Annotated in this window: 50 protein-coding genes (2 of these 50 only partly in view); 26 read left to right on the top strand and 24 right to left on the bottom strand. The window is 61.8% G+C overall.

What is annotated here, in order from left to right:
* The 4 genes in view from ACIOMR_RS11810 to folE2 are tightly spaced (at most 11 nt apart) and all read right to left on the bottom strand, a layout consistent with a single transcriptional unit that may run on beyond the window.
* Positions 1–72, bottom strand: the start of a protein-coding gene (locus ACIOMR_RS11810; RefSeq protein ID WP_003213485.1) for a metal ABC transporter substrate-binding protein. It extends 813 nt beyond the left edge of the window; the window shows 72 of its 885 coding nt (coding positions 1–72); its start codon is at positions 70–72; the stop codon falls past the left edge of the window.
* A gap of 11 nt (positions 73–83) precedes the next feature.
* Positions 84–950 carry a metal ABC transporter permease gene (locus ACIOMR_RS11805; protein WP_003213483.1) on the bottom strand — a complete coding sequence of 289 codons (867 nt, stop codon included), beginning with the start codon at positions 948–950 and terminating at the stop codon, positions 84–86.
* On the bottom strand, positions 950–1,618 hold the full coding sequence (locus ACIOMR_RS11800; protein ID WP_008439505.1) for a metal ABC transporter ATP-binding protein: 669 nt from the start codon (positions 1,616–1,618) through the stop codon (positions 950–952). The genes ACIOMR_RS11805 and ACIOMR_RS11800 overlap by 1 nt, the downstream gene beginning before the upstream one ends.
* Positions 1,615–2,511, bottom strand: a complete 897-nt coding sequence (folE2, locus tag ACIOMR_RS11795) for a GTP cyclohydrolase FolE2 (RefSeq protein WP_134327557.1) — start codon at positions 2,509–2,511, stop codon at positions 1,615–1,617. The genes ACIOMR_RS11800 and folE2 overlap by 4 nt, the downstream gene beginning before the upstream one ends.
* A gap of 128 nt (positions 2,512–2,639) precedes the next feature.
* Here folE2 and ACIOMR_RS11790 point away from each other — a divergent pair, with 128 nt between their 5' ends.
* The gene (locus ACIOMR_RS11790; protein ID WP_003213478.1) at positions 2,640–3,863 is read left to right on the top strand and encodes an N-acetylmuramoyl-L-alanine amidase; all 1,224 of its coding nucleotides are present in this window, start codon (positions 2,640–2,642) and stop codon (positions 3,861–3,863) included.
* Here ACIOMR_RS11790 and ACIOMR_RS11785 read toward each other — a convergent pair.
* Positions 3,860–4,228 carry a hypothetical protein gene (locus tag ACIOMR_RS11785; RefSeq protein WP_003213476.1) on the bottom strand — a complete coding sequence of 123 codons (369 nt, stop codon included), beginning with the start codon at positions 4,226–4,228 and terminating at the stop codon, positions 3,860–3,862. The two genes, ACIOMR_RS11790 and ACIOMR_RS11785, sit on opposite strands and share 4 nt — an antisense overlap.
* Before the next feature lie 127 nt (positions 4,229–4,355).
* Here ACIOMR_RS11785 and dksA point away from each other — a divergent pair, with 127 nt between their 5' ends.
* From dksA to ACIOMR_RS11765, 4 genes are read left to right on the top strand one after another with little or no spacing between them, the layout of a single operon-like run.
* Positions 4,356–4,760, top strand: coding sequence for an RNA polymerase-binding protein DksA (gene dksA / locus ACIOMR_RS11780; protein ID WP_008439502.1), 405 nt, complete (start codon positions 4,356–4,358; stop codon positions 4,758–4,760).
* A gap of 27 nt (positions 4,761–4,787) precedes the next feature.
* Positions 4,788–5,993, top strand: a complete 1,206-nt coding sequence (gene zigA, locus ACIOMR_RS11775; RefSeq protein ID WP_102604033.1) for a zinc metallochaperone GTPase ZigA — start codon at positions 4,788–4,790, stop codon at positions 5,991–5,993.
* Entirely contained in the window at positions 5,993–6,637 is a 645-nt protein-coding gene (locus ACIOMR_RS11770) for a DUF1826 domain-containing protein (RefSeq protein WP_102370191.1), read from the top strand. Before zigA ends, ACIOMR_RS11770 begins: the two co-directional genes overlap by 1 nt.
* Before the next feature lie 45 nt (positions 6,638–6,682).
* Entirely contained in the window at positions 6,683–7,645 is a 963-nt protein-coding gene (locus ACIOMR_RS11765; protein ID WP_214499636.1) for a GTP-binding protein, read from the top strand.
* Here ACIOMR_RS11765 and ACIOMR_RS11760 read toward each other — a convergent pair.
* Positions 7,639–8,037: a DUF3301 domain-containing protein gene (locus ACIOMR_RS11760; RefSeq protein WP_003213466.1), complete on the bottom strand. Its 399-nt coding sequence runs from the start codon at positions 8,035–8,037 to the stop codon at positions 7,639–7,641. The two genes, ACIOMR_RS11765 and ACIOMR_RS11760, sit on opposite strands and share 7 nt — an antisense overlap.
* A 117-nt stretch (positions 8,038–8,154) precedes the next feature.
* On the opposite strand from ACIOMR_RS11760, the gene pdxY reads away from it, so the two are divergent.
* Both pdxY and ACIOMR_RS11750 read left to right on the top strand, forming a co-directional pair.
* Positions 8,155–9,027 carry a pyridoxal kinase PdxY gene (pdxY, locus tag ACIOMR_RS11755; RefSeq protein ID WP_003213465.1) on the top strand — a complete coding sequence of 291 codons (873 nt, stop codon included), beginning with the start codon at positions 8,155–8,157 and terminating at the stop codon, positions 9,025–9,027.
* 81 nt (positions 9,028–9,108) lie between these two features.
* Positions 9,109–10,155, top strand: a complete 1,047-nt coding sequence (locus ACIOMR_RS11750; protein WP_087694592.1) for a hypothetical protein — start codon at positions 9,109–9,111, stop codon at positions 10,153–10,155.
* A 27-nt stretch (positions 10,156–10,182) separates the two neighbouring features.
* Here ACIOMR_RS11750 and ACIOMR_RS11745 read toward each other — a convergent pair whose 3' ends face one another.
* Positions 10,183–10,668: an acyl-CoA thioesterase gene (locus tag ACIOMR_RS11745; protein ID WP_003213461.1), complete on the bottom strand. Its 486-nt coding sequence runs from the start codon at positions 10,666–10,668 to the stop codon at positions 10,183–10,185.
* A 295-nt stretch (positions 10,669–10,963) separates the two neighbouring features.
* On the opposite strand from ACIOMR_RS11745, the gene ACIOMR_RS11740 reads away from it, so the two are divergent.
* Positions 10,964–12,727 (top strand): cation:proton antiporter, encoded by a 1,764-nt coding sequence (locus tag ACIOMR_RS11740; protein ID WP_003213459.1) that lies wholly within the window; start codon positions 10,964–10,966, stop codon positions 12,725–12,727.
* A gap of 80 nt (positions 12,728–12,807) precedes the next feature.
* Here ACIOMR_RS11740 and ACIOMR_RS11735 read toward each other — a convergent pair whose 3' ends face one another.
* The 3 genes from ACIOMR_RS11735 to uvrD all read right to left on the bottom strand — a co-directional run bounded on the left by ACIOMR_RS11735 (position 12,808) and on the right by uvrD (position 16,602).
* Positions 12,808–13,215, bottom strand: a complete 408-nt coding sequence (locus ACIOMR_RS11735) for an SMI1/KNR4 family protein (protein WP_003213456.1) — start codon at positions 13,213–13,215, stop codon at positions 12,808–12,810.
* A 136-nt stretch (positions 13,216–13,351) separates the two neighbouring features.
* Positions 13,352–14,227 (bottom strand): Tim44 domain-containing protein, encoded by an 876-nt coding sequence (locus ACIOMR_RS11730; RefSeq protein ID WP_401194202.1) that lies wholly within the window; start codon positions 14,225–14,227, stop codon positions 13,352–13,354.
* A 191-nt stretch (positions 14,228–14,418) separates the two neighbouring features.
* Positions 14,419–16,602 (bottom strand): DNA helicase II, encoded by a 2,184-nt coding sequence (gene uvrD / locus ACIOMR_RS11725; RefSeq protein WP_003213452.1) that lies wholly within the window; start codon positions 16,600–16,602, stop codon positions 14,419–14,421.
* Positions 16,603–16,881: 279 nt separating this feature from the next.
* Between uvrD and ACIOMR_RS11720 the strand changes: the two genes are divergently transcribed.
* The 3 genes from ACIOMR_RS11720 to ACIOMR_RS11710 all read left to right on the top strand — a co-directional run bounded on the left by ACIOMR_RS11720 (position 16,882) and on the right by ACIOMR_RS11710 (position 21,204).
* The gene (locus ACIOMR_RS11720; protein ID WP_177022400.1) at positions 16,882–19,755 is read left to right on the top strand and encodes a GGDEF domain-containing phosphodiesterase; all 2,874 of its coding nucleotides are present in this window, start codon (positions 16,882–16,884) and stop codon (positions 19,753–19,755) included.
* A 162-nt stretch (positions 19,756–19,917) separates the two neighbouring features.
* The gene (hexR, locus tag ACIOMR_RS11715) at positions 19,918–20,784 is read left to right on the top strand and encodes a transcriptional regulator HexR (protein WP_003213447.1); all 867 of its coding nucleotides are present in this window, start codon (positions 19,918–19,920) and stop codon (positions 20,782–20,784) included.
* 222 nt (positions 20,785–21,006) lie between these two features.
* Positions 21,007–21,204: a PA3496 family putative envelope integrity protein gene (locus ACIOMR_RS11710; protein WP_003213445.1), complete on the top strand. Its 198-nt coding sequence runs from the start codon at positions 21,007–21,009 to the stop codon at positions 21,202–21,204.
* Here the strand turns inward: ACIOMR_RS11710 and ACIOMR_RS11705 are convergent.
* Positions 21,134–22,108, bottom strand: a complete 975-nt coding sequence (locus ACIOMR_RS11705) for a LysR family transcriptional regulator (RefSeq protein ID WP_401194197.1) — start codon at positions 22,106–22,108, stop codon at positions 21,134–21,136. The two genes, ACIOMR_RS11710 and ACIOMR_RS11705, sit on opposite strands and share 71 nt — an antisense overlap.
* 194 nt (positions 22,109–22,302) lie before the next feature.
* Between ACIOMR_RS11705 and ACIOMR_RS11700 the strand changes: the two genes are divergently transcribed.
* Together ACIOMR_RS11700 and oadA are read left to right on the top strand one after the other, a co-directional pair.
* Entirely contained in the window at positions 22,303–23,718 is a 1,416-nt protein-coding gene (locus ACIOMR_RS11700) for an acetyl-CoA carboxylase biotin carboxylase subunit (protein ID WP_003213442.1), read from the top strand.
* Positions 23,719–23,729: 11 nt separating this feature from the next.
* The gene (gene oadA / locus ACIOMR_RS11695) at positions 23,730–25,538 is read left to right on the top strand and encodes a sodium-extruding oxaloacetate decarboxylase subunit alpha (protein WP_003213440.1); all 1,809 of its coding nucleotides are present in this window, start codon (positions 23,730–23,732) and stop codon (positions 25,536–25,538) included.
* Positions 25,539–25,608: 70 nt separating this feature from the next.
* On the opposite strand, the gene ACIOMR_RS11690 is transcribed toward oadA, so the two are convergent.
* From ACIOMR_RS11690 to ACIOMR_RS11670, 5 genes are all read right to left on the bottom strand, one after another.
* Positions 25,609–26,937, bottom strand: coding sequence for an autotransporter domain-containing protein (locus ACIOMR_RS11690; protein WP_401194192.1), 1,329 nt, complete (start codon positions 26,935–26,937; stop codon positions 25,609–25,611).
* A gap of 111 nt (positions 26,938–27,048) precedes the next feature.
* Complete coding sequence (locus tag ACIOMR_RS11685) at positions 27,049–30,021, bottom strand: autotransporter domain-containing protein (RefSeq protein WP_401194189.1); 2,973 nt, start codon at positions 30,019–30,021, stop codon at positions 27,049–27,051.
* Positions 30,022–30,405: 384 nt separating this feature from the next.
* Entirely contained in the window at positions 30,406–31,077 is a 672-nt protein-coding gene (locus ACIOMR_RS11680) for a GNAT family N-acetyltransferase (protein ID WP_177020311.1), read from the bottom strand.
* A gap of 13 nt (positions 31,078–31,090) precedes the next feature.
* Positions 31,091–31,537 carry a GNAT family N-acetyltransferase gene (locus tag ACIOMR_RS11675; RefSeq protein ID WP_087694598.1) on the bottom strand — a complete coding sequence of 149 codons (447 nt, stop codon included), beginning with the start codon at positions 31,535–31,537 and terminating at the stop codon, positions 31,091–31,093.
* Entirely contained in the window at positions 31,534–32,169 is a 636-nt protein-coding gene (locus tag ACIOMR_RS11670; protein WP_177066896.1) for an FMN-binding negative transcriptional regulator, read from the bottom strand. The genes ACIOMR_RS11675 and ACIOMR_RS11670 overlap by 4 nt, the downstream gene beginning before the upstream one ends.
* Before the next feature lie 90 nt (positions 32,170–32,259).
* On the opposite strand from ACIOMR_RS11670, the gene ACIOMR_RS11665 reads away from it, so the two are divergent.
* A complete protein-coding gene (locus tag ACIOMR_RS11665; protein WP_401194184.1) occupies positions 32,260–33,822 on the top strand; it encodes a PLP-dependent aminotransferase family protein in 1,563 nt (520 codons plus the stop codon).
* A 21-nt stretch (positions 33,823–33,843) separates the two neighbouring features.
* On the opposite strand, the gene ACIOMR_RS11660 is transcribed toward ACIOMR_RS11665, so the two are convergent.
* From ACIOMR_RS11660 to aspA, 6 genes are all read right to left on the bottom strand, one after another.
* Entirely contained in the window at positions 33,844–34,935 is a 1,092-nt protein-coding gene (locus ACIOMR_RS11660; RefSeq protein ID WP_093203570.1) for a polyamine ABC transporter substrate-binding protein, read from the bottom strand.
* Positions 34,932–35,966 (bottom strand): histone deacetylase family protein, encoded by a 1,035-nt coding sequence (locus ACIOMR_RS11655; RefSeq protein ID WP_008439485.1) that lies wholly within the window; start codon positions 35,964–35,966, stop codon positions 34,932–34,934. The genes ACIOMR_RS11660 and ACIOMR_RS11655 overlap by 4 nt, the downstream gene beginning before the upstream one ends.
* 154 nt (positions 35,967–36,120) lie before the next feature.
* Positions 36,121–37,113, bottom strand: a complete 993-nt coding sequence (locus ACIOMR_RS11650) for an AraC family transcriptional regulator (protein WP_003213421.1) — start codon at positions 37,111–37,113, stop codon at positions 36,121–36,123.
* Between the two features lie 50 nt (positions 37,114–37,163).
* Positions 37,164–38,141 carry an asparaginase gene (locus ACIOMR_RS11645; RefSeq protein ID WP_087694602.1) on the bottom strand — a complete coding sequence of 326 codons (978 nt, stop codon included), beginning with the start codon at positions 38,139–38,141 and terminating at the stop codon, positions 37,164–37,166.
* 77 nt (positions 38,142–38,218) lie between these two features.
* Positions 38,219–39,670 carry a sodium:alanine symporter family protein gene (locus tag ACIOMR_RS11640; protein WP_003213417.1) on the bottom strand — a complete coding sequence of 484 codons (1,452 nt, stop codon included), beginning with the start codon at positions 39,668–39,670 and terminating at the stop codon, positions 38,219–38,221.
* A 392-nt stretch (positions 39,671–40,062) separates the two neighbouring features.
* Positions 40,063–41,487, bottom strand: coding sequence for an aspartate ammonia-lyase (gene aspA, locus ACIOMR_RS11635; RefSeq protein ID WP_003213415.1), 1,425 nt, complete (start codon positions 41,485–41,487; stop codon positions 40,063–40,065).
* Between the two features lie 181 nt (positions 41,488–41,668).
* On the opposite strand from aspA, the gene ACIOMR_RS11630 reads away from it, so the two are divergent.
* The 5 genes from ACIOMR_RS11630 to ACIOMR_RS11610 all read left to right on the top strand — a co-directional run bounded on the left by ACIOMR_RS11630 (position 41,669) and on the right by ACIOMR_RS11610 (position 45,460).
* Positions 41,669–42,577: a LysR substrate-binding domain-containing protein gene (locus ACIOMR_RS11630; RefSeq protein WP_003213413.1), complete on the top strand. Its 909-nt coding sequence runs from the start codon at positions 41,669–41,671 to the stop codon at positions 42,575–42,577.
* A 332-nt stretch (positions 42,578–42,909) separates the two neighbouring features.
* Entirely contained in the window at positions 42,910–43,401 is a 492-nt protein-coding gene (purE, locus tag ACIOMR_RS11625; protein WP_003213411.1) for a 5-(carboxyamino)imidazole ribonucleotide mutase, read from the top strand.
* A gap of 12 nt (positions 43,402–43,413) precedes the next feature.
* Positions 43,414–44,499: a 5-(carboxyamino)imidazole ribonucleotide synthase gene (locus tag ACIOMR_RS11620; RefSeq protein WP_178902827.1), complete on the top strand. Its 1,086-nt coding sequence runs from the start codon at positions 43,414–43,416 to the stop codon at positions 44,497–44,499.
* 103 nt (positions 44,500–44,602) lie between these two features.
* A complete protein-coding gene (locus ACIOMR_RS11615) occupies positions 44,603–44,848 on the top strand; it encodes a GlsB/YeaQ/YmgE family stress response membrane protein (RefSeq protein ID WP_003213408.1) in 246 nt (81 codons plus the stop codon).
* A 78-nt stretch (positions 44,849–44,926) separates the two neighbouring features.
* Complete coding sequence (locus ACIOMR_RS11610; protein WP_023659290.1) at positions 44,927–45,460, top strand: DUF3299 domain-containing protein; 534 nt, start codon at positions 44,927–44,929, stop codon at positions 45,458–45,460.
* A gap of 120 nt (positions 45,461–45,580) precedes the next feature.
* Here ACIOMR_RS11610 and ACIOMR_RS11605 read toward each other — a convergent pair whose 3' ends face one another.
* Positions 45,581–46,480 carry a D-hexose-6-phosphate mutarotase gene (locus tag ACIOMR_RS11605; protein ID WP_401194174.1) on the bottom strand — a complete coding sequence of 300 codons (900 nt, stop codon included), beginning with the start codon at positions 46,478–46,480 and terminating at the stop codon, positions 45,581–45,583.
* 58 nt (positions 46,481–46,538) lie between these two features.
* Positions 46,539–46,943 carry an acyl-CoA thioesterase gene (locus tag ACIOMR_RS11600; RefSeq protein ID WP_003176975.1) on the bottom strand — a complete coding sequence of 135 codons (405 nt, stop codon included), beginning with the start codon at positions 46,941–46,943 and terminating at the stop codon, positions 46,539–46,541.
* A gap of 457 nt (positions 46,944–47,400) precedes the next feature.
* On the opposite strand from ACIOMR_RS11600, the gene ACIOMR_RS11595 reads away from it, so the two are divergent.
* From ACIOMR_RS11595 to ACIOMR_RS11565, 7 genes are all read left to right on the top strand, one after another.
* Positions 47,401–48,690, top strand: a complete 1,290-nt coding sequence (locus ACIOMR_RS11595; protein ID WP_003213403.1) for an MFS transporter — start codon at positions 47,401–47,403, stop codon at positions 48,688–48,690.
* A 329-nt stretch (positions 48,691–49,019) separates the two neighbouring features.
* Complete coding sequence (locus ACIOMR_RS11590; RefSeq protein WP_003213401.1) at positions 49,020–50,009, top strand: phosphate ABC transporter substrate-binding protein PstS; 990 nt, start codon at positions 49,020–49,022, stop codon at positions 50,007–50,009.
* A gap of 430 nt (positions 50,010–50,439) precedes the next feature.
* Positions 50,440–52,473 (top strand): ABC transporter permease subunit, encoded by a 2,034-nt coding sequence (locus ACIOMR_RS11585; RefSeq protein WP_173406109.1) that lies wholly within the window; start codon positions 50,440–50,442, stop codon positions 52,471–52,473.
* A gap of 15 nt (positions 52,474–52,488) precedes the next feature.
* Entirely contained in the window at positions 52,489–54,159 is a 1,671-nt protein-coding gene (gene pstA / locus ACIOMR_RS11580) for a phosphate ABC transporter permease PstA (protein WP_008439475.1), read from the top strand.
* 139 nt (positions 54,160–54,298) lie between these two features.
* A complete protein-coding gene (gene pstB / locus ACIOMR_RS11575) occupies positions 54,299–55,132 on the top strand; it encodes a phosphate ABC transporter ATP-binding protein PstB (RefSeq protein ID WP_003213395.1) in 834 nt (277 codons plus the stop codon).
* Positions 55,133–55,204: 72 nt separating this feature from the next.
* Positions 55,205–55,966 carry a phosphate signaling complex protein PhoU gene (phoU, locus tag ACIOMR_RS11570; RefSeq protein ID WP_003213392.1) on the top strand — a complete coding sequence of 254 codons (762 nt, stop codon included), beginning with the start codon at positions 55,205–55,207 and terminating at the stop codon, positions 55,964–55,966.
* A gap of 124 nt (positions 55,967–56,090) precedes the next feature.
* Positions 56,091–56,822, top strand: partial view of a response regulator gene (locus ACIOMR_RS11565; RefSeq protein ID WP_003213389.1) — the 5' portion only. It continues 168 nt past the right edge of the window; 732 of the gene's 900 nt are visible here — the first part of the coding sequence; its start codon is at positions 56,091–56,093; its stop codon lies beyond the right edge, outside the window.

Here is a 56,822-nt window from a genome sequence, read left to right as displayed (position 1 = left end):
CTTGTCGGCAGCCTGGGCCGTCGCGAACGACAGCGGCAGCAACACACTGAACAGCACGAGTAGAGCGCGCATCGGGAAACACCTCATTGGGATGTAAGCAAAGGCGGGCGGCGCAGCAAGCCGTGCACCGGACCGAAGACCACGGACAGCAGGTACCAGCCGCCAGCCACCAGCACAATTGCCGGGCCGCTGGGCAGCGAGTAGTAGAACGACAGCAACAAGCCAAGCCAGACCGACAGGCATCCCAGCACCGCTGATATGGCGATCAACACCGGCAGGCGCCGGCTCCAGAAACGTGAAGCAATCGCCGGCAACATCATCAGGCCGACCACCATCAACGCGCCGATGGCCTGGAAACCGATCACCAGGTTCAGCACCACCAGCGTCAGGAACAGGCCGTGGGCCAGCGGGCCGAGGCGGCTGACGGTTTGCAGGAACAGCGGGTCGAGGGTGTCCAGCAGCAGCGGTTTGTAGATCACCACCATGGCGATCAGGCTGAAGCCCGAGACCCACAGCATGCCGGTGAGGGTCGGGCCGTCTACCGCCAGGGCCGAGCCGAACAGCAGGTGCAGCAGGTCCAGGCGTTTGCCGGCGAGGCCGAGGATCAGCACGCCGCTGGCCAGGGAGATCGGGTAGATGGCGGCGAGGCTGGCGTCTTCCTTCAGCCCGGTGCGACGGGTAATCCAGGCGGCGAGACCGGCCATGCTCAGGCCGGCGCCCAGGCCGCCGATGGTCAGCGCGGGCAAACTCAGGCCGGCAAACCAGAAGCCCAGGGCGGCGCCGGGCAGGATGCCGTGGGACACCGCGTCACCGATCAGGCTCATGCGGCGCAGGATCAGGAACACCCCGAGCGGCGCGGTGCTGCATGCCAATACCAGACCGCCGACGAGCGCGCGGCGCATGAAAACGAAATCGAGAAACGGCATCCACAGGTGGGCGGCGAAGTGCATCAGGCCACCTGCATTTGCGGCTGCGGGCGGATCAGTTCTTTGCTGGAGCCGAACACGCAGCCACTGCTTTTGATCTGCACCACTTGCTGGGTGTGTTGGCGTACGGAGCCGAGGTCATGGCACACCACGACCACCGTGCGGCCTGCGTCGTGCCAGGCGTGGATGTGTTTCCAGCACAGCGCCTGGCCGTCTTCGTCGAGGGCGGCGTGGGGTTCGTCCAGCAGCAATATCGGCGACTCGGCCAGGCTCATGCGGGCGAGCAGGGCGCGTTGCAGTTCGCCGCCCGACAAGGCCATCAACGGCCGATGCTCCAGGCCGCTGAGGCACCAGTCTTCGAGCACGGCGCTCAGGCGTTCGGTACGTTGTTGCGGGGTTTGCCTGCTGCCCCAAAAACCGGCGGCCACCAATTCTTCAAGGCTGATAGGAAACTGGCGGTCGAGGTTCTGTTGCTGGGGCAAAAACGACAGGCCACCTCGGCGTGGAACATCGATCGTCACTTTCCCCGCCAGTGGCTTCTGCAATCCGGCGATAACTTTCAGCAGGCTGCTTTTGCCGGTGCCGTTGGCGCCGATGATGCCGGTAAGGCTGCCTTTTTCCAGGGTGAAATCCACGGCGGGGGTCAGTGGTTGGCCGGGGGCGCCCCAGCGCAAAGCGGTGCAGGTGATCATTCGGAAGGTCTCGTCCAGCGGCTTTCGGCCACGGCATCGTGCGCGTGAAGGCTTTCGGCGTGGATCACTCTCAAGTGGAAGGCATTGACCGCATCCGAGCGTTTCAAGGCGAGGTTCAGGCGGCGGGCGGCGTCTTCGCAGAACATCAGGTTCTGACCGTTGGCCAGGGCGAAGGCTTGTTCGTCTGCACGCTTTACGGCGGTTTGCACGGCAGTGCCGAGGGCGGCTTCGGTTTCGTCGATCAACTGGGTCAGCGGCAGTGTTGGCTGATCGCCTTGAAGCCGGACCTGCAACAGCGCGCTGCTGCGCTGGCTGTGGGGCGTGGCGACGATGCCGTTTGCGCTGCCGAGCCAGGTCAGTACGTCTTCGTGCTGCAGCGGTGTGCCGGCAAAGTCCTCGATAAATTGCTGCTGAATCAATTGCCTGGCGAGGGCAGCGGAGCAAGGGCAGGTTGAAGAGTAAGTAACGTCAATTTTTAGTTCCACGTGGAACATCTGGTTTTCCAGGCGCGCCTCGATGCTCACCGGGTAGCTTTTCCAGCCGGCCAACGGGCTGACCAGCGCCGGACGTTTCAGCAGCAGACCTGCATGAATTCGCAGGTAGGCATTTGTGGATAAACCTTCATGACTGTCGAGAAAACGTTGCAATACACTGCGCAGCAGTGCTGGCGAAAGCGGTTGCTGTTCAAGCATTTCCAGCGCCAGGTAAAGCCGTGACATATGAATGCCACGGGCCTCGCCGTCGTCCAGGCTGACGCCGGCATCAGCCGTGGCGCTAAGGCTTTGGCCGTCGATCAGAATGGGCAGGGCAATGCCGCACATGCCCACCCAATCGAGCGGCAAGGCTTGGCGTGAAGCCTGCGCGGCGATATCGGGCAGAGTCAGCGCGTTCATGAGCAGGTCCATCGTTGGAAATAAAAAGACATGTTATATTATTACAATTGAAACGACGAAAGTTTTTCTGTTCTGTCTTTTATTCAGTCATGTCGAGTACGGAAGCTCCTTTATTTGCGGTGTAAGTCATGCACAGACGTCAACTTCTCAACCTGCTGCTGGCCAGTGCGGTGTTCACCTTGCCCTTGGGCGTGTCTGCCGCGCAGATCCGCAATGCACGGCTGTGGCGGTCGGATAACAAGCTGCGGCTGGTGCTGGACCTCAGCGGCCCGGTGCAATACAAGACCTTCACCCTGACCGCGCCGGAGCGGTTGATCATCGATTTGAGCGGCGCGAAGCTGACCGGTGATTTCAGCCAACTGGCCCTGACCAACAGCGGCATTACCTCGATTCGCTCGGGGCATTTCGGGCAGGGCGATACGCGGATCGTGCTGGATTTGAAGGCGCCGATGCAGCTCAACAGCTTTCTCCTGCCGCCACAGGATGGCCAGGGCCACCGCCTCGTGCTGGACCTGACAAGCGCCACTCATGCACCTATGCAAATCGCTGCGGCACCGGCCGCGTTGGCTGCACCCGTGCCGGCGCCGGTGGACAGGGCTCATCCGAAACGCGACATCATCGTGGTGGTCGACCCTGGGCACGGCGGCAAGGATCCCGGCGCGATTGGCTCAAAGGGCCAGCGCGAAAAAGACGTGGTGCTGTCCATCGCCCAGTTGCTGGCCAAGCGTCTGAAGCGCGAGAAGGGCTTCGATGTGAAGCTGGTGCGCAACGACGACTTCTTCGTGCCGCTGCGTAAACGTGTGGACATCGCCCGTCAGCACAAAGCCGACATGTTTATCTCGGTACACGCCGATGCCGCGCCACGGCTTACGGCGTCCGGCGCCTCTGTCTATGCGCTGTCTGAAGGCGGCGCCACCTCCGCCACCGCACGGTTCATGGCGCAGCGGGAAAACGGCGCCGACCTGTTGGGCGCCACCACCTTGCTCAATCTCAAGGACAAGGACCCGATGCTGGCCGGGGTGATTCTCGACATGTCGATGAACGCCACCATCGCCTCCAGCCTGCAACTGGGCAGCTCGGTACTGGGCAGCCTGCAAAGCATCACCACGCTGCATCAAAAACGCGTGGAACAGGCCGGCTTTGCGGTGCTCAAGTCGCCGGACGTGCCGTCGATCCTGGTGGAAACCGGGTTTATCTCCAACACCCAGGACGCCCAGCGACTGGTCACCGCACGCCATCAACAGGCGGTGGCAGACGGTTTATTTGAAGGGTTGAAGAACTACTTCCAGAAGAACCCGCCGATGAACAGCTACATGGCCTGGGTTCAGGAACAGAAAACCGGCCAGGTCTAACAGCCGGTGATTCGACTACAGGTGAACTTGGCGCTGGCACCACCGGAACTGGAAAACCGGTTGAGGGTGGTCCAGCCCACTCGCCGCGTGTAGCCCACCCACGCCTCACCATCGGATGCCAACCCGGTAAAGAACGTCAGTTGCCCGTAGCGGCTGCTGGTTTGTGCCCAATAGCGTTTTCCGATCACTTCAAAGCCCCGCAAATACGTAGTGCTGCCTGCCGTCGCGACGCTGTAGGCATTGCCCTGGGCGTCGACGCACGCCAGCAGGTTGGCGCTGCGGGTGCAGTTGGCCAGCAGGCTGGGCACCTGGGCGTTGGCCAGGCTCGCCAGCATCAGCAACACAGCACACAGCAGGTATTTCATAGAGGCTCTCGGGGCGTTATTCGGCTGCCAGCATTGCGCCCTTCGTCGTCACGAGCAAGGGGGATTGGCTTATTTGCATTGTTATACTATAACATTAAAAGACAGCCTGACCCGTGAACCACCTCCGATGACCGAACAAGACCTTCTCGACCAACCCTGCGCCGACTACATGAATGAAGCCCAGCAAGGTTTCTTCCGCGAGCTGCTGCTGGCCCAGCGCAACGAGCTGCAAGCGCGTATCGACGCTGAATTCATGGTGCTGCGCGAACAGGAGCCCAACAGCGATCCCGCCGATGTCGGCAGCGCCGAAGAACAGCGCCAATGGCAACTGCGCCTGCTGGAGCGCGAAAAAAAGCTGTTGGACAAGATCGACGAAGCCCTGGAACGCCTGGCCCGCGGTGAATACGGCTGGTGCCGTGAAACCTGCGAACCCATCGGCCTCAAGCGCCTGCTGCTGCGCCCCACGGCCACCCTGTGTATCGAAGCCAAAGAACGTGAAGAGCTGCGCGAACGCCATCAACGGGCGATTTGACCGGCCAACCCTGATGAGGAATACCTGATGCCCAATCGTCTCCCCGTTACTGTGCTGTCCGGATTCCTCGGCGCCGGCAAAAGCACGCTGCTCAACTACGTCCTGCGCAACCGCGAAAACCTGCGGGTGGCGGTGATCGTCAACGACATGAGCGAAATCAACATCGATGGCAGTGAGGTCCAGCGCGACGTCACCCTCAATCGCGCCGAAGAAAAACTGGTGGAGATGAGCAACGGCTGCATCTGCTGCACTTTGCGCGAAGACTTGCTGGAAGAAGTCGGAAAGCTCGCCAAGGAAGGTCGGTTCGATTACCTGTTGATCGAGTCCACTGGCATCTCCGAGCCGCTGCCGGTGGCCGAAACCTTCACCTTTCGCGACGAAGACGGCCAGAGCCTGGCGGACATTGCCCGGCTCGACACCATGGTCACCGTGGTCGACGGCATGAACTTCCTGCTCGACTACCAGGCTGCCGAAAGCCTGGCGTCCCGGGGCGAAACCCTCGGTGAAGAGGACGAGCGCTCGATCACCGACCTGCTGATCGAGCAGATCGAATTTGCGGATGTGATCCTCATCAGCAAGATCGACCTGATCAGCAGCAGTGAGCGCGAGGAGTTGATGGCGATCCTGGAGCGCTTGAACTCCCAGGCTGAAATCATCCCGATGGTCATGGGCGAAGTGCCGTTGGCGAAGATCCTCAACACCGGCCGTTTCGACTTCGAGCGTGCTTCCCAGGCGCCGGGCTGGTTGCAGGAACTGCGTGGCGAACACCTGCCGGAAACCGAAGAGTACGGCATCGCCTCCACCGCCTATCGCGCCCGCCGCCCGTTCCACCCGCAGCGGTTTTTCGACTTTATCGACCGGCCTTGGGTGAATGGAAAACTGCTGCGTTCCAAGGGCTTTTTCTGGCTGGCCAGCAAACACCAGGACGCCGGTAGCTGGTCCCAGGCTGGCGGCCTGATGCGCCATGGGTTTGCCGGGCGCTGGTGGCGTTTCGTGCCGAAAACCCAGTGGCCCCAGGACGAGGAAGGCATCGCCGCAATCATGAAAAACTGGCAACTGAGCACCGGCGATTGCCGGCAGGAGCTGGTGTTTATCGGCCAGAACATCGACTTCGCCCAGATGACCGCCGAGCTGGACGCTTGTTTGCTGACCGACGATGAAATGGCCACGGGTGTCGAAGGCTGGCGCTTGTTGGCCGATCCCTTTGGCCCTTGGTTCGAAGAGGCTGCCTGATGCTGGCACCGACCCTGAAACTGCGCCCGGTGGTTCGCCAGACCCACGGCGAAACCCCGGCCGTGCTCACCGATATCCTTGAGGACGGCGTGAACCTAGCGGTGTGGCAGCGTCAGTTGCCTCTGCACATCGCCGAGTTCGGCGCGTTACTGGTGGCACTCAATGAGCCATTGGCCGAGTCGCTGGTGGTTGAACTGAACAGCGAAGACGCCGAGCCAAACCTGCAGGACTTTGCATCGGGTTGCCGTGACCTTGAAGGCTACGAAGGCTTTATCGCCGATGTGTCGTGGCTGGTCAGCGCCTTTGCCTGTTTGCTGGGAGCCAAGCGTATCGGCGTGCGTTTGCGGCTATTGGACAAGGCCATGTGCCCGCGTTTTCATGTGGATCATGTGCCGGTGCGGCTGATCACTACCTACGCCGGCATTGGCAGCCAATGGCTACGCGAAGGTGTGATGGAGCGGCGGCACCTGAGCCAGGCGAGTGCTGAGCCGGAAGAATGCATTGAGCAAATCCACTGCGGTGAAGTGGCGTTGCTCAAGGGCGAAAAATGGCACGGCAACGAAGGCTTTGGCCTGATCCACCGCTCGCCGCCGCTGCAAGCGGATCAACGACGGTTGATTCTGACGCTGGATTGGTTGGCGTAACCGGGTAGGATCGAACCTCTCTACACGGTCTGAATGATGTCCACCATGCTGCAGAACATTCCCACCCACGTGATTGCCGGGCCCCTGGGCGCCGGCAAGACCAGCCTGATCAAGCACCTGCTGGCCCAGCGCCCGGCCAACGAGCGTTGGGCGGTGTTGATCAATGAGTTCGGGCAGATTGGCCTGGATGCCGCGTTGCTCACCCGTGATGACGACGGGATTGCCCTCGGTGAAGTGGCGGGTGGCTGCCTGTGTTGCGTCAACGGGGCGCCGTTTCAGGTAGGACTGGGGCGTTTGTTGCGTAAGGCCAGGCCCGACCGGCTGTTTATCGAGCCGTCCGGGCTTGGGCACCCGGCTCAATTGCTCAAGCAACTGCGGGAAGCACCCTGGCAGCAGGTACTGGCGGTGCAGCCGTGCGTACTTGTACTGGACGCCCAGGCGTTGGCGGCGTGTAAACCTTTACCCAATGCCCAACGGGAGGCATTAGCCAGCGCCGGGCTGTTGGTATTGAACAAGAATGAAGCCTTAAGTGATGCGCAGCGCCTGTTGATTCAAGGACAACTGCCCGACCGGCCGATCTATTGGACGCAGCAGGCGCAACTGCCCTTGGCCCGGTTACCGGGTGTGAATGCTCAAGCGGCAGCGGCTGTGGATAATTTCGAGTTGCCCAAAGGCCTGGGGCAAATGCCGGCCATCTGGACGGATCCGGCATCGCCGATCTGCCTCAGCCAGGGCCAGGAGGATGGCTGGAGCATTGGCTGGCGCTGGCATCCGAGCCAGCGATTCGACGCGCGGCGCATTCAGCAATGGCTGCAATCGTTGGACTGGCGACGGGCAAAACTGGTTATCCACAGCCTGGATGGTTGGGCATCGGCCAACGCTGTGGATAACGCCGCATTGGCCTGGCAGCCCAGCGAATGGCGGCGGGATTCGCGTATCGAATTGATCTTCAGCGAAGTGCAGGACGTTGCGCAGTTACAGGGTGGGTTAACCGCTTGCCGTCAGTGACGGGTCTTGCTGTTGCCATGCTCCTGGCGCCACTGGCTTAGCTCAATGATCTCGGCGCTGGGCAATGGCGTCTTGATCTCGAACGGGTAGGGCGCCAGCTCGATTTGCGCGCTGTGGGCGCCGAATTGGGTGATGGTCCCCGGGTGCCGCGTTTCGCCGGTGACGGTGAATTCGAAGTTGTAGATCCGTGCCAGGCGCCGCCGCCCGCTGGCATCTTTCACAAAACCGATGCGCTTCAACGCCACGGCGCCATCGAGCAGCTCGATGTCGAGCTTGGCGCAGTGCTGCTTGACCCGTTCCAGCGCCCGCTCGCGCAGGCCGTGGTTGTGCCACAGCCAGGCGGCACCGGTCGCCAGCAGCATCAGCACGAAGATATTTCCGAGGGTCAGCATTCGATGAACTCCAACAAAGTAGGGCCAGCTTAACTGCGTCTCCGGTCTGTCGTACAGGCCGCGTTTAGTCGCATACTGCGCAGCCAGAATATCAACGGCTTTACGGAAATCCCCTGCATGAAACGTACGCCCCATCTGCTTGCGATCCAGTCTCATGTGGTCTTCGGCCACGCCGGAAACAGCGCCGCCGTGTTCCCCATGCAACGGGTCGGGGTGAACGTGTGGCCGCTCAATACGGTGCAGTTCTCCAACCACACTCAGTATGGTCAGTGGGCGGGAGAAGTGTTGGCGCCGCAGCAAATTCCTGCGCTGGTGGAAGGCATCGCGGCGATTGGCGAGCTGGGCAACTGTGATGCAGTGCTGTCGGGCTACCTGGGCAGTGCGGCCCAGGGCCGGGCGATCCTCACCGGCGTGGCGCGGATCAAGGCGATCAACCCCAAGGCTCTTTACCTGTGTGACCCGGTGATGGGGCATCCGGAAAAAGGCTGCATCGTGCCCCAGGAGGTCAGCGACTTCCTGCTGGAGGAAGCGGCGGCGATGGCCGACTTCCTGTGCCCCAACCAGCTGGAGCTGGACAGCTTTGCCGGGCGCAAGCCGCAGTCGCTGTTCGATTGCCTGGGGATGGCCCGTGCGTTACTGGCCCGCGGGCCGAAAGCGGTGTTGGTCAAGCACCTGGATTATCCCGGCAAGCTGCCGGACGGCTTCGAAATGCTGTTGGTGACGGCTGAAGGCAGCTGGCACCTGCGTCGGCCACTGCTGGCATTCCCGCGTCAGCCGGTGGGCGTGGGCGACCTGACGTCGGGCCTGTTCCTGGCGCGGGTGTTGTTGGGCGATAGCCTGGTGGCGGCCTTTGAGTTCACTGCTGCAGCGGTGCATGAAGTACTGCTGGAAACCCAGGCGTGCGCCAGCTATGAGCTGGAACTGGTGCGCGCCCAGGACCGGATTGCCCATCCGCGAGTTCGCTTCGAGGCAACCCCAATCGGGCTGTAGGACTATTCCTGATTGAGCGACGCAAAGGGCGTCCGTTACTACCGGCCGTCTTTTTGCCCTCTGCGTTCATCAAGGAAGATCATGTCGTTATCCCTGCTCCATTCGCCACGGGCATTTATCGCATTGGCCCTGGTTACGCTGCTCAGTGGTTGCAGCGTCCACGGTACCTATCCTGACGCAGCCGAGCCCGATGCGGCGAAGCTGCGGTTCATCTCCAACACCACCAACAGCACCCTTTTTGTCTATGACGCACAGCACTGCATGGGTGAGACCACAGGCATTCTCAACAACATGTTCCTGGTGGACACCAAGCGGCGGGTAGACATGCTTGTGCCGCCACCGCCCACGGCTCGTGGGCTGCTGGAGATCAAGCTGGCGCCCGGAAAGGACACTATGTTGATGATCAACACCAACGGCAGCTCCTATGTCTGTGGCAAAGCGTTCAATCTAACGCCCAAGGCGGGTGAAGAGTACGAAGTGACCTTCGAATTGCAGGGCCGCCAATGCAGCACGCTGCTCCAGCGTCTTACGCGATTGGACGGCAAGGACGTGCGGATCCCGCAGCCGCTGTTCGAGACCGGCATGCCGTCTTGCGAGGGCAAAGGTCCGATATTCGGCAAGTTGTTACCGGATACTCCGCAGCGAATGGTGTTGATTGATCGCATTCTTGACGAGCGTGCGCAGTCGATCACGGCCATCGTGTCAGAGAATAAAGTCGACCGAATGCAAACCTCGCCTCAAGAGCTTGATGAGTTGATCAGCAAGCGCAAGGCGTTGATGGGCTCGTATACCTTGCCGCCGGATTATTGGAACCAGTTTCGGCAGAACTACGAACTGTCGAATCAAGAGTCTGCCGGTCGTCTGGCCCGGGCTCTGGGGTTTTACACTGAGGTGTACCGCCAGCGCCTGCGGGGAACTGAGGATGCCGTCCTGGAGCAATGGATGCAGCCTACGGACAGTGCGATCAAATCGCGCGTAGCGGAGAACGACAAGCTTATGGTGCAGTACTACGTGAATACCCGAAAGAGCGTGACGATGGAGGTGGTCAATCACCATATGGAGCGCATGGCCCAGTTGGACCAGCGCTTTGATGTGTGTGCGCACTTTGACAAGTGCTCGCGTTACTAAGCGGTCATCCAGAAACCTGGCGGGCTCTTACGGGCCGTCTGCCTTGATTTCCTGATAGCGCTTTTCCAGCTCCTGGCGAATCTGCCGGCGCTGTTGAGCCTGCACAAACCGGCGCTTGTCTTCGCTGTTCTGCGGTTGCAGCGGCGGCACGGCGGCCGGTTTGCGCTGGTCATCCACCGCGACCATCGTGAAGAAGCAGCTATTGGTGTGGCGTACCGAACGCTCACGGATGTTCTCGGTGACCACCTTGATCCCCACTTCCATCGACGTGTTGCCGGTGTAGTTGACCGAGGCCAGGAAGGTCACCAGCTCGCCGACATGGATCGGCTCGCGAAAAATCACCTGGTCTACCGACAACGTCACCACATAGCGCCCGGCATAACGGCTGGCGCAGGCGTAGGCCACTTCGTCGAGGTACTTGAGCAGCGTGCCGCCGTGCACATTGCCAGAGAAGTTGGCCATGTCAGGGGTCATCAATACTGTCATCGACAGCTGGGCGTTTCCGGGTTCCATAGCACACTCACGGGTTGTAGGCATTGGGTGGGGAGGCACCTCTGCGGGTGCTGGAATCTTTGCAGAGCCATTCATAACGGGACGCTGGGCCCCGGCTTGCCGTCACGCCTGGGGCGATCTGTTTCCATATATTGCACCGGCTTTCTGCCGCAAGTCGCGGTGTTACCCTTCAAAAGCCCGTCTCAAAGGCAATTCTTACGATCAAGGCAGACTTTTCTTTCCGTTCATTGCGACCTTTCGGGGTGCATGCGTGGAAATGGGAAAAGCGCCAGTACCCCTCAAGGAGCCCCTCGCCATGCACGCCATCAGCTTTATCCAGGACCTGGCCGTGATCATGCTGGTGGCCGGGGTGGTGACGATCCTGTTCCATCGGCTCAAGCAGCCGGTGGTGTTGGGGTATATCGTCGCCGGCTTCATCATCGGCCCGCACACCCCACCGTTTGGCCTGATCCACGACGAAGACACGATCAAGACCCTGGCCGAGCTTGGGGTGATCTTCCTGATGTTCTGCCTGGGCCTTGAGTTCAGCCTGCGCAAGCTGTTCAAGGTTGGCGCCACCGCATTTATCGCGGCGTTCCTCGAAATCATCCTGATGATCTGGATCGGCTACGAAATCGGCCGCTGGTTCGACTGGAACACCATGGACTCGCTGTTCCTGGGCGCGATCCTGGCGATTTCCTCGACCACCATCATCGTCAAGGCGCTCAATGACCTGAAGATGAAAAACCAGCGCTTTGCCCAGCTGATTTTCGGGGTGCTGATCGTCGAAGACATCCTCGGCATCGGCATCATCGCCTTGCTGTCGAGCATTGCCGTCAGCGGCACGGTCAGCTCCGGCGAGGTGTTCTCCACCGTCGGCAAGCTCTCGCTGTTCATGATTGTCGCGCTGGTGATCGGGATTTTGCTGGTGCCACGCCTGCTGGAATACGTGGCCAAATTCGAAAGCAACGAGATGCTGCTGATCACCGTGCTGGGCCTGTGCTTCGGTTTCTGCCTGTTGGTGGTCAAGCTGGAATACAGCATGGTGCTGGGGGCATTCCTGATCGGCGCGATCATGGCTGAATCCCGGCAATTGCTGAAGATTGAGCGCCTGATCGAACCGGTTCGCGACATGTTCAGCGCGATCTTCTTTGTCGCCATTGGCTTGATGATCGACCCGCAGATCCTCCTGCAATACGCCTGGCCGATTGCGGTGATTACCGTAGCCGTGGTGCTGGGCAAGATGTTGTCCTGTGGGTTGGGGGCGTTTATTGCGGGTAACGATGGCCGCACTTCATTGCGAGTGGGGATGGGGCTGTCACAGATTGGCGAATTTTCATTCATCATCGCCGCGCTGGGGATGACGTTGCAGGTCACCAGCGACTTCCTGTATCCGGTGGCGGTGGCTGTTTCTGCGATTACCACACTGCTCACACCCTATCTGATCCGTGGCGCAGACCCGCTGTCGCTGAAGATTGCCGCAGTGATGCCCAAGCGCATGAGCCGGGTGTTCGGGATGTATGGCGAGTGGCTGCGCAGCATTCAGCCCCAGGGCGAGGGTGCGATGCTGGCGTCGATGATCCGCAAGATCATTCTGCAGGTGGGGGTGAACCTGGCGCTGGTGGTGGCGATCTTCTTTGCCGGCAGCTTTTTCGCGGCGCGTATTGGCAGCTACCTGGAAGGCTGGGTCAGCGATCCGAGCTGGCAGAAGGCATTGATCTGGGGTGGGGCGTTGCTGCTGTCGCTGCCGTTTTTGATTGCGGCGTACCGCAAGCTCAAGGCGCTGTCGATGCTGCTGGCGGAGATGAGCGTGAAGCCGGAAATGGCCGGGCGCCACACTCAGCGCGTGCGCCGGGTGATCGCCGAAGTGATCCCGATTCTTTCGCTGCTGGTGATTTTCCTGCTATTGGCAGCCTTGTCGGCCAGTATCCTGCCGACCAACAAGTTGCTGGTGCTGATCGCCGTGGTGACGGCCGCGGTGGCCGCCGTGCTCTGGCGCTGGTTCATCCGCGTGCATACGCGGATGCAGGTCGCCTTGCTGGAGACCCTGGATAACCATAAGGATACGCCGGAGCACTGAGTGGGTCGCAGAGGGCTGCTTCGCAGCCCAGCGCGAGCTAGCTCGCTCGCCACAACAAGCGCCCTCGGCACACAGGGGTCTCAGCTTTCCAGCCAGACGTCTCGTGCCCAGTGCCACACCGATTCCCAGGTTTCTTCGGTGACGAGCTCTTCTTCGCCGGACCACAGCACCACGGTGCCGTCTTCCTCGACGCAGTAGTAGTCGTCGCCGTCCTGGCAGATCGGGATCATGCTGCGGTCAACACCGGCATCCCAGGCGTTGGCGGCAACGTCCGGCAGGTAGGTGTGGGACTGTGGGTCGGTGACGGTCACCGGCTCCAGGCTGCCGTAGACCACATCGCTGACGGTCAGCAGAAATTCACGGAAGACGAACGGAATATCGATGAACAGTTGTTCCTCGATTTCCACCAGTTGATCTTCGTCAGGCAGCTCCAGAGGAACCGGTACCGGTTCGTTGGCTTCACGCAATTGTTCGATAACTTCTTCCACGGCCGGGATCCTCTTGCTAGATGGCGCGGTTTATAGGGGCGTTTTATACAGTAGCTCGCTATAAGTGCAACCGTGAAATAGAAAACCCCGGACAAGTCCGGGGTTTTTGTTACTGCGTACTCAAAGCGGGCAGGGATCAGCCGTTCTGGCGGATACCGGCCACCAGCCAAGGCTGGTTTTCGCCTTGTGGGCGCTCCATGTTCCAGCTTTCGCTGAACACTTCGCCCTGGTCGAAACGCGAGGTCTTCGACACACCGCTGAAGGTCAGGGTGGCGATGGTCTTGTCGGCGCGGTCATCCACACCTTCAAGCTGCACTTTCAGGTCGTCGATGTAGGTCGACTGGAAGCCGTCGCCCAGGTCGGCACGTTCGCGCTTGAGGAACTCCAGCAGTTGCGGGGTCACGAACTCGGCGATCTTGTCCATTTCGTTGGCGTCCCAGTGTTGCTGCAGGGACTGGAAGTGGCTGCGGGCCGCTTCGACGAAGCGCTCCTCGTTGAACCAGGCGGGTGCGTTGATCACCGGACGAGCGGCAGTAGGAGCAGCCGAACCGCCGAAGATCGAACCCATGGCAGCAGGCTTTTGCTCGAACACTTCACGCTGCATCGGCGCGCCGGCTGGAGCCATGTGCTCCTGTTGCTTGCGGCGACGGGCGGCGATAAAGCGGAAGATCAGGAAGGCGATGACCGCCATGATCAGGATGTCGAAGATCTGCATGCCCTGGAAGCCGCCGCCCATGAACATAGAGGCGAGCAGGCCGCCGGCCGCGATACCGGCCAGAGGGCCCAGCCAGCGCGAAGCACCGCCAGCCTTGGCAGCAGCGCCTGCGGCACCGGCAGCGCCAGCGGTCGCAGCTGCGCCGCCCATGCCGCCGCCGGATGGGGCCATTTGGCTGGTCTGGTGGCTCGGCGCCGAGCCCATGGATTTGCCGCCACCGAAGCGCTTGGCGTTGGCGTCGAGGCTCATCGTCAGGCCGATGCACAACGCCATGGCGATGCTAAGAAAACGTTTCATAAAGGGAATTCCCATTTGTGGATTGCACGCGCGCCATGTTGCACAGGTGTGATGTCAGTGGCTAGCGGCATAGTGTTTCGGGCTTTTGCGTAGGGCCAATACCGAATCGTCTGTAGGACTTATTACAGATATTGGCCCCACCGCTGCCAAATACAAGGGTGGGGCAACATCCTTCATGTTCTACAGTTGTTTCAGATTGCTTCGAGCTTGGCGTAGCCCATCATCAGCCACTTGCTGCCTTCGGCGAAGTTCACCTGCACCCTGGCCTGGGCACCGGCGCCTTCGAAGTTGAGGATCACGCCTTCGCCGAAGATCGCGTGCTTGACCTGTTGGCCAAGGCTGAACGGCGTCTCGGGGATTTCCGAACCAGCGAACATGCTGCTGGAGTTCTGCTGCTGGCCGCCGCCGAACGGTCGGCTGACGCTGTTGGACAGGCGCACTTCCTGAATCAGCCCTTTCGGCACTTCACGTACGAAGCGCGACACCTTGTTGTAGGTCTCACTGCCGTACAGGCGCCGGGTTTCGGCGTAGGTCATCACCAGGTTCTGCATCGCCCGGGTGATGCCCACGTAGGCCAGGCGGCGTTCCTCCTCAAGGCGGCCGGGTTCTTCCAGGCTCATCTTGTGGGGGAACAGGCCTTCTTCCATGCCCACCAGGAACACGTAGGGGAATTCCAGGCCCTTGGCACTGTGCAAGGTCATCAGCTGAATGCTGTCTTCATGCTCATCAGCCTGGGTGTCGCCGGCTTCCAGGGAAGCGTGGCCGAGGAATGCCGCCAGTGGCGTCAGGTCTTCGTCTTCTTCGGTGTTTTCGAACGCGCGGGCGGCGCTGACCAGTTCCTCAAGGTTTTCTACCCGGGCCTGGCCTTTCTCGCCTTTTTCCGCTTCGTGGTAGGCGATCAGGCCGGACTGCTCGATCACGGTCTGGGTCATCAGGTGCAGGGGCATTTCCATGCACTTGGCGGCCAGGTTCTCGATCAGCTCGACAAACACGCTCAAGGCACCGGCCGCACGGCCGGTCAGGCCCTTGTTGGCGATCAGCAGGCGCATCGCTTCCCACATCGACACATCGCTGTGGCGTGCGTGGTCGCGAATCGCCTCGACGGTCTTCTCGCCGATGCCGCGGGCCGGAATGTTGATCACCCGTTCCAGCGCCGCATCGTTGCCGCGACCTTCCAGCAAGCGCAGGTAGGCCATGGCGTTCTTGATTTCGGCACGTTCGAAGAAGCGCTGGCCACCATAGATGCGATACGGAATGCGCTCGCGCAGCAGGGCCTCTTCCAATACCCGTGATTGGGCGTTGGAGCGGTAGAGAATCGCGATATCGCTGCGGGCCAGGCCGGTTTTCAGGGCGCTTTCGATGGTTTCCACCACGTAGCGCGCTTCATCGTGTTCGTTGAAGGCGGCGTACAGGTTGATCGCTTCGCCTTCGCCGCCGTCGGTCCACAGCTCTTTGCCCAGGCGCCCGGTGTTGTTGGCGATCAAGGCGTTGGCGGCCTTGAGGATCCCGGCGGTGGAGCGGTAGTTCTGTTCCAGGCGGATGGTTTCGGCGTCCGGGAAGTCGTCGCTGTACTGGTAGATGTTCTCGATTTTCGCGCCACGCCAGCCGTAGATCGACTGGTCGTCGTCGCCCACCACCATCAGGCTGTCGCCGCCCTTGGCCAGCAGGCGCAACCAGGCGTACTGCACGGCGTTGGTGTCCTGGAACTCGTCCACCAGGATGTGGCGGAAGCGTTTCTGGTAGTGCGCCAGCAAGCCCGGGTTGTCGCGCCACAAGTCGAGGGCGCGCAGCAGCAGTTCGGAGAAGTCGATGACGCCAGCGCGCTGGCAGGCCACTTCATAGGCTTCATAAATGCTGCGCATGGTGGCCAGGAACAGGTCGCCGCTGGCCTGGATATGTTGCGGGCGCAGGCCTTCATCTTTCTGGCCATTGATGAACCACTGGGCCTGACGGACCGGCCAGCGTTGTTCATCCAGGCCCAGCTCGCGGATCACCCGCTTGACCAGGCGTTGCTGGTCGTCGCTGTCGAGAATCTGGAAGGTCTGGCTCAGGCCGGCTTCCTGCCAATGCGCCCGCAACAGGCGGTGCGCCAGGCCGTGGAAGGTGCCCACCCACATGCCGGCCGGGCTGATGCCCATCAACTGCTCGATGCGATGGCGCATCTCGGCAGCGGCCTTGTTGGTGAAGGTCACCGACAGGATGGAATGCGGTGAGGCGTTCTCGACCTGGATCAACCAGGCGATACGGTGCACCAGCACTCGGGTTTTACCGGAGCCAGCACCGGCCAGGACCAACTGACGGCCAACGGGGGCCGCTACGGCCTGGCGTTGGGCATCGTTGAGGGAGTTCAGCAAAAGAGAGAGATCATCGCGCATCGGCGCATTCTAGGGTGCCCGGGGGAGTCGGGCAAATCCCAATGCCGGGTGGTCACGGGAAAACTTCTGCGTCGACACAGGATAAGGCAACAATCTATTCACGGTGATGACCGGTCGGTCATCGCCCACAGCCCGCGCCCTGTCTCACTCAAGCTGTCTGGCTCCAAGGTTTGCGCCTGATTGTCGCGCTGTTTTTATGACTTGGGGCAGTTTGGCCCGAGCGTTTGCTTGTGTATGCTCCGTCGACGTTTCGGGCTCACCATTATAAGAACACTGCCTATGACCCTTAGCATTGACCTGGCGGGACCCTCCGTGGCGCCGGCACAGGTTATCCGCAAGCACTACGCCATGGAGATGGCGGTGGAGCGCACGCGCCTGCTTTACCAAGGCTCCCTGCTGCCTACTTTATTAATGCTGGTGAATGGACTGGTCTGCGCCTGGTTGCTCTGGAGCCCGCAGCGCTATCTGCTGGACAGCATTTGGCTGGTATGGCTGCTGGCGCTGGTGGCCTTGCGGGTAATTCAGGTGGCGGCGTTCGATTCCGCCATGCCCAGCCGCCAGGCGCAGCCGATCTGGCGACGCATGTTCATGCTGGGCTCGGCCGTCAGCGGCTTGACGCTGGCCAGTGCTGCCATCGCCCTGGTACCGGTGGACAGCTTTGCGCAACAGGCCTGGGTGTTCGGCCTGCTCGGCGCGGCGACCTTGTCCGCCAGTGTGGCCTATGCCGTCAGTCTGCCGGCTTTCCTGTCGTTTGCCGTGCCCTGCCTGGTGCCGGCCATCCTCTATTTATTCTGGAGCGGCGACCCGCAACAGCAAGGCTGGGGTTGCCTGGGCCTGATTCTGCTGGCATCCCTGAGCCTGGTGGCATGGCAGGTCAATCGCCTGATCCAGCGCGGGCTGCTCAGGCGCTTCCAGAACCAGGCGTTGATCGAGCATCTGCAGCAAGCGCAGCAACGCAGCGAGCAACTGAACCAGGAACTGGTGCGTGAGGTGGAGCAGCGGCGCCAGGTCGAACAAGAGTTGCGCGAAGCACAGATCGGCCTGCAGCAACGCGTCGATCAGCGCAGTCAGGAACTGGACGCGGCCAGCCTGGCCCTGAGCAAAAGCGAGGCGCGTCTGGCCATGGCGCTGCAGGCCAGCGAACTGGGGCTGTGGGACTGGAACCTGCAAACCGATGAGGTCCACCATACCCAGCTCAAGGAGTTGTTCGGCCTGGAGCCGGAATACGTCACGGCGATGCTCAGCCACCTCAAGCCACGCCTGCATCCGGACGACTTGCCGCTGCTCAAGCGCGCGCTGGTGGAGCACCTTAAAGGCCGCAGCGAGGACTACCTGGTGGAATACCGGGTGCGCCATGGCGATGGCCATTGGGTATGGATCCAGGACCGTGGCCGCGCCGTGGAGCGCTCGGCAGGCGGGCGCGTCACGCGGATGCTCGGTACCCGCCGCGACATCAGCGCCGGCAAGGTCCTGGAAGAACAGCAGCGCCTGGCATCGACGGTGTTTGAGGCGGCCAGCGAAGGCATTGTGATCCTCGATCCGGACTACGTGCTGATAGCCGTCAACCAGGCATTCAGCCGCGTTACCGGCTTCGACATTGACGACATGATCGGGCGCAATGTCGTGGAGCTGCCCAGCAGCCGCGACGCACGGCGCCACTTCCCGGTGATCCGCCAGGCGTTGCTCAGCCACGGCACCTGGCAGGGCGAGCTCGTGGAAACCCGCAAGAACGGCGAACTCTACCCGCAATGGCTACAACTGAATGTAGTCCGGGATATTCGGGGAAATGTCAGCCATATCGTGGGTTTCTTCGCTGATCTGTCCGCGCGGCGCGAATCCGAGGAGCGCATGCGCTACCTCACGCATTACGACGAATTGACCGGGCTGGCCAACCGCTCGCTGTTCCGCGAGCGGTTGCGCGAAGCCCATCAGCGGGTGCGCCAGGGTGGCCGCAGCCTGGCTTTACTGCATATCAACCTGGACCGTTTCAAGCTGCTCAACGACAGTCTCGGGCATGAAGTGGCCGACCAGTTGTTGCAGAAAATGGCCCGCCGCTTGATCAACGCCTTGCCTGAGGCCGACACCATAGCGCGGCTCTCTGGCGATGAATTCGCCGTGCTGTTCGACGCCTACGGCAACCTGTCGAGCCTGGCGCGGGTGGCCACGCGGTTGCTGGCCAAGTTGCGGGTGCCGGTGACGGTGGAAGGGCACGAGTTGGTGGTCAGTGCCTCAATGGGCGTCAGCCTGTTGCCCGACAATGCGCGGGAAATATCCGCGCTGGTCAGCCAGTCGAACATGGCCATGCAGCACGCCAAGCACCTGGGCGGTAATAACTTCCAGTTCTACACCGACAGCCTGCAGGCCAGCACCCTGGAACGTTTGCAGCTGGAAAACCAGCTGCGCAAGGCGATTGATGAGCGCCAGCTTACGGTGTTCTACCAACCCAAACTGTGCCTGGCCAGTGGCAAGCTGAATGCGGCCGAAGCATTGATTCGCTGGGAACATCCGCAGTGGGGCATGGTGCCGCCCGGCGACTTTATCGGGCTGGCCGAAGAAACCGGCCTGATCGTGCCGCTGGGGGAGTTCGTGTTGCGCCAGGCGTGCTGGCAGGCTTGTGAATGGCAACGCCAGGGGCTGGCGCCGATTCGGGTGTCGGTCAACCTGTCGGTGCACCAACTGCGCCAGGGCAAGCTGATCAGCCTGGTGCGCCAGGTGCTGGAAGAAACCGGGCTTGATCCGCAATACCTGGAGCTGGAACTGACCGAAAGCCAGCTGCTCGACAGCGTCGAGCACATCATCTCGACCTTCCAGCAACTGCGCGACCTGGGGGTGAAGCTGGCGATTGATGATTTTGGCACCGGCTACTCATCCCTCAGTTACCTCAAGCGCATCCCCGTGGACTACGTGAAGATCGACCAGACGTTCATTCGCGGCCTGGGCCAGGGACGCGAAGATGCCTCGATCACCCGCGCAATCATTGCCATGGCCCACGGGCTGTCGCTCAAGGTGGTGGCCGAGGGTGTGGAAGATCAGCAGCAGCTGGACTTTTTGCGGGATGAGCAGTGCGACGAGGTGCAGGGCTATTTGATCAGTCGGCCGGTGGAAGCGGATGGCTTGGCGGATTTGTTACGAAAAAATGCCGATTTTCCATAGTTGAGCCCAAGCCGCACGCGGGGCTACATCGAGCCTGCCCGCTGAATCAGCGGGCAGCAGCGTGATTAAGTGATGCATCGAACGGGCAAATCGGTAATTCTTGTAGTATAACTACAAGCTTGCTACATCCCTGGCGTCTGCCAATAACAAGAGTCCAGCCCTTTGAACCTGTTGCAACATATCGCCCAGTCGCGCCACCTGTTACGCAAATCGGAACTCAAGGTTGCCGATCACGTGCTGCTTGACCCCGCGGCCGTGATGCACAGTTCCATGGCCGACCTGGCCCACAGCGTGGGCATCAGCGAGCCGACCATCGTGCGCTTCTGCCGCGCCATTGGTTGCTCCGGTTTCCAGGACTTGAAGCTCAAGCTGGCCCAGAGCCTGGCGGCCGGTGCGAGCTTTGGCCAGTTTGCGATCCACGAAGACGATTCCGTCGCCGACTACAGCCTGAAAATCTTCGACACCACCCTGCACACCCTGATGGAAGTGCGCGAAAAGCTCGACCCGGTGGAGCTGCAAAAAGCCGTGACCGCCATGTCCCAGGCCCAGCGCGTGGAGTTCTATGGTTTCGGCGCGTCCGGCGCGGTGGCGGCGGATGCCCAGCACAAGTTCTTCCGTTTGCTGCTGACGGCGGCGGCCTACAGCGACCCGCACATGCAGGCGATGTCGGCGGTGACGTTGAAGCCCAGCGACGTGGCGATCTGCATTTCCCAGTCCGGCCGCTCCAAGGATTTGCTGATCACCGCCAACCTGGTGCGTGAAAGCGGCGCGACCCTGATTACCCTGTGCCCGAGCCAGACGCCATTGGCAGAGCTGTCGACCGTCAACCTGGCGATCGATGTGCACGAGGACACCGAGATCTACACGCCGCTGACCTCGCGTATCGCCCACCTGGTGGTGATCGACGTGCTGGCGATGGGCGTGGCCATGGCGCGCGGCCCGAGCCTGGTCAACCACCTCAAGAGCGTGAAGCGCAGCTTGCGCAGCCTTCGGTTGTCACCCAAGTCCGTAAAAGCCCTCGACGACTGATAGTTTGTACGCGGACCCATTGTGGGAGCGGGCTTGCTCGCGAATGCGGAGTGTCAGTCACTGAATATGCTGGCTGGCCCACCGCATTTGCGAGCAAGCCCGCTCCCACATTTTGATTGGGTCCTGCCCCGCAAGATTCATCGTCCTGTCATCCCCATGCCGCTAAACCGTCATTGCCCGAGCCCATCCTGAACTCCCCTTACTCGCATTGGGAGACTCGAAATGGCTCGGCAATACGAAGAAAGCAACAGCACCGTCAAGACCCGCCGCCAGCAGGAAGACCAGCGCCGCATGGCCTTCCGTCGCGCAATTGAAGACCGCTGCGATCAGCGTCAATTGCAACAGAGCATCAGTGACTATCCAGAGCTCCACTGGCAGGCACCCGCGGCTGCCCAGCGAAGCGTTCAGCCAGCGCGCTGATCTGCAGTCGCTCGCTGCGGATAAAGCCCAGGAATGCATGGGCCACCGGTGACAGGCGCTTGGCCTTGGCCTGCACCAGGCACCAACTGCGGTACAGCGGCAGTTCTTCCACCGGCAGCTCCCTGAGCCCGCCGGTGGCCAGTTCCAGGTTGACCGCGTGGCGCGTCAGCAGCGCCACGCCCAACCCGGCGGTCACGCACTCGCGCTGCGCCTCGGCCGAAGACACTTCCACCGTCTGGGTGAAGTGCACGCGCTTCTCCTTGAAATACTCCTCGCACGCCATCCGCGTGCCGGACCCCGGCTCGCGCAACAGCAGCGTGTAAGGCTCAAGGTCCTGCAGGCGCAACGGCCCTTGATGGCTCAGCGGATGATCGTGGGGTGCCACCGCGACAATCGGGTTGTTCAGGAACGGCAGGAATTCCAGGCCCATGTCCTGGGGCACCATCGACATGATCACCAGGTCGTCGCGGTTGTCTGAAAGCCGGCGAATCACCTGGGCGCGGTTGACCACCGTCAGGTGCAGGTTGACCTCCGGATGCTGGCGCTTGAAGGCGGCAAACAGGTGCGGTACGAAGTACTTGGCGCTGGATTCCACCGCCAGTTTCAGCTGGCCCTGCAACGAGCCCTGCATGTCGGAGAGCTGCATATCGAGGTTTTCCAGGCGGCCGAAAATGTCCCGGCTGGCCCGTTGCAAGGCTTCAGCAGCTTCAGTCATATAGAGCTTTTTGCCGACGTAATCGAACAATGGCTGGCCCAGCAGCTCCTCCAGCTGCTTGATTTGTAGGCTAACGGCCGGTTGCGTGAGGGACATTTCCTCGGCTGCGCGGCTGTAGGAACGCAAATCACAGACTTCATTGAAAATCTGCAATTGACGCAATGTCATACGCATCAATGACTTACGCATAGTTCAAACACTCCCGCCGACCCTTGATGCGACGACTATAAGCCTTTGCTTATACACAACCCAATAATTATTGATTTTTGTTAATCCCTGCAGGGGCATAGTGTGTGTCACGCGACTGCCATGAAACATTTGGTCACGCGCCGACCCGCTTCCAGGGTCGAAGTAGGTAGCAATCGGCTCAAGGGAATTTCCAAGTGATAAAAAAGATCCTGATCGCCAACCGTGGTGAGATTGCCGTACGTATCGTGCGTGCCTGCGCCGAGATGGGCATTCGTTCGGTCGCGGTCTATTCCGATGCCGATCGCCATGCCCTGCATGTAAAGCGTGCAGATGAAGCCCACAGCATCGGTGCCGAGCCATTGGCCGGTTACCTGAACCCGCGCAAGCTGGTGAACCTGGCGGTGGAAACCGGTTGCGACGCGCTGCACCCCGGCTACGGCTTCCTCTCGGAAAACGCCGAGCTGGCAGATATTTGCGCCGAACGTGGGATCAAGTTCATCGGCCCATCGGCCGAAGTGATTCGCCGCATGGGCGACAAGACCGAAGCCCGCCGCAGCATGATCAAGGCCGGTGTGCCGGTCACCCCGGGCACCGAAGGCAACGTTGCCGACATCGCCGAAGCCCTCACCGAAGGCGACCGCATTGGTTACCCGGTGATGCTCAAGGCCACCTCCGGTGGTGGCGGTCGCGGTATCCGTCGCTGCAACAGCCGTGAAGAACTCGAACAAGCCTTCCCCCGGGTAATTTCCGAAGCCACCAAGGCCTTCGGTTCGGCGGAAGTGTTCCTGGAAAAATGCATCGTCAATCCCAAGCACATCGAGGCGCAGATCCTCGGTGACAGCTTCGGCAATGTGGTGCATCTGTTCGAGCGCGATTGCTCGATCCAGCGCCGTAACCAGAAGCTGATCGAGATCGCCCCTAGCCCCCAGCTGACCCCTGAACAGCGTGCCTACATCGGCGACCTGTCGGTGCGCGCGGCCAAGGCCGTGGGCTACGAGAACGCTGGCACCGTGGAGTTCCTGCTCGCCGAGGGCGAGGTGTACTTCATGGAGATGAACACCCGGGTGCAGGTGGAACACACCATTACCGAAGAAATCACCGGCATCGACATTGTGCGTGAGCAGATCCGCATTGCGTCGGGCCTGCCGCTGTCGGTCAAGCAGGAAGACATTCAGCACCGGGGTTTTGCGTTGCAGTTCCGCATCAACGCCGAAGACCCGAAGAACAACTTTCTGCCCAGCTTCGGCAAGATCACCCGTTACTACGCACCCGGCGGTCCCGGCGTGCGTACCGACACGGCGATCTACACCGGCTACACCATCCCACCGTTCTACGACTCGATGTGCCTGAAGCTGGTGGTGTGGGCGTTGACCTGGGAAGAAGCCATGGACCGCGGCCTGCGCGCCCTGGACGACATGCGCCTGCAAGGCGTGAAGACCACCGCCGCCTATTACCAGGAAATCCTGCGCAACCCGGAATTCCGCAGCGGCCAGTTCAACACCAGTTTTGTGGAAAGCCACCCTGAGCTGACCAACTACTCGATCAAGCGCAAACCCGAAGAGCTGGCCCTGGCCATCGCCGCCGCCATCGCCGCCCACGCAGGCCTGTGAGGAATATAAGAATGAGCAAGAAGATCTTCGTAACCGACACCATCCTGCGCGACGCCCACCAATCGTTGCTGGCGACCCGCATGCGCACCGACGACATGCTGCCGATCTGCGACAAGCTCGACAAAGTCGGCTACTGGTCCCTGGAAGTCTGGGGAGGCGCGACCTTCGACGCCTGCGTACGCTTCCTGAAAGAAGACCCGTGGGAGCGCCTGCGCAAACTGCGCGCGGCGTTGCCCAACACGCGCCTGCAAATGCTGCTGCGTGGCCAGAACCTGTTGGGCTACCGCCACTACAGCGACGATGTGGTCAAAGCCTTCGTCGCCAAGGCCGCCGTCAACGGCATCGACGTGTTCCGCATCTTCGACGCGATGAACGACGTGCGTAACCTGCGAGTGGCCATCGAAGCGGTAAAAGCCGCCGGCAAACATGCCCAGGGCACCATCGCCTACACCACCAGCCCGGTGCACACCATCGAGGCGTTCGTGGCCCAGGCCAAGCAAATGGAAGCCATGGGTTGCGACTCGGTGGCGATCAAGGACATGGCCGGCCTGCTGACGCCATACGCCACCGGCGAGCTGGTCAAGGCGCTGAAGGCCGAGCAGAGCCTGCCGATCTTCATCCACTCCCACGACACTGCGGGCCTGGCTTCGATGTGCCAGCTCAAGGCCATCGAAAACGGTGCCGACCATATCGACACCGCCATTTCCAGCTTCGCCTGGGGCACCAGCCACCCGGGTACCGAGTCGATGGTCGCGGCCCTCAAAGGCAGCGAATTCGACACCGGCCTGAGCCTGGAACTGCTGCAGGAAATCGGTTTGTACTTCTACGCCGTGCGCAAGAAGTACCACCAGTTCGAAAGCGAATTCACCGCCGTCGACACCCGCGTGCAAGTCAACCAGGTACCGGGCGGGATGATTTCCAACCTGGCCAACCAGCTGAAAGAGCAGGGCGCGCTGAACCGCATGAGCGAAGTGCTGGCCGAAATCCCGCGAGTTCGTGAAGACCTTGGCTTCCCGCCGCTGGTCACCCCGACTTCGCAGATCGTCGGTACCCAGGCGTTCTTCAACGTGCTGGCCGGCGAGCGCTACAAGACCATCACCAACGAAGTGAAGCTGTACCTGCAAGGCGGCTACGGCAAGGCGCCGGGCATCGTGAATGAAAAACTGCGGCGCCAGGCCATCGGCAGCGAAGAGGTGATCGACCATCGCCCGGCAGATCTGCTGAAGCCGGAAATGACCAAGTTGCGCGGCGAAATTGGCGCGTTGGCCAAGTCCGAAGAAGACGTACTGACCTACGCGATGTTCCCGGACATCGGGCGCAAATTCCTTGAAGAGCGCGACGCCGGCACCTTGAGCCCTGAAGTGCTGTTGCCGATTCCTGAAGCCGGCGGCGTGGCCCGTGCCGGTGGTGAAGGTGTGCCGACCGAGTTCGTGATCGACGTGCACGGCGAAAGCTATCGCGTGGACATCACCGGGGTGGGCGTCAAGGCCGAAGGCAAGCGCCACTTCTACCTGTCCATCGACGGCATGCCGGAAGAAGTGGTGTTCGAGCCGCTCAACGAGTTTGTCAGCAGTGGCGGCAGCAAGCGCAAGCACGCCACCGCGCCAGGCCATGTCAGCACGGCGATGCCGGGCAACATCGTCGACGTGCTGGTCAAGGAAGGCGACGTGGTGAAGGCCGGCCAGGCTGTGTTGATCACTGAAGCGATGAAGATGGAGACCGAAGTACAGGCGTCGATCGCCGGCAAGGTCACCGCCGTACACGTGGCCAAGGGCGACCGGGTCAACCCGGGTGAAATCCTGATTGAAATCGAAGGCTGATCAACAGCCTTCGAAACTACCGCTTAAACCTCGGGGGGGCATGTGCCCCCTTTTTTTTCGCCCGCAATAATCAGAACGCCAGGGTCCACTGGCCCAGCAAGCCCTGGTTACGGTTGTGGGTGCCGACCTCGGCGGTATAGGCCAGGCCCACGGTGTGCCGGGTCGACAGCGCCAGGTCCACCCCGGTGTGCAGCGCCAGGCTGTCGCGGTCCAGGGAGGTGCCTTCGATGGTGAAGTCACTGTTGAAGCCCGGCCGTTTTACCCACGCGGAGGACTGGCGCACGGTGCTGCTCACGTCACCGTAGAGGTGCTTCCAGCCTGTGCTCAGGTGCGGCTTGAGGGCCATCTGGTTGTCCAGCGTAAAGGCACTGGCCAGGCGCAAGCCGAAGGTGCTGCTGAGGTTTTCCTGGGTCTGGGCGCCGACATTCAGCGCTGTAAAGCCGCCTTTTTCCTTGTAGCGGTCGCGGTGATAGCGCTGGTAGCCGATCCCCGCATAGGGTTCGACGCTGAAACTGCCCTTGTCCAGTTGATAGCCCAGCTCGGCGAAAGCGTTCTGGCTTTGGGCGTTGTATTTGCCTTTGGACTGCTCGCGGCGCTCAACGAAATCAAAGTCTACGGTGCGTTGGGTTTGGCCGGCATGGCTGCTGTAGATCGCCCCCAGGCGCAATGCAAGGGGGCCGTCCTGACGCACGGCGTAACCGCCGAGGTGCCAGCTGTCCAATTCGCCCTTGAAGCGTATGGCGTTCAGGTCGCTGGCGGACTTGGCGCCCATCACACCCACCCGCCAGGCATCGTCCACTGCCCAGTCGCCGCCCAGCATCAGGCCTTGGGTGTGTTGCTGCAGGCCCACGCTACCGTGCTGTCCTTCAAGCTTGCCAGCGTTGCCAAGGGCCTGGAGCCATACGTGGCCATTGCCTTCGGCATCCGTAAGGTTGCGTTCGTCGCCTGTCCGGCGCATGACTGAAAGCAGGCTGCTGTTGAGCTGTTTCATGCTGTCTTGAGTGGCGGCGCCAAGGTTGGCGTTCTGGCTGCCTGCCAGTTGCTCCAGAACTGCACCCACACGGCCCGGTGCCAGCCTGCCAAGTTCCCGGGCGATATTGTCCAGTTCGTACTCCTCCCAGTCATTGAGTTCGCCCGACTTGATGAGGGTGTCCACGGCAGAGTCCAGTACGCGGGCAACCTGCTGGCCGTTACGGGTGGTGGCGTGGTCGTTGAAGTTAAAGTCGGGAGTGGGCTTGGGTGGCTTGGGGCGCTGGTGGCCTTGCTGGCCGACCTCTGGCGCCGGGATGAACCACTCGCTGTCTGGGTCGATGTCCCCTCGCGCCTGGACGAATTGAGCGTTGGTGGCACCCAGCGCGAAGGTGATGGCGAGTGCGAGTTGTTTCTGAAGGAGTGGCATGCAGGTCCGACCTCTTGATGTATGAGGTCGGGAAATCTAGCGGGGTAAAGGGCGGATAAATGTCAGGCCATCCACCCTTTGCCTGCCAGAGATGTCTCTAGTGGGCCGCGATTAAAAACTCATCTGCCATTGCCCGATCAGCCCGTGATTGCGGCTGTTACTGCCTATTTCGCCGCTGTAGCCCACGCCGAGGGTATGGCGTGCCGACAGGCCTATATCCAGCCCGGCTTCCAGCAACAGGCTGTCGCGGTCCAGGGCGCTGCCTTCGACGTTGAACGCGGTGCCGCCCATCAGGAAGGCCTGGCGGGTGCTGCTGTCCACGTCGCCGTAGGTATGTTTCCAGCCGGCGCTGACCCGCGGTGTGAGACTGATGCCGTTGTCCAGCTGGCTCAAGTGCGCCAGGCGCAGGCCGAAGGTGCTGCTGAAATTGTCCTGGGTTTGCCCGTCGACATGCAGGGCGGCGGCGCCGCCTTTTTCGTTGTAGCTGTCGCGGTGGTAGCGCTGGTAGCCGAGGTTGGCGAACGGCTCGGCGCTCAGGCGCCCGCTGCCCATGGCATAACCCAGTTCGGCGAAGGCTTGTTGGCTGTTGGCGTCGTAGTCACCTTTGGGCCGATCGTTGAAACCGTCAAAGGCCACCGTACGTTTACTGTCTCCCTGGTGCCCGCTGTACGCAGCACCCAGGCGCAAGGCCAGCGGTCCGCTCTGGCGCATGGCGTAGACGCCGGCGTGCCAGCTATCGACGCTGCCGTCGACGCCGGTGGTGTCCAGGTCGGTCTTCGAATAACCGCCCAGCACGCCCACGCGCCAGTCCGAATCGAGCGCCCAATCGGCCCCCAGCACGCTGCCTTTGGTGCGCTGGGTCAGGCCATTGCTGCCGTGGTCGCCGTCGAGCTTGCCGTAGCTGCCGATACCTTGCAGCCACAGGCGGCCCCGGGCGTTGGGGTCGTTGAGGTTGCGGGCTTCGGCGGGTACGCCGGTGGCGGCCAGTACGGGGGTGTCTTTTTGATCAAGGCCCACCAGCAGTCCGGCACCGCCGCCCAGTTGGTGCATGGCGTTCAACATGCTGTTGCCGACCTGGGCGCTGGCGCCGAGGGTGGCACTGGTCAGGTTGGCGGTGCTGCTGCCGGCCAATTGCTCGATGGCGGCACCGGCGCTGCTGTTGGTGGTGTTGAGCAAGGCGTTGTACAACGCGTTGTTCTTGCCCAGGCTCGCCAGGGCGTTGGCGGCGCGGGTGCCGTTGCCGGTGTTGGCGAACTGATTGAACGCCACGTCATTGCGGGAATAGGTCAGGCCGACCTGGGTAGGGCTGTAATCCAGGGTGGGGGTGAGGAAGGCATAGTCGCTGGTGACCTTGCCGAACGTGCCATTGATGCTGCCGGCCTGCAGTACCGTGTAGTGGCTCTGCCACGGGTAGGTGCCGGTGCCGGGATTGACCGCCAGGGTCGCGCCATTCAGGTACGCGGTGCCGCCGACCTGGACCGGTGCGCTGCTGCCGTCGGCATTCACGCCATAGGCCAGGGTCGAGCCGCTGGTCATCGTCAGGTCGCGGGTGATGCTGGCGGTGCCGAGGGCGGTGTTGGTCTGCAAGGTGCCTTTGACCAACAGGCTGCCGACACTGCCGCCACCGGCATAAATACCGCCTTCATCGACGGTCAGGTTGCCAGCGATCCCGCCCTGGTTGATCAGCTTGGCGCCGCTGAAAATCTCGCCGCCGTCGCTGAAGTCGCCGCTGCCGGTGAGGGTCCAGGTGCCTTGTTTCACGTCCAGCCATTCGAAGTTGCGGCTGTCGCCAAAACTGCCGCCGGCGGCGTCGTCCATGATCACGCGGTCATATCCGGTGCCGCCATCCACCACGCCGACAAAGCGGCTGCCGCCGAGCAGGGTCAGCGTGTCATCGCCGCCGCCCAAATCCAGGGCCAGGCCGTTGCTGCCGCTGATCACGCCGGCGTTGACCACCGTGTCGGCAAACTCGCCGACGAACTTCACGCCAAAGCCGTTCAGGCCCTGAATGGTGCCATGGTTGATCAGGGTGGTTGCAGCGAGTCCCGGGCCGTCGCTGCCGTCGTCCACTAGCACCGCGTTGTTGGCACCGCTTACCAATGCACCCACGCCGTTGAACACGTAGCCACCGCCGAGGGCGATGCCTTCGCTGCCGTTGGCAAAGCCGTTCTTGTCGACACCGCCGGCGCCGACGCCCTGGATGATGCCGTAGTTTTCAATGTGGGCAATCTTGTCGATGTCCACGCCGTCACCATCGCCGTCCGGCTGCAGTCCGGAAAATGCGCCAGTAATAGTGCCATGGTTGATCACCGTGCCATCGCCGTCGGAACCAAAGCCCGAGCCGTTGCGGCCGATTACCGTGCCGTAGTTGGTCAGCGTGGCGCCCAGGTCGGTGGTGATGCCGTGGCGGCCGCCGGAGATGAGGCCGTAGTTGGTGACGGTCACGCCAGTAGCGGAGTCGATGTCGACGCCGTCGAATTTGTCATCGCGCGAGTGGGTGTCGCCGGTGGAAATCTCGCCGTAGTTGGTGATCGTAGCGTTGCCGCCGGTCTTCATGCCGTCGCTGGCGTCGCCGCGAATCAGCCCGCCTTGGCGGTTGATGATAGTGGTGGTGACGTTGGAGCTGCGGATCGCATCCAGGTCCAGCCCTTGGCCGGTGGCGGAGCGAATGGTGCCGTTGTTGTCGATCAGCAGGCTGCCGCTGGCGAAGTTGCTGTCGATGCGCAGCGCGTCGTTGGCGCCCTGGATCACGCCGCCGGCTCGGTTGTAGATGCTGTAGTTGCGCGTACCGGTGAGGCTGCCGCTGCTGTCGATGGCCCGGCCACCCGTGGAGGTAATGCTGCCGGCGTTGTCGATCACCACGCCATTGTCGCGGGTGCCGTCCTTCAGGGTCACGGCCACTTTGCTGGTGGTGATGCTGCCGGGTGCCGAGATCGTCAGCGAGTCACTGCCGCCCAGGGTTTGCCCGGTGGTGGTCGGTGTGTCGATCTGCAATGTCTTGGGTGGGGTCGGGGCTGCGTCAGCAAAGCCGCTGCCCACCAGCAGGCCGAGGGTGAGTACGAGGCGCTGGGGTGACGGAGGCATGGCAGACGTCCTTATTTTTGGAAAAGAGTCGACCTGTATAGCGGAGGTTTTTTACAGAATGATGGCGGGGAGGTTACTGAGGTGGTGCGTCGTTTGGGGGGAGGTCACCATGCTGAACCAAATGTCGATGTGCACGTGCGTACTCTGGTGTATATCGAACACGGCGAGGGCAATCAGACGCTCAAGTCGTTGAATGCGGCGCTCAGGCCGTTTGGGTTGAAGATGGGCGGGGTTGGCTGAGCACAAGGCTCGGATACGCTGAAGATACAATGTGGGAGCCGGGCTTGCCCGCGATGACGGTGGGTCAGTCAATACATTTGTGACTGATACACCGCTTTCGCGAGCACGCCCGCTCCCACATTTGTCAGGGGGTGGCAGGGTGGCTTAGGTACGGCACTCCACCAGCGTTTTCAACTGTCCCGAACCGGTCTGGTTTGCATCCGACAGCCACGCTTCAAACCCGGCCCCAATCGCCGGCCATTCCCCATCCAGGATCGAATACCACGCCGTATCCCGGTTCTTTCCCTTCACTACGGTGTGCTGGCGAAACACCCCTTCAAAACTGAAACCCAAACGCTCGGCGGCGTTTTTGGAGCGGGCGTTGGCGTTGTTGCACTTCCACTCCAGGCGGCGATTGCCCAGCTCAAACGAGTGCCTGGCCAGCAGGTACACCGCCTCGGTGCTTTTCGGTGAACGTTGCATCGGGGCGCCGAAGGTCACGTGGCCGATTTCAATGCGGCCTTGCTCGGGCACGATGGACATCAGGCTGAGGATGCCTTGCACCTCGCCGCTGGCTTTGTCGATCACACTGAAGAAGTACGGGTCGCTGTGGGACGCGTGGTTGTTCAGCCAGGCATCGAAGGCGGCGCGCTCGGGGAATGGGCCGTAAGGCAAATAGTCCCACAGCTTCGGATCCGCGCCGGGGCCTTGCAGGGCGTTGAACAGGTCATCGCCGTGGCGGGCGGGGTCGAGTTTTTCCAGGCGCACGAAGCGCCCTTCGATAAGGGTGACGGTGGGCGCCGGGACACCTTTCCAGTCGGCCAATGATGTCGTCATGCTGTGCTTCTCCTTAAAGACCTTTGCGAAACTGGATAAAACCGGGGCGTTCGGCGATGCGTTCGTACAGCTGGATGGCGGTGGCGTTGGTCTCGTGGGTCAGCCAGTGGACCTTGCAGCAACCGTCGGCCTTGGCGGTGGCGTAGACGAATTCGATCAGCTTGCGGCCGACGCCGGTGCCGCGCTGGGCCGGATCTACCAGCAAATCCTGCAGGTAGCAGGAGTTCTCGATGCTCCAGTTGGAACGGTGGTAGATGAAATTGACCATGCCTATGGCCTTGCCGTCTTGCCAGGCCAGGGCCGAGTGGGTCGGCTCATTGGCGTCGATCAAGCGTTGCCAGGTGTTCTGGCTGACGGCGTCGGGCAGCTCGGTGTTGTAGAAGCGCAGGTAGGCTTGCCACAGGGGCAACCAAGCGGCGTGGTCGGCGGCGCTGACCTGGCGGATTTCGATCTGGCTCATGATGGCTCCTTGGGAATAAAGCGGGCGAGGGTCTGGTCGCGTACGTCGGTGCTGGCAGCCAGGCCGTCGCGAACGCCGGCGATGTCCGCCGGGCTGCGGTTCTGGCTGAGTTTGCGTTTGCCTTCCAGGCGTTGGATCGGCAGGGCAAAGCCGACGATGGCCTTGAGCATGCCGTCGATGTAGTCGGCCGGGGCGTCGCTGACTTTCCAGGGTTGGGCGCGATTGCCTTCATGGCGGTCGGTGAGGGCGCTGACCAGTTCGAGCAGGCGCTCGGCGTCGGTGAACACTTCGCCGGTGCCGTATGCGTGTACCGCGATGTAATTCCATGTCGGCACCACTTTGCCGTGTTCGGCCTTGGCCGGGTAGAACGACGGGCTGATGTAGGCCTCGGCCCCGGCAAAAATCACCAGGGCCTCGCCGCCATTTTGCAGGTCCTGCCATTGGCGATTGGCCTTGGCCATGTGCCCGTAAAGGGTGCCGTTGGGCCCTTCATCCGGGTTGAGCAGCAGCGGCAAATGGCTGGCTTGCAGGCCTTGTTCGCCCAAGGTCACCAGTTGCGCCAGGCGCGTGTGCTGGATCAGTTGCTGGATTTCGGGCAAGTCATCGAGGGCAAAGGCGCGTGGTGTGTACATGAAGATTTTCCTTGGCGAATGCCTGCATCCTAGGCAGGCTATTGGTTCGTTGTAAGAGCCATCTACAGTCAATTTTATAGGTCCAATTCCATGCCTGCGCTAGAACCACCGCTCTCGTTCAACCCGGCGGGTATCGAGTTGGACCGCCGCCAGGGACTCACCCGCCAGCTCTATCAGGCGCTGCGCCAGCGAGTACTGGATGGCCGGTTAGTCAGTGGCACCCGGCTCCCCGCCAGCCGTGACCTGGCGGCGGCACTGTCGATCTCGCGCAACAGTGTGGTTCGCGCCTACGACCAACTGTATGCCGAAGGATTTATCGAAGGCCGCGTGGGTGATGGCACCTATGTGGCGCAATTGCCGCAGACGTCGACGCCCGCAAAAAAACTATCCACAAAAGTGTCCACAGGGTTATCAACAGGCTTATCCCCAGGTTTATCCACAAAGCGCCCGGATTTACCTGTGTTTTCGTCCAGTCAAGTTATCCACAGCGGTGCGCTGGCGCGGGTGGAAAACAATCATTTGGCGCTTCCGCCCAGTGGTCCGCCGAGGGCCTTCCGGGTGGGCGTACCGGCTTTCGATCTGTTCCCGTTTGACGTGTGGGCCAAGCTGAATGCGGCTTTCTGGCGCAAGCCGGACTTGCAGCAACTGTGTTATGGCGACCCGGCGGGCGACGCGCGCCTGCGTGGATTGATTGCGGCCTATTTACGCAGTTCTCGCGGCATGCAGTGCACGGCTGAGCAAATAGTGATCACCAGTGGCGCGCAGCAGGCAATCAGCCTTTGTGCACAGCTGCTGGTGGAGCCCGGCGATGAGGTTGCCATCGAGAATCCGGGGTATCGGGCAGCAGGCCATGCGTTCGCGGTGGCGGGCGGCCAATTGCATGGCGTGACGGTGGACAGCGAGGGCATCGACTGCGCTGCCTTGAACCGCCTCGGCGGTTGCCGCCTGGCCTACGTCACCCCGTCCCATCAATACCCCACCGGCGTGGTGATGAGCCTGGCCCGGCGCCTGGAACTGCTGGCCTGGGCCGAGCGTACGGGCGGCTGGATCGTCGAGGATGACTACGACGGTGAGTACCGCTACAGCGGCGCGCCCCTGGCGCCACTGGCGGCCCTCGATCGCACGGGGCGGGTGCTGTATGTCGGGACTTTCGGCAAGGTGGCCTTTCCGGCGCTGCGCCTGGGCTACCTGGTGTTGCCGGTCGGCCTGGTCCAGGCCTTTGCCCGGCGCCGCGCGGTGGACGTGCGCCACTCGGAAGTCAGCACTCAGGCGGTGATGGCGGAGTTCATGGCGACCGGGCATTTTCAGCGCCATGTACGCCGCATGCGCCGCGCCGCGCAGAGCCGGCTCAATGCGCTATTGGCCGAATGGCCTGCCGACATTGAAGGCGTTGGCCGCCTGCCGTCGGTGGCGGCCGGGCTGCACCTGACCGTGCGGGTCGACAGCCTGGCGCGGGAACAGGCGCTGATCCAACAGGCGGCGGCAGTGGGTGTGGAGGTCAATGGCTTGAGCAGCTATTGGTTGCCGGAGTCACTCACGCCGCAGGATCAGCGTGCCGGATTGGTATTGGGGTTTGCTGCCGTGCCCGAGGCACAGATCAGCCAGGCGTTGAAGCGCTTGGGCCAGGTTTGGCGCGCGCCGGTTGCGCACTGAGGCGCAACCGGCGGCAACCGATCAGGTGCCGGACTTGATCTTGGTCCAGGCGCGGGTCCTGGCTCGTTCGGCGTCACGTCCCAGGGGCTTGAGGGTATACAGCGTGGCCATGGCCGCCTCGGTCGGGTACAGGTTGGGGTTGTTGCGAATCGCCGGATCCACCAACCCGGTGGCGTCCTTGTTGGGGTTGGGGTAACCGACAAAATCGCTGATCGGCGCGATCACGCCCGGTTGCAGCAGGTAGTTGATAAAGGCGTAGGCGTCTTCCGGGTCCTTGGCGCCTTTGGGGATGGCAAGCATGTCGAACCAGATCGGCGCGCCTTCTTTGGGTAGCCGCATGTCCACGGTCACACCGTTCTTGGCTTCCTTGGCGCGGTTGGCGGCCTGGGAGAAGCTGCCGGAATAGCCGACCGCCACGCAGATGTCGCCGTTGGCAATGTCAGCCATGTACTTGGACGAATGGAAATAGGTGATGTACGGGCGGATCTTCATCAGCAGTGCTTCGGCTTTGACATAGTCCGCCGGGTTGCTGCTGTTGGGGTCCAGGCCCAGGTGTTGCAAGGCCAGGGGCAGGATTTCCGACGGCGAATCCAGCAGCGCCACGCCGCATTGCTTGAGCTTGCTGATGTTCTCGACGTTGAAGATCAGGTCCCAGCTGTCCACGGGGGCGTTGGCCCCCAGCGCGGCCTTGACCTTGTCCGGGTTGAAGCCGATCAGGATGGTGCCGTACATGTAGGGCACGGCGAATTTATTGCCGGGGTCGTTGGCCTCGATCAGCTTCATCAACTTGGGATCGAGGTGGTTCCAGTTGGGCAGTTTGCTGCGGTCCAGCGGCTGGAACACCGAGGCTTCGATCTGCTTGGCCAGGAACACGTTGGAGGGCACGACCACGTCATAGCCGGAGTTGCCGGTCAGCAGCTTGGCCTCCAGGGCTTCGTTGGTGTCGAAGATGTCGTAGACCAGCTTGACGCTGGGGTTCTGCGCCTTGAAATCTTCCAGGGCCTTGGGCGTGATGTAGTCGAACCAGTTGTAGACCCGCAGGGTTCTTTCTTCGGCGTGCGCGGCCCCGCTCAGCACGGCGGCGCAGAGGACGAGATGCTTGAGCATGTTCATTGGGCGAATCCCTCAAAACCTTCGAGAACGTTGACGGCATTGATGCCGATTTCTTCCACGGCGTAGCCGCCTTCCATCACAAACAGCGTCGGTTTGCCGAGGCGGGCGATTCGCGCGCCCATCGCCAGGTAGTCGGGGCTGTCGAGCTTGAACTGGGAGATCGGGTCGTCCTTGAAGGTGTCGACGCCCAGCGAGACCACGATGATGTCGGCGCCGTAGCGCTCGATATCCCCGCAGGCCTGCTCCAGCGCGGCGCTCCAGCGGTCCCAGCCAGAACCTGCGGGCAACGGATAGTTGAAGTTGAAACCCTCACCGGCGCCTTCGCCCAGCTCGTCGGCGTAGCCCAGGAAGAACGGAAATTCCGCCTCCGGATGGCCGTGGATCGAGGTGAACAGCACATCGTCGCGCTCGTAGAAAATCGACTGGGTACCGTTGCCGTGGTGGTAGTCCACGTCGAGGATGGCCACCTTTGTGTGGCCCTGGTCGAGAAACGCCTGGGCTGCGATCGCCGCGTTGTTGAGGTAGCAATATCCGCCCATCAAGTCGCTGGCGGCGTGGTGCCCGGGCGGACGGCACAGGGCGAAGGCACTGCGGGCGCCTTGCTGGATCGCCTGTTGCGCGGTGAGAGCGACTTGCGCCGCGCTGTAGGCCGCTTGCCAGGTGCCGGCGGTGATCGGCGCGCCGCCGTCGAAACTGTAATAGCCGAGCTGGCCGTGCAGGCTGGTGGGGATGACCCGACGCAAGGTGCGTGCGGGCCAGGTGTAGGGCAGCAAGTCTCCGTCCTGGCCAAATGCCGTCCAGCGTTGCCAGGCGCCTTTGAAGAAGTCCAGGTACGCGGGGCTGTGAATACGTTGCAGCGGCGCCAGGCCAAAATCCTCAGGCGCTTGCACCGGGCCCAGTTCGCGGTCCTTGACCCGTTGCAACACATGGTCGGCGCGCGAGGGCATTTCGAAACACGGCATCAGTTGCCCGTCCATCAACTCGCACCGGCCATGGTGCAGGTGGTGATCGTCCGAGTAGATCGTCAGCATATTGTTGTTCTCCGCAGGCTGAATCGGTGAGTCCAGTCTTGCGGCGGGTGGGATTAATGAGAATGGCAGGAGCGGCCAAAAGGGGATAAATATGGCCAAAGTGTGTGACCGCAATTCGCCCCGAAATGGCGCGGCCGTGCCCCAGCAAGTGGCTTCAGGGGCGGAACTGGCTGGGTGCGACGCCGCTCCAGCGGACAAAGGCGTGACGGAAACTCGCGGTTTCGCTGAAGCCCAGCGCCTCGGCAATTCGGTAAATGGGCAGCTCATCCTCGCCCAGCAATCGCTTGGCCCGCTCGAAGCGTAGCTCGTCCAGCAACTCCTGATAGCTGCAGCCCAAGTCATGCAGGTGCCGGCGTAGCGTGCGCGGGGAGCAGTTCATCTGCTCGGCCAGGCCGTCGAGGCCCGGCGCGGCGCTGAGTTGGCTGGCGAGCAGGTGGCGAATCTTGCCCAGCCAGGCCTGGCGCCCGGTGAACTCGGTGTTTTGCTTGCGGCAGCGCTCGGCCATGGCCTGGTGGGTGACGGCGTCGGCTAATGGCAGGGGCTGGTCCAGCCAGCTTCGGTCGAAGGCAAACGCGTTGGCGATGGCGCCGAATTGCAGCGGGCAGGCAAAGATTTCGGCGTACCGTGCGCGGTAATCCGGGGCGTCGTGTTCAAAGCGCGCCCCCAGCAGCGGCAGGGCATGCCCCAGCAGGTCGTCGCAGATCACCTTCAACGAGGCCAGGCAGAGTTCGACGTTGAACGTTTCCAGCGCCGGATTTTCCCGGTAATCCGCGGCGCTGAACCAGATGCGCGTGCCGTCTTCCTCAAGGTCCAGCTCGAAAAGTGTTCCCAGCAGCGCCGGATACCGCAGCGCCAGGCGCAAAGCGTCACCGAAGGTGGCACTGGTGAGCAGTGCGTAACCGAGCATGCCATAGGAAGAAACGTGCATTTGCCGGCCCAGCTCCAGGCCGATATCCCGGCGCAGGGCCACGGCGTTGGCGCACACGCGCATCTCCTGGTTGGTGGTGATGCGGGTGTCGGCGCGGCTCAAGTCCGCCGCGCAGATACCGCTGCCGGCCAGCAAGGCCTCGGCGGGTTGGCCTTCGGCCTTGAAGGTATTGAGCACCAACGAGACGGCATTGAGGGTGGTGAGGTGGGAGTGCAACATGGGTGCTTCCAGCCAGGGGATGGCTGGAAGAGGAGCAAGTTATATGCCGGTCAGCTCAGTTCGCCGCACAGGTCGAGTTCGACCAGGCGGCGGATTTCGGCGGTGTCCAGCCCGGCGCCGATCAACGCATTGAGCTTGCCGAACGCGGCTTCACGGGTCATCCCGCCACCCGACAACACCCCGACGCCCCGCAGGCGGCTGCCGGCTTCGTACACGTCCAGCTCCACACCGCCTTCATGGCATTGGGTGATTGCCACCACGACCACGCCGTTATCCTGCGCGCGCTGCAGGCTGGCGAGGAACTGCGGGTTGTCGCTCGGTCCGGTGCCGCTGCCGAAGCATTCCAGCACCAGCGCCTGGATGCCGCTGTCGATCAACGCGTCCAATTGCGCGGCGGCGATGCCCGGCACCAGTGGCAGCACACCCACATTGGCCAGCGCCTTGGCCTGGCGGTAATGCAGCGCCGCCGGAACCAACTCGGCTTGGGCGACGCCGCCGTTACGCTGCAACGCGGCAAACGGGTGGCGACCAAAACTGCGGATTTTCGCGCAACGGGTCGGGGCCATCAGTGCACCGTGGAAGTACAGTTGCACGCCAGGCGCCAGGCCTTGGCCCAGGGCTGCCAACGCACCGCTGACGTTTTCCCAGGCATCGCTGTCGGGCACACCGGCCGGCAGCATCGAGCCGGTAAACAGCACCGGCGCGGGCAGGCCCAGCAGTTGGAAACTCATGGCCGCGGCGCTGTAGGCCAGGGTGTCGGTGCCGTGCAGCACCAGTACGGCGTCGCAACCCTCGTCCACCGCCTCAACCACGGCGGCGCGCAGGCGCTGCCAATAGGCGGGGGTCATGTTCGCACTGTCGATCAGCGGGGACATTTCCCGAAAGCGCCAGGCGGGCATATTCAGTTGGGCGAGGGCTTCGCTCATGCGCGCTTCAAACCCCGAAGCGGGGGCCAGGCCGTTGGCGCTGGCCTGCATGCCGATGGTGCCGCCGGTGTAGAGCACCATGACGTTGTTGGCTGGTTGCATTGAAGAATCTCCTGAACGAAAAACGCCGCCGGGCCCAGAGCATGCCCAAGGCCGGGCGGCGTGTCATCTATCTAGGTTTAGCGTTGCGCTTGAGCGTTCAGTTCTGCGGTCGCTTGAGCGGCTGGCTCAGGCTTCACCGGATTTGCCGGCCAGGCCTTGCGGTCCAGGTCCAGGTCCGGGAACTTGCTGGAATCAAACACCGGGGTCTTGATGCCCGCAGCACGCTGGCCGTCGTAGTCATTCAGGATGCGCATGGCGATCTTGAACAGGAACGCCAGGGCGAACAGGTTGACGAACGCCAGCATGGTCATGGTGATGTCGGCGAAGGCAAACACGGTGCTCAGGTTCTCGATGGAACCCCAGAAAATCAGCACCAGCACCAGCGCGCGGTAGCCCATCAGCACCTTGCGGTTGTCGCCCACGATGAAGCGCAGGTTGCTCTCGCCGAGGTAGTAGTTGTACATGATCGAGGTGAACACGAACAACGCCAGGGCCACCGAGATGAACATCCGGCCCCAGTCACCCACCACCGCCGCCAGGGAGTTCTGGGTCAGGGCAATGCCGTCGCCTTCAAAGCCCGGGGTGTAGAAACCCGAGAGCAGGATCAGCAGCGCGGTGCAGGTGCAGATGACGAAGGTGTCGAGGAACACGCTGAACGCCTGAACCACGCCTTGGGCGATCGGGTGTTCAACCGAGGCGACTGCCGCCACGTTAGGCGCACTGCCCAGGCCGGCTTCGTTGGCGAACACGCCGCGTTTCACACCCATGATGATCGCGCTGCCCACCAGGCCACCGAAGGCCTGGTCGAGGCCGAAAGCGCTCTTGACGATGGTCGCGAGCATGGCCGGCACGTGGTCGAATTGCAGCACGATCACGTACAGGGTCACCGCGATGTAGACCAGGGTCTTGACCGGCACCAGCAGGTCGGCGATCGAGGCGATACGCTTGATCCCGCCGATGAACACCAGGCCCAGCAGCACCGCCAGGGCCAGGCCGGTGTAGGTGGTGTCGAGGCCAAATGCATTGTTCAGCGAGTGGGTGACGGCGTGGGCTTGCAGGCCATTGAAGGCGAAGCCGAAAGTCACCAGCAGCAGGAACGCCATCACCATGCCCAGCCAGCGTTTGTGCAGGCCGTGCTGGATGTAATACGCCGGGCCACCACGGTAGGTGCCTTCAGCGTCGGTGCGTTTGTACAGTTGGCCGAGGGAGCACTCGATAAAGCTCGAAGACATGCCCACCAGTGCGGTGACCCACATCCAGAACACGGCGCCCGGGCCACCCAGGGTCACGGCAATGCCGACGCCTGCGATGTTGCCGGCACCCACGCGCCCGGCGAGGCTGAGCATCAGCGCCTGGAACGAACTGAGCTGGCCGGCGCTGCTTTTCAGGCTGTCGCGAAACACCGAAAACATGTGGAAAAAGTGACGCAACTGAACGAAACGCGAGCGGATCGTGAAGTAACCACCGAGCCCGACAATGAGCACGATCAATACTTTCCCTGAGAGGAAGTCGTTGATGACTTCTAGCATGGAGTGTTCCTCGCTGATTTTTCTAATGGCAAACGCAGGACGGTCCGACGCATCGCTCGGCACCAGGCAGTGCACGACGCTTCGACCCCAATCCTTTTGCGGGTGTTGTTATTCATGCGGTTTCGCGCTTCCCAGGGTCTCGTTACCGACGACCGCTGACGCGAAGAGGGGCGGCACTATACCTAGGAGTGGGTGATCCGTCTGCACGAGGCGATTAAAGGTTTCAGCCAAGGCGTTACGGGCAAGGCGGGTTTGTTGGGCGATCTTGGAGTTTTTATTGGCGTCATTTCACAACCTTGAGGCAAAAAAAAGGGCCTGAAGAACGAGCCTTCAGGCCCTCAAAAGGTGAGAGGTGTCTAGTCCCTCAACCTGGTGAGCGGTGCAACAAACGCTTAGGCCTTCAAGGGGACCAAACGTGGGGCAATCATGTTTTCGGGGCGCAGGATGTCGTCGAGCATGGCGTCGTCGAGCAAGCCTTCTTCGCGCACCAGTTCCAGCACGCCGCGGCCGCTTTCAAGGGCGATACGGGCGATGCGGGTGGCGTTTTCATAGCCGATGTACGGGTTCAGCGCGGTGACCAGGCCGATGGAGTGTTCCACCAGCTCGCGGCAGCGGGCTTCGTTGGCAGTGATGCCGACGATGCAGTGCTCGCGCAGCATGTCCATGGCGCGTTGCAGCAGGCGGATCGAGTCGAAGATCTTGTAGGCGATCAGCGGCTCCATCACGTTCAGTTGCAGCTGGCCGCCTTCGGCCGCGATGGTCAGCGCCAAATCGTTACCGATGATTTGGAACGCCACCTGGTTCACGGCTTCCGGGATCACCGGGTTGACCTTGCCGGGCATGATCGAGCTGCCTGGCTGACGCGCCGGCAGGTTGATTTCGTTGATGCCGGTGCGTGGGCCGCTGGACAGCAGGCGCAGGTCGTTGCAGATCTTCGACAGCTTCACCGCGGTACGCTTGAGCATGCCGGAGAACAGCACGAAAGCGCCCATGTCGGAGGTGGCTTCGATCAGGTCGGCAGCCGGTACCAGCGGCTGGCCGCTGATGGTCGCCAGGCGCTGGACGGCCAGGGCCTGGTAACGCGGGTCGGCGTTGATGCCGGTACCGATGGCGGTGCCGCCCAGGTTCACTTCGGTCAGCAGCTCAGGCGCCAGGGTCTTCAGGCGGGCCAGGTCTTCACCGAGGGTGGTGGCGAAGGCACGGAATTCCTGGCCGAGGGTCATCGGCACGGCGTCTTGCAGCTGGGTACGGCCCATTTTCAGGACGTGGCTGAATTCTTCACCCTTGGCAGCGAACGCCTGGATCAGGCTGTCGAGGCTGGCCAACAGCGCGTCGTGGCCCAGCAGCAGACCCAGGCGGATCGCGGTCGGGTACGCGTCGTTGGTCGACTGCGCCATGTTCACGTCGTTGTTGGGGTGCAGGTATTGGTATTCGCCCTTGCTGTGGCCCATGGCCTCCAGCGCGATGTTGGCGATGACTTCGTTGGCATTCATGTTGGTTGAAGTGCCAGCGCCGCCTTGAATCATGTCCACCACGAACTCTTCGTGGAAATCGCCGCGGATCAGACGGGCACAGGCTTCGCTGATGGCAGCGTGCTTGGCTTCGCTGAGTTGGCCCAGCTCGCGGTTGGCGTCAGCAGCTGCCTGCTTGACCATTGCCAGGCCGACCACCAATTTCGGGTAATGCGAAATCGGAACGCCCGAGAGACGGAAGTTGTTCACCGCTCGCAGGGTCTGGATGCCGTAATACGCTTGAGCGGGTACTTCGAGTACGCCAAGCAGGTCTTTTTCTGTGCGGAAAGATGCAGCGGAGGACATGACGGAAATCATCTCGATATGGACCCGGGCTAGGCCGGAACGCTGTGAATGCTAGGCTTGCAGGAGATTTTGGGCCAATGCTGTTAAACACTGGCCTATGCATAAACGGCATAATGTCGGTGTGACCCCGTTACCATGACGGACGTGTGTGCCAAAATGGTGCGTGCCCCGGGAGGATGTGATGAACCTTGAAAGCAAATGGCTGGAAGACTTTAGCGCCCTGGCTGCCACCCGCAGCTTCTCCCAGGCGGCTGAGCGGCGCTTCGTCACCCAGCCGGCGTTCAGTCGGCGCATCCGCAGCCTGGAGGCGGCGCTGGGGCTGACCCTGGTCAATCGCTCGCGCACGCCGGTCGAACTGACGGCGGCGGGGCAGTTGTTCCTGGTCACCGCGCGGACCGTGGTCGAGCAACTCGGCGAGGTGCTGCGCCACCTGCATCACCTGGAAGGCGGGCAGGGTGAAGTCATGCAAGTGGCGGCGGCGCACTCCCTGGCCCTGGGTTTCTTCCCGCGCTGGATCGCGCAGTTGCGCAACGAAGGGCTGAACATTGCCACGCGGTTGGTCGCCACCAACGTGGGCGACGCCGTGCATGCGCTGCGTGAAGGCGGTTGCGATTTGATGCTGGCGTTCTACGACCCGGATGCGGCGATGCAGATGGACCCGGAGATCTTCCCGTCGCTGCACCTGGGCAACACCGAGATGCTGCCGGTGTGCGCCGCCGATGCCGACGGCAAGCCGCTGTTCGACCTGGAAGGCGAGGGCAGCGTGCCGCTGCTGGCCTACAGCGCCGGAGCTTTCCTGGGGCGCTCGGTAAACCTGCTGCTGCGCCAGCGGGCGCTGCGCTTTACCACGATTTACGAAACGGCCATGGCCGACAGCCTGAAAAGCATGGCCCTTGAGGGCTTGGGCATTGCCTGGGTGCCGCAGTTGAGCGTGCGCGCCGAGCTGGCCCGGGGTGAGCTGGTGGTGTGCGGCGGCCCGCAATGGCATGTGCCGCTGGAGATCCGGTTGTATCGCTGTGCGTTGGTGCGCAAGGCGAACGTGCGGTTGTTGTGGCGCAAGCTGGAAGGCGGCGCGGCGCAGAACACCTGAGCCCACACAGATCAAATGTGGGAGCGGGCTTGCTCGCGAAAGCGTAGTGTCAGTCAACCCATCGGTGGCTGATCCACCGCATTCGCGAGCAAGCCCGCTCCCACATTAGTTTTCTGGTGTGTTCGCTGACCTGGAAGTCAATAAAACCGCCTGTTTGAGGTGTAAGACAGATGGTCATTCCAGGGGCTGTTTATCTGCGTTATTACGGTATACTGCGCGGCCTTCGGCCGGTCCAACCGGCCTTAATTCGTACAACAAGCCACGCTGGATTTCCCGCGTGGCTTGTTGTTTTTTGACGCGCCTGCGGGCGCCCAGAGAGAAGAGGCACGACGATGAGTGCATTGGTTGGCGTGATCATGGGCTCCAAGTCCGATTGGTCCACCCTTAGCCACACCGCCGATATGCTGGAAAAACTCGGCATTCCCTACGAAGTGAAGGTGGTTTCCGCCCACCGCACTCCGGATTTGCTGTTCCAGTATGCCGATGAAGCAGAATCCCGTGGCATCGAGGTAATCATCGCCGGTGCCGGCGGCGCAGCTCACCTGCCAGGCATGTGTGCAGCCAAGACTCACCTGCCAGTGCTGGGCGTACCGGTGCAGTCGTCGATGCTCTCGGGCGTGGATTCGCTGTTGTCCATCGTGCAGATGCCCGCCGGTATTCCGGTGGCCACCCTGGCGATCGGCAAGGCCGGCGCGATCAACGCTGCCTTGTTGTCCGCCAGCATCCTCGGCGCCAAGCACCCGCAGTTCCACGCGGCGCTGAAAAAATTCCGTGCTGAGCAGACAGACAGCGTCCTGGACAATCCAGACCCACGCATTGCCTGAGGTGGTTGATTGATGAAAATCGGTGTAATCGGTGGCGGCCAACTGGGCCGCATGCTGGCCCTGGCGGGTACGCCGCTGGGGATGAACTTCGCTTTCCTGGATCCGGCACCAGATGCCTGCGCAGCTGCGCTGGGTGAACACCTGCGTGCGGACTACAGCGACCCGGATCACCTGCGCCAACTGGCCGATGAAGTCGACCTGGTGACCTTCGAGTTCGAAAGCGTCCCGGCTGAAACCGTGGCCTTCCTGTCGCAGTTCGTGCCGGTATACCCGAGCGCCGAAGCCTTGCGCATCGCGCGTGACCGCTGGTTCGAGAAGAGCATGTTCAAGGACCTGGGCATCCCGATACCGGCTTTCGCCGACATCCAGTCCCAGGCTGACCTGGACGCCGCAGTCGCCTCCATCGGCCTGCCGGCCGTGTTGAAGACCCGCACCCTGGGTTACGACGGCAAGGGCCAGAAAGTCCTGCGCACCGCCGCCGACGTGGTCGGTACCTTCGCCGAACTGGGCAGCGTTGCCTGCCTGCTGGAAGGCTTCGTGCCGTTCACCGGTGAAGTCTCGCTGATTGCCGTGCGTGCCCGCGATGGCGAAACGCGTTTCTACCCGCTGGTGCACAACACCCACGACAGCGGCATCCTCAAGCTGTCCGTGGCCAGCACCGATCACCCGCTGCAAGCCCTGGCCGAAGATTATTCGAGCCGTGTGCTGAAGCAACTGGATTACGTCGGCGTGATGGCGTTCGAGTTCTTTGAAGTCGACGGTGGCCTCAAGGCCAACGAAATCGCCCCGCGCGTGCACAACTCCGGTCACTGGACCACCGAAGGCGCCGAGTGCAGCCAGTTCGAAAACCACCTGCGGGCGGTAGCGGGCTTGCCATTGGGCTCCACGGCAAAAGTCGGCGAGAGCGCCATGCTCAACTTCATCGGCGTGGTGCCGCCGGTTGATCGCGTGATCGCGATTGATGACTGCCATCTGCATCACTACGGCAAGGCGTTCAAGGCCGGGCGCAAGGTCGGCCACGCCAACCTGCGCTGCAAGGATCGCGCGACGCTGCAAGCGCAGATCCTCAAGGTCGAAGCGCTGATCGCCGAGCAATAACCCAAGGCCGGGCGGAACCATTGGTACCCGCCACCCTCTGATTGCAGGAAGCCAAAGTCTGACTAGGCTTTGACTGAATTCACTTCAATCAGAGGGAAATGCCATGGGTATCATTGGGACCATCTTTATCGGTTTGATCGTCGGCCTGCTGGCGCGTTTCCTGAAGCCAGGCGACGACAGCATGGGCTGGATCATGACCATCCTGCTGGGTATCGCCGGTTCGCTGGTTGCGACTTATGGTGGCCAGGCACTGGGCATCTATCAGGCGGGCCAGGGCGCAGGCTTCATTGGTGCGCTGGTGGGTGCCGTGGTGCTGCTGGTGATCTACGGTCTGCTGAAAAAGAAGTAATTTAGCGACCAAGCCCTCTGCGCTGCGCAGGCGCAGAGGGCTAGAATGCCGGCACTGTAATCCTTGCCGAGCTTCTCCATGCGCCGTCTCCTGTTATCCCTTCTTCTATGCACCGGGTTGGCCCACGCTGGCGAACTGCCGGAAACCGACTGGCTGGAACTGATGCCCAAGTCGGACCAGAAAGCCCTCGAAGAAATGCCGGAAATCGACCACAACTCCCCGGAAGCCCAAGGCACGTTCACCGCAAAGGGTGGCCTGAAGCAGAGCAAGGGTTTGCCGGCGGTTATGTATTCCACCAAGACGGTGGCTGCCATGAACGGCAAGAATATTCGCATTGGCGGCTACCCCGTGCCGCTGGAAACCGACGCCAAGGGCCGCAGCACGCTGTTCTTCCTGGTGCCTTATCCGGGCGCCTGCATCCACGTGCCGCCACCGCCGCCCAACCAGTTGGTGCTGGTGCGTTATCCCAAGGGCTTGAAGCTGGATGACATCTACACGCCGCTGTGGGTGACGGGCACGCTGAAGGTGGAGAAGGTCAACAATGACCTGGCCGATGCGGCGTATGCGTTGGATGCGGGGAAGGTGCGGGCGGTCAAGGAATCGGATCTCTGATCTGATGCAGAACCTAATGTGGGAGCGGGCTTGCTCGCGAATGCGGTGTGTCAGTCAGCACATGCACTAACTGGAACACCGCATTCGCGAGCAAGCCCGCTCCCACATTTTTGATTGGGGTTACAGGGCGATACCGCTGATGCTCACGCCCAGGGTATGGCTTTCACCTGGCGCCAGCGTCACCACATCGTCCAGCACATTCGCGGTCTCGATGCACAACATGCCCTGCCAGCCGTCGTCGGCCATGTCGCTGAAGGCCTTGGCGCGTTCGGTCCACGGGTTCCAGATCACCGTCGAGCGCGAGCCTGTGCTGGTGAGCTGAACGCGGCGCTGCCAGTCTTTATCGACGATGTTCACTTGAGCCGGGGTGTCGAGGTAGATGCGGTCGGTCTCGGCGGTGAAGTGCAGCAGCCCGGATTGCTGCTTTTGGGTCCAGCCGTCGGCGGTATCGATATAGTCCCGCCCGTCCAGGCCGTCGACCTGCACGTTGCGTACATCGCTGACCGCAAAATAGCTGTGCAGCGCCTGGCTGAGGCTGACGGTCTCGGCGCCGTGGTTGTGGCTGGTCAGGCGGATGTGCAGTTGATCATCCAGCAGGATGCTCATCTTCAGGTCAACCTGATGCGGCCAACCCGGGAAGCCACCTTCAGGCACTGGCAGTTCCAGCTCAACCCTCAGCGCTGTGCCTTCAGCCTCAACGCCAGCCAACGTCCAGTCAGCGGTCCGCACGAAACCATGGGCACCGGCCGGCTCGGCGCCCTGGTACATGGCCTTGACGCTCTGCGGGTTGCGGTCGAACACACCAAACCACGGCCAGCACACCGGCACGCCGGTACGAATGCCTTTGCCTTTCTTGAACACCACCTGATCGTTGGGCCAGATCAGCGGCTTCTCGCCGGTGCGCTGGTAACTCACGATGTGCGCGCCTTGCTGGGCCACCACCAATTCGGCGCCGTTGTGGCGGATGCGCCAAGCGTTCAGCTCATCCAGTTTTACGGTTTCAACGTTGGGCGTAGACATAGGCGCGCGCTCTCAATGGCAGACAATGGGGCAATGGACCGTCAAAACGTCGCGATGTTTAACGCGCCCGCGACGGAACCGAGCGGGTGCGGCCGCTGCCATCGATGGCAACGAACACAAACACCGCCTCGGTCACCTTGCGCCATTCGCTGGACAGCGGGTCGTCGCTCCACACTTCGACCATCATCTGGATCGAGCTGCGGCCGATTTCCAGGGCTTGGGTGTAGAAGGACAACTGCGCGCCGACGGCCACGGGCACCAGGAATGCCATGCGATCAATCGCCACGGTGGCTACGCGGCCACCGGCAACCTTGCTCGCCATGGCGGTGCCGGCCAGGTCCATCTGCGCGACCAGCCAGCCGCCGAAGATGTCGCCGAAACCGTTGGTCTCACGCGGGAGTGCGGTGATTTGCAGGGCGAGATCGCCTTGCGGGATAGGATCTTCTTGTTCGAGTTCGATCATGCCGGTGCCTCTGACCCGTGACGCTTCATGGGTATTTCAAGTGGATAGCCGTCTTCTGGAAAAACGTTTCAGCACCAACATACACCGCTCGATGCGTTTCTCGTAAGGCGTACTAAAGGGAAACTCTGCCAAATCGGCTGGTGTATAACCAACGGCGTTTTGGCACAGCAGCCCCTCAAGGATGCGGGTCTGGCGCTTGCAAGGGCCGAGTATATCGAGCCGTCGGCGCCACGACGACCTCCCGACGCTCATTTGGTCGGTAAATAGACGCTGTATCGCGGCTTTTTCCGGCAACTGTGCTCCTGCTCATATTAATTGCACGTCTGCTACGGAAATATTTCGCGGATCTGAACTGTTAACGGCTCAACGCTGTGCTTTTTCAAGCGATTTGCTATCTTGCCAAGCCTGCCGCAAGTCCCGGGCTTGCCGTCCTGACTACTATAAGAGAAGCCTTGCCATGTCCTCCGTGCCCGCAAGCAGTGCGCAACCTTCGCGCCCGCTGACCCGCAACGACTACAAAACCCTGTCGCTGTCTGCCTTGGGCGGGGCGCTGGAGTTCTACGACTTCATCATCTTCGTATTTTTTGCGACGGTAGTCGGGAAGCTGTTCTTCCCGGCGGACATGCCCGAATGGCTGCGCATGATGCAGACCTTCGGCATCTTCGCCGCCGGCTACCTGGCGCGGCCGCTGGGCGGGATCATCATGGCGCACTTCGGCGACCTGCTGGGGCGCAAGAAGATGTTCACCCTGAGCATCTTCATGATGGCCGTGCCGACCCTGATCATGGGCCTGCTGCCGACCTACGCGCAGATCGGCCTGTGGGCGCCGATCCTGTTGCTGCTGATGCGCGTGATCCAGGGCGCGGCGATTGGCGGTGAAGTGCCGGGCGCGTGGGTGTTCGTGTCCGAGCACGTGCCGCCCCGTCACATCGGTTATGCCTGCGGCACCCTGACCAGCGGCCTGACGGCCGGCATTCTGTTGGGTTCGCTGGTGGCCACCGCCATCAACACGCTCTACAGCCCGGAACAGGTGTCGGATTACGCCTGGCGCATTCCGTTCCTGCTGGGTGGCGTGTTCGGCCTGTTGTCGGTGTACCTGCGTCGCTGGCTGCACGAAACCCCGATCTTCGCCGAGATGCAGCAGCGCAAGACCCTGGCGGCCGAGTTGCCGTTGCGCGCGGTGTTGCGTGACCATCGTGGCGCCATCGTACTGTCGATGCTGTTGACCTGGCTGCTGTCGGCCGGCGTGGTCGTGGTTATCCTGATGACGCCGACCGTGCTGCAAACGATCTACCACTTCAGCCCAACGGTGGCGCTGCAGGCCAATAGCCTGGCCATCGTCACCCTGAGCCTGGGGTGTATCGCTTCCGGCGCCCTGGCCGACCGTTTTGGTGCCGGGCGCGTGCTGATCATCGGTTGTGCCTTGTTGCTGGCAACGTCCTGGACGCTCTATCACAGCCTGATGGCTCACCCGGACTGGCTGTTCCCGCTGTACGCCTTGACCGGCCTGTTTGTAGGCACCATTGGCGTGGTGCCCTATGTCATGGTGAAAGCGTTCCCGCCGGTGGTGCGTTTCAGCGGTTTGTCGTTCTCCTACAACGTCGCCTACGCCGTATTCGGTGGCCTGACGCCGTTAGCGGTGTCGCTGCTGATGAAGGAAAGCCCGATGGGCCCTGCTTACTACGTGGCGGCCCTGTGTGTGATGGGGATGGCGGTGGGTGGGTACCTGTGGAAGCGCGGGCGCTGACACGTTTTTGAAAACTGCCGGACAACCTTGTGGCGAGGGAGCTTGCTCCCGTTGAACTGCGCAGCAGTTCCATTCTGGGGGCCGCTACGCGACCCAACGGGAGCAAGCTCCCTCGCCACAGATTTTGCCTTACAACGATTACAGATTGTTTCCACGAAATCGCTCCAACCTCCTCGCAAGCCCCGGATTTATTGGCGTTTCTCCTTCCTGTCAGTTTTTTCATAAATGCTGGCCTTTCATCTAATTGTCATATTCCAGACATAGAGTGTTCACACGGCCTACCGATACTTGGCCCCGATCCAACTATCCCTATCTGCTAGGAGCAAGGCATGAAACTGAAACGTTTGATGGCGGCAATGACTTTTGTCGCTGCTGGCGTTGCGACCGCTAACGCGGTAGCCGCTGGTGTTGACCCGGCGATTCCGGCTTACGTGAAGACCACTGGTGTGTCGGGCAACCTGTCCAGCGTTGGTTCCGATACCCTGGCAAACCTGATGACCCTGTGGGCTGAGGGTTACAAAAAGGAATACCCGAACGTCAACATCCAGATTCAGGCCGCCGGCTCCGCCACTGCACCTCCTGCACTGACTGAAGGCACCTCCAACCTGGGCCCGATGAGCCGCAAGATGAAGGACACCGAACTGGCTGCCTTCGAGCAGAAGTACGGCTACAAGCCAACCGCGATCCCGGTTGCCGTGGATGCCCTGGCCGTGTTCGTGCACAAGGACAACCCGATCCAGCACCTGACCATGGAACAAGTCGACGCGATCTTCTCCTCGACTCGTCTGTGCGGTGCCAAGGCTGACGTCAAGACCTGGGGCGACCTGGGCGTGACCGGCGACCTGGCCAACAAGCCAGTGCAACTGTTCGGTCGCAACTCGGTATCCGGCACCTACGGCTACTTCAAGGAAGAAGCCCTGTGCAAAGGCGACTACAAGCCTAACGTGAACGAACAACCTGGTTCGGCGTCGGTTGTGCAGTCCATCAGCTCCTCGCTGAACGGCATCGGTTACTCGGGCATCGGTTACAAAACCGCCAGCGTGAAAACCGTGGCCCTGGCCAAGAAAGGCAGCACTGACTTCATCGAAGACAGCGAAGAAAACGCCCTGAACGGCAAATACCCGCTGTCGCGCTTCCTCTACGTCTACGTCAACAAAGCCCCGAACAAGCCTCTGGCCCCGCTGGAAGCCGAGTTCGTGAAGCTGGTTCTGTCCAAACAGGGCCAGGAAGTGGTAGTGAAAGACGGCTACATCCCGCTGCCAGCCAAAGTTGCCGCCAAGGCACTGGCTGACCTGGGCCTGAAAGAAGGTGGCAAATAAGCCGCCGGTAAACCTGCCTTGAACCGCGGTTTACCCACGGTTCAAGGCCCGGGCGGGGTCTGTAAGACCTGGACCTCGCCTCCCATTTTTTAATCCGCTGCCAGCCCTGCTACGCGGCGGATTTCTTGCGTCACTGCATTGTCATCTTTTTGTCATACAGGATCGCTAGGGTGTGCGCATGAATGATCTGGCCAATTCCACCATGACGACGACTTCTCCCCCCAAGCGCATTGATTTCAATACGCCTGAGCTGCAACGCAAGCGCCGCATCCGCGCGCTCAAGGATCGCCTGACCCGCTGGTACGTGCTGATTGGCGGCCTCGCCGTCCTGGGCGCGATCACCTTGATCTTCTTCTTCCTCGCCTACGTGGTCGCCCCGCTGTTCCACGGCGCCAACCTGACCAAGGAAGAGGCCCTCGCGCCTGCCTGGCTGCAGGACGCCGGCAAGCCGCTGATGATCTCCATGGAAGAACAGAACCAGGTCGCCATGCGGGTTTCCGACAAGGGCCAGGCGCTGTTCTTCAACGTTGACACGGGTGCCGAACTCAAGCGCGTTGACCTGCCGTTGCCGGCGGGCGTGACAGTCGCCTCCATTGGTGAAGACCAGCCCGGCAGCCCGCTGGTGATCCTCGGCCTGTCCAACGGCCAGTCCCTGGTGTTCCGCCACACCTATAAAGTGTCGTACCCGGACGGCAAGAAGACCATCTCGCCCGCCGTCGAATACCCTTACGGCGAAACACCGATCGTCCTCGACGAACAGGGCCGCTCCCTTGAGCATGTCGCCTTGAATGCGACCGACTCGACGCTGGTGGTGGCTGGTTCCAGTGGTGCCCATCTGAACGTGCTGTCCATCAGCCGTGAAGAAAACATGATGACCGAGGAAGTCACCACCGAGCAGAAACGCATCGAGCTGCCGCAAATGACCGAGCCGGTCAAAGCCATCTTCGTTGATCCGCGCCAGCAGTGGCTGTACGTGATCAACGGTCGCGCCCAGGCCGACGTTTTCAGCCTGCGGGACAAGAGCCTCAACGGTCGCTACAAATTATTGGAAGACGGCGTGGCGCAAGTCACGGCCAGCACCCAACTGGTGGGCGGCATCTCGCTGATCATCGGTAACTCCAGCGGTGGCCTGGCGCAGTGGTTCATGGCCCGCGACCCGGACGGCGAACAACGCCTGAAGCAGATCCGTACCTTCCAGATGGGCACCGCGCCTATCGTTGAAATCACTGCTGAAGAACGTCGTAAAGGCTTCACCGCCCTCGACGCTTCCGGCAAGTTCGGCGTGTTCCACAGCACTGCCCACCGTACGTTGCTGGTGGACCAGGTGGTCGACGGCAACGGTATCTTCGGCATGTCGCCACGGGCCAACCGTGTGATCGTCGAGGCCGGCGGCAAGCTGCAACCGCTGCTGCTGGACAACCCGCACCCGGAAGTTTCCTGGAGCGCGCTGTGGAGCAAGGTCTGGTACGAAAACTACGACGAACCTAAATACGTCTGGCAATCGACCGCCGCCAACACCGACTTCGAACCCAAGATGAGCCTGGCGCCCCTGACCTTCGGTACCCTGAAGGCCGCGTTCTACGCCATGCTGCTGGCCGCGCCACTGGCCGTTGCCGCTGCGATCTACACCGCTTACTTCATGGCCCCGAGCCTGCGCCGCAAGGTCAAGCCGGTGATCGAGTTGATGGAAGCGATGCCGACGGTGATCCTCGGTTTCTTCGCCGGCCTGTTCCTGGCGCCGTATGTCGAAGGGCATTTGCCGGGGATCTTCAGCCTGCTGATGCTGCTGCCGATTGGCATCCTGGTGGCCGGCTTCGTCTTCAGCCGCCTGCCTGAGTCGATCCGCCTGCGGGTCCCGGATGGCTGGGAAAGCGCGATCCTGATCCCGGTGATCCTGTTTGTGGGCTGGCTCTCGTTGTACATGAGCCCGTACCTGGAAACCTGGTTCTTCGGCGGCGACATGCGCATGTGGATCTCCCACGACCTGGGCATCACCTACGACCAGCGCAACGCCCTGGTAGTCGGCCTGGCCATGGGTTTCGCGGTGATCCCGAACATCTACTCCATCGCCGAAGACGCCGTGTTCAGCGTGCCGCGCGGCCTGACCCTGGGCTCCCTGGCCCTGGGCGCCACGCCATGGCAGACCATGACCCGCGTCGTGATCCTGACCGCCAGCCCGGGCATCTTCTCGGCGCTGATGATCGGCATGGGCCGCGCGGTCGGTGAAACCATGATCGTGCTGATGGCCACCGGCAACACGCCGGTGATGGAGATGAACCTGTTTGAAGGCCTGCGCACCCTGGCCGCCAACGTCGCGGTGGAAATGCCCGAATCGGAAGTCGGCGGCAGCCACTACCGCGTGCTGTTCCTCTCGGCGCTGGTGCTGCTGCTGTTCACCTTCATCATGAACACCCTCGCCGAGCTGATTCGTCAGCGTCTGCGCAAGAAATACTCGTCGCTTTAAGAAAGGTAGAAGTCTGTGAAACAGAACTCCCTGAATGGATGGTTCAAGAGCGGCGCCCCGGGCGTCTGGATCAGCGGTGGCGCGGTGTCCATTGCGGTCATCATGACCATTGGTTTGCTGGCCGTGATTGCCGTGCGTGGCCTGGGCCACTTCTGGCCGGCCGACCTGATCCAGGCCAACTACAACGTGCCGGGCCAGGAAAATCACATCGTCGTCGGCGAAGTGGTGCAGAAAGAAGAAGTGCCCCGCGAGCGCCTGAAAAGCGCTGGCTTGCCGGTGCCGGACCAAGGCCCGGAGTTCATGACCCGCGAGCTGATCAAGGTCGGCAACCGTGACTTGAACGGCAATGACTTCACCTGGATCGTCGGCGAGTGGCTGACCAACCAGACCAAGCCGGTCGAGTTGATGGCCATCGAGCGTCGTGAGTGGGGCAACTTCTACGGCACCCTGGTCAACGTCAAGCAGGACGGCAAGGTGATCGCCGAAGGCGAGGCGGCCTGGCCGGAACTGCAAGCCCGCGTAGACCGCGTCAACAAGCTCGCGGCCCAGCTCAAGACCCTCGAGAAGTCCGACATCGGCGCCATCAACGCCGGCCTCGAACGCATCCGCCTGCACGGTCGCAAACTGGAGCTGGAAGGCAAGCTGGACGCCACCGCCCAGGCCGACATGGACAGCGGCCGCGCCGAACTGAACAACCGCTACAAGGATATCGAAGCCCGCCTGGCCGACCTGCACACCCAGTTCAACCGCGACAGCCTGACCGCCCGCGATGCCAACGGCAAAGAAATCGAAATCGGCATTGGCAAGGTGGTGCACGCTTACCAGCCGAACGCCATGGGCTACATGACCAAGGTTGGTTTCTACTTCAGCAAGGTCTGGGAATTCCTCAGCGACGATCCACGGGAGGCCAACACCGAAGGCGGGATTTTCCCGGCGATCTTCGGCACCGTGATGATGACCCTGATCATGGCGATGATCGTGACCCCGTTCGGCGTGCTGGCGGCGGTGTACCTGCGTGAATACGCCAAGCAGAACACCCTGACGCGGATCATCCGCATCGCGGTGAACAACCTGGCCGGTGTACCCGCCATCGTTTACGGCGTATTCGGCCTTGGCTTCTTTGTGTACGTACTGGGCGGCTCGGTTGACCGGCTGTTCTTCGCCGAGGCCTTGCCAGCACCGACCTTTGGTACGCCTGGCCTGCTCTGGGCATCCCTGACCCTGGCGCTGCTGGCGGTACCGGTGGTGATCGTGGCCACTGAAGAAGGCCTGGCGCGGATTCCTCGCACCGTACGTGAAGGTTCTCTGGCACTGGGCGCGACCAAGGCGGAAACGCTGTGGAAGATCGTGCTGCCGATGGCCAGCCCGGCGATGATGACCGGCATGATCCTCGCCGTGGCCCGCGCCGCGGGTGAAGTGGCGCCGCTGATGCTGGTGGGTGTGGTGAAACTGGCGCCGTCACTGCCGGTGGACGGCAACTACCCGTACCTGCACCTGGACCAGAAGATCATGCACCTGGGCTTCCATATCTATGACGTCGGCTTCCAGAGCCCCAACGTCGAAGCCGCGCGGCCGCTGGTGTACGCCACCGCCTTACTGCTGGTGCTGGTGATCGCCACGCTCAACTTGTCGGCGGTGTGGATTCGTAACCACCTGCGCGAAAAATACAAAGCGCTGGACAGTTAATTGAAGTGAACGCGGACTAAATGTGGGAGCGGGCTTGCTCGCGAATGCGGTGTATCAGTCATACATGGGTCAACTGACCTGACGCCTTCGCGAGCAAGCCCGCTCCCACAAAACGAATTGGTAGCACAGGGAGCATCCCATGCAACATGAAACCCATTCCCACGGCATCAACATGTCAGCCCTGGGTCGCGACAAGCAGAGCCTGAGCCTGGCCCAGGAAACCGTGGCCATCGAAGTCCCGGGCCTGAGCCTGTACTACGGCGACAAGCAGGCGCTGTACGACGTCAGCATGAACATTCCGAAGCAGCGCGTGACCGCCTTCATCGGCCCGTCCGGTTGCGGCAAGTCGACCCTGCTGCGCACCTTCAACCGGATGAACGATCTGGTGGACGGCTGCCGCGTCGAGGGCGCGATCAACCTGTACGGCACCAACATCTACCGCAAGGGCGAAGACGTGGCCGAGCTGCGGCGCCGGGTGGGCATGGTGTTCCAGAAGCCCAACCCGTTTCCCAAGACCATCTACGAAAACGTGGTCTACGGCCTGCGCATCCAGGGCATCAACAAAAAGCGCGTCCTCGACGAAGCCGTTGAGTGGGCACTGAAAGGCGCGGCGCTGTGGGACGAGGTCAAGGACCGCCTGCACGAGTCGGCCCTCGGTTTGTCCGGCGGCCAGCAGCAACGTCTGGTGATCGCCCGCACCATCGCCGTGGAGCCGGAAGTGCTGCTGCTCGATGAACCGTGCTCGGCACTCGACCCCATCTCCACGTTGAAAGTCGAAGAGCTGATCTACGAACTCAAATCCAAGTTCACCATCGTCATCGTGACCCACAACATGCAACAGGCGGCGCGGGTTTCCGACTACACCGCGTTCATGTACATGGGCAAGCTGGTGGAATTTGGCGACACCGATACCCTGTTCACCAACCCGGCGAAGAAGCAGACCGAAGACTACATCACCGGTCGCTACGGCTAGCAGGTGGCTGGTTGCTCACTGAACTGATGCTGCGGTCGACCGCACCTTACTGGACGTTCCAAGGACGCCAACATGATTAGCAAAGAAGGCCTTACCCATCACATCTCCGCGCAGTTCAACGCCGAGCTTGAGGAGGTGCGCAGCCACCTCCTGGCCATGGGCGGGCTGGTGGAGAAGCAAGTCAACGACGCCGTCACCGCGCTGATCGAGGCCGACTCGGGCCTGGCCCAGCAAGTGCGCGAGATCGATGACCAGATCAACCAGATGGAACGCAACATCGACGAAGAATGCCTGCGCATCCTGGCCCGTCGTCAGCCGGCGGCGTCCGACCTGCGTTTGATCATCAGCATCTCCAAGTCGGTGATCGACCTGGAGCGCATCGGTGACGAAGCCACCAAGATCGCCCGCCGCGCCATCCAGTTGTGTGAGGAAGGCGAAGCGCCGCGTGGTTATGTCGAAGTGCGCCACATCGGTGACCAGGTGCGCAACATGGTTCGCGACGCCCTCGACGCGTTTGCCCGTTTCGACGCCGAGCTGGCGTTGTCGGTGGCCCAATACGACAAGACCATCGACCGCGAATACAAGACGGCGCTGCGCGAACTGGCGACCTACATGATGGAAGACCCGCGCTCTATCTCGCGGGTACTGAGCATCATCTGGGTACTGCGTTCGCTGGAACGCATCGGCGACCACGCACGCAACATCTCGGAACTGGTGATTTACCTGGTGCGGGGTACTGACGTGCGGCACATGGGCCTCAAGCGGATGAAAGCAGAAGTTGAAGGTACGACCGATCAAATCCCTAATGTTCCGGGCGTTCCTGACGATAAGTAAGATTGCCCGAGAAATAAACGCCCGGCCTTTGGTCGGGCGTTTTCGTTTGTGGTGTTGGAATTTTTGGCAAAACGCCATCAGCGAAGCGTTATGCTTGCCGGGGTTTTTATAGGATGAAGGGTCGATGAGCAAAGTCAGTGTATTGGTGGTGGATGACGCCTCGTTTATTCGCGACCTGGTGAAGAAGTGCCTGCGTAACTACTTCCCGGGGATCAAGATCGAAGATGCGGTGAACGGCAAAAAGGCCCAGGCCATCCTGATGCGCGAAACCTTCGACATGGTGCTGTGCGACTGGGAAATGCCGGAAATGTCCGGCCTGGAACTGTTGACCTGGTGCCGTGAACAGCCTCATCTCAAAGCCATGCCTTTCGTCATGGTGACCAGCCGTGGCGACAAGGAAAACGTGGTGCAGGCGATCCAGGCCGGGGTTTCCGGCTACGTCAGCAAGCCATTCACCAACGAGCAGTTGCTGAACAAGGTCAAGCAGGCACTGAACAAGATTGGCCGCCTCGACGCGCTGATCGCCAGCGCACCGACCAAGATGAACTCGGCGTTCGGTAACGATTCCCTCAGCGCCCTCACTGGTGGCAAGCCTGACGCAGTCAAGCCGGCCCCGGTGGCGGCGCCCAGCAAAGGCCTGCTCAACAGCCCGCCGGTGCAGGTGGCTGCGGCAGCGTCGCCTGCCAGCGGTCGTGGCCAGGGCCAGTTGCGCTTGTCCAGTGGCACCCAGCAGTGTGTGATCAAGGCCCTGAGCATCAAGGAGGCGCTGCTGGTGGTGCGTCGTGGTGAAATCCTGCCTCAGGTACTGGAAAGCGCCGTGCTCGACCTGGAGCAGGGTGAGAACGCTGAAGTGGCG

Source organism: Pseudomonas sp. NPDC087814, from assembly GCF_044742865.1.
Lineage (GTDB): Bacteria > Pseudomonadota > Gammaproteobacteria > Pseudomonadales > Pseudomonadaceae > Aquipseudomonas.
The sequence above is the reverse complement of the archived record's forward strand: the minus strand, read 5'-3'. Positions and strand labels throughout refer to the sequence as shown.

Coding starts and splice junctions, on each gene's coding strand:
- ACIOMR_RS11675 (WP_087694598.1), bottom strand. CDS start 31,537: ATGAGCCAGATCGAAATCCGCCAGGTCAGCGCCGCCGACCACGCCGCT.
- uvrD (WP_003213452.1), bottom strand. CDS start 16,602: ATGCGCGATGATCTCTCTCTTTTGCTGAACTCCCTCAACGATGCCCAA.
- dksA (WP_008439502.1), top strand. CDS start 4,356: ATGACCGAACAAGACCTTCTCGACCAACCCTGCGCCGACTACATGAAT.
- ACIOMR_RS11640 (WP_003213417.1), bottom strand. CDS start 39,670: ATGCTAGAAGTCATCAACGACTTCCTCTCAGGGAAAGTATTGATCGTG.
- ACIOMR_RS11690 (WP_401194192.1), bottom strand. CDS start 26,937: ATGCCACTCCTTCAGAAACAACTCGCACTCGCCATCACCTTCGCGCTG.
- ACIOMR_RS11770 (WP_102370191.1), top strand. CDS start 5,993: ATGCTGGCACCGACCCTGAAACTGCGCCCGGTGGTTCGCCAGACCCAC.
- ACIOMR_RS11610 (WP_023659290.1), top strand. CDS start 44,927: ATGCGCCGTCTCCTGTTATCCCTTCTTCTATGCACCGGGTTGGCCCAC.
- ACIOMR_RS11660 (WP_093203570.1), bottom strand. CDS start 34,935: ATGAACATGCTCAAGCATCTCGTCCTCTGCGCCGCCGTGCTGAGCGGG.
- ACIOMR_RS11650 (WP_003213421.1), bottom strand. CDS start 37,113: ATGTTGCACTCCCACCTCACCACCCTCAATGCCGTCTCGTTGGTGCTC.
- ACIOMR_RS11765 (WP_214499636.1), top strand. CDS start 6,683: ATGCTGCAGAACATTCCCACCCACGTGATTGCCGGGCCCCTGGGCGCC.
- ACIOMR_RS11730 (WP_401194202.1), bottom strand. CDS start 14,227: ATGAAACGTTTTCTTAGCATCGCCATGGCGTTGTGCATCGGCCTGACG.
- ACIOMR_RS11800 (WP_008439505.1), bottom strand. CDS start 1,618: ATGATCACCTGCACCGCTTTGCGCTGGGGCGCCCCCGGCCAACCACTG.
- ACIOMR_RS11645 (WP_087694602.1), bottom strand. CDS start 38,141: ATGCAACCAGCCAACAACGTCATGGTGCTCTACACCGGCGGCACCATC.
- ACIOMR_RS11790 (WP_003213478.1), top strand. CDS start 2,640: ATGCACAGACGTCAACTTCTCAACCTGCTGCTGGCCAGTGCGGTGTTC.
- ACIOMR_RS11705 (WP_401194197.1), bottom strand. CDS start 22,108: ATGCGTAAGTCATTGATGCGTATGACATTGCGTCAATTGCAGATTTTC.
- ACIOMR_RS11720 (WP_177022400.1), top strand. CDS start 16,882: ATGACCCTTAGCATTGACCTGGCGGGACCCTCCGTGGCGCCGGCACAG.
- ACIOMR_RS11750 (WP_087694592.1), top strand. CDS start 9,109: ATGTCGTTATCCCTGCTCCATTCGCCACGGGCATTTATCGCATTGGCC.
- ACIOMR_RS11740 (WP_003213459.1), top strand. CDS start 10,964: ATGCACGCCATCAGCTTTATCCAGGACCTGGCCGTGATCATGCTGGTG.
- ACIOMR_RS11665 (WP_401194184.1), top strand. CDS start 32,260: ATGCCTGCGCTAGAACCACCGCTCTCGTTCAACCCGGCGGGTATCGAG.
- ACIOMR_RS11655 (WP_008439485.1), bottom strand. CDS start 35,966: ATGCTGACGATCTACTCGGACGATCACCACCTGCACCATGGCCGGTGC.
- ACIOMR_RS11680 (WP_177020311.1), bottom strand. CDS start 31,077: ATGACGACATCATTGGCCGACTGGAAAGGTGTCCCGGCGCCCACCGTC.
- pstB (WP_003213395.1), top strand. CDS start 54,299: ATGCAACATGAAACCCATTCCCACGGCATCAACATGTCAGCCCTGGGT.
- purE (WP_003213411.1), top strand. CDS start 42,910: ATGAGTGCATTGGTTGGCGTGATCATGGGCTCCAAGTCCGATTGGTCC.
- ACIOMR_RS11760 (WP_003213466.1), bottom strand. CDS start 8,037: ATGCTGACCCTCGGAAATATCTTCGTGCTGATGCTGCTGGCGACCGGT.
- ACIOMR_RS11745 (WP_003213461.1), bottom strand. CDS start 10,668: ATGGAACCCGGAAACGCCCAGCTGTCGATGACAGTATTGATGACCCCT.
- ACIOMR_RS11600 (WP_003176975.1), bottom strand. CDS start 46,943: ATGATCGAACTCGAACAAGAAGATCCTATCCCGCAAGGCGATCTCGCC.
- zigA (WP_102604033.1), top strand. CDS start 4,788: ATGCCCAATCGTCTCCCCGTTACTGTGCTGTCCGGATTCCTCGGCGCC.
- ACIOMR_RS11605 (WP_401194174.1), bottom strand. CDS start 46,480: ATGTCTACGCCCAACGTTGAAACCGTAAAACTGGATGAGCTGAACGCT.
- phoU (WP_003213392.1), top strand. CDS start 55,205: ATGATTAGCAAAGAAGGCCTTACCCATCACATCTCCGCGCAGTTCAAC.
- ACIOMR_RS11710 (WP_003213445.1), top strand. CDS start 21,007: ATGGCTCGGCAATACGAAGAAAGCAACAGCACCGTCAAGACCCGCCGC.
- ACIOMR_RS11615 (WP_003213408.1), top strand. CDS start 44,603: ATGGGTATCATTGGGACCATCTTTATCGGTTTGATCGTCGGCCTGCTG.
- ACIOMR_RS11630 (WP_003213413.1), top strand. CDS start 41,669: ATGAACCTTGAAAGCAAATGGCTGGAAGACTTTAGCGCCCTGGCTGCC.
- ACIOMR_RS11590 (WP_003213401.1), top strand. CDS start 49,020: ATGAAACTGAAACGTTTGATGGCGGCAATGACTTTTGTCGCTGCTGGC.
- ACIOMR_RS11805 (WP_003213483.1), bottom strand. CDS start 950: ATGCACTTCGCCGCCCACCTGTGGATGCCGTTTCTCGATTTCGTTTTC.
- ACIOMR_RS11595 (WP_003213403.1), top strand. CDS start 47,401: ATGTCCTCCGTGCCCGCAAGCAGTGCGCAACCTTCGCGCCCGCTGACC.
- pdxY (WP_003213465.1), top strand. CDS start 8,155: ATGAAACGTACGCCCCATCTGCTTGCGATCCAGTCTCATGTGGTCTTC.
- folE2 (WP_134327557.1), bottom strand. CDS start 2,511: ATGAACGCGCTGACTCTGCCCGATATCGCCGCGCAGGCTTCACGCCAA.
- aspA (WP_003213415.1), bottom strand. CDS start 41,487: ATGTCCTCCGCTGCATCTTTCCGCACAGAAAAAGACCTGCTTGGCGTA.
- ACIOMR_RS11670 (WP_177066896.1), bottom strand. CDS start 32,169: ATGTACACACCACGCGCCTTTGCCCTCGATGACTTGCCCGAAATCCAG.
- oadA (WP_003213440.1), top strand. CDS start 23,730: ATGAGCAAGAAGATCTTCGTAACCGACACCATCCTGCGCGACGCCCAC.
- ACIOMR_RS11620 (WP_178902827.1), top strand. CDS start 43,414: ATGAAAATCGGTGTAATCGGTGGCGGCCAACTGGGCCGCATGCTGGCC.
- ACIOMR_RS11785 (WP_003213476.1), bottom strand. CDS start 4,228: ATGAAATACCTGCTGTGTGCTGTGTTGCTGATGCTGGCGAGCCTGGCC.
- ACIOMR_RS11685 (WP_401194189.1), bottom strand. CDS start 30,021: ATGCCTCCGTCACCCCAGCGCCTCGTACTCACCCTCGGCCTGCTGGTG.